The organism is Sphingomonas mangrovi, assembly GCF_047975845.1.
Taxonomy (GTDB): domain Bacteria; phylum Pseudomonadota; class Alphaproteobacteria; order Sphingomonadales; family Sphingomonadaceae; genus Sphingomonas.
In genome coordinates this window covers 55,348-101,506 of sequence record NZ_JBIUCZ010000010.1, presented here as the reverse complement: position 1 = coordinate 101,506, position 46,159 = coordinate 55,348, and the positions used below count along the sequence as shown (strand labels likewise).

Genomic DNA, 46,159 nt, shown 5'->3' with positions numbered 1-46,159 from the left:
AACACCCCCAGAAAGTGCCTCGGCTTCCGTACCCCCGCCGAGGCATTCCAACTGTTGCACTTCGAATGTGAATCCACATGCTGACTTCCGTCAGCATGACGAGGGTTCGGGCGGTGACGCCCCCCAGCGTAGCTTCTCGCCGCCTCGCGCGTTAGGCTGGCCATGATGACGCAGCACCGCTTCTTCTCGATCCACCGACACGGGCTGATCCGCGTCGGCGCCTGCACCCCGTTCGCCACCGCCGGCGATCGCGCCGCGAATGCCGAGGCGACGATCACGCTGGCGCGGGAGGGGCATGATGCCGCCGCCGACCTGCTGGTCTTCCCCGAGCTCAACCTCTCCTCCTACGCGATCGATGACCTGCACCTGCAGGATGCGCTGTGCGACGCGACCGAGGCCGCGCTCGCCCGCGTCGTGGAGGCAAGCGCCGACTTGCGCCCGGTGCTGCTCGTCGGCGCGGCGCTGCGCCGCAACGGCCGGCTGTACAATTGCGCCGTCGCGATCGCGCGCGGCCGCATCCTCGGCGTCGTGCCCAAGAGCTTCCTGCCCAACTACCGCGAATATTACGAAAAGCGCTGGTTCGCCGAGGGCGCCGGCCTCGCCGGGCTGGAGATCGATGTCGCCGGCCAGCGCGCGCCGTTCGGCACCGACCTGATCTTCGCCGCCGAGGACCTGCCCGACTTCGTCTTTCATGCCGAGATCTGCGAGGATTTCTGGGCGCCCACTCCCCCCTCGACGGCGGGCGCGCTCGCGGGCGCCCTGATCCTCTGCAACCTCTCCGCCTCCAACATCGTCGTCGGGAAAGCGCGCGAGCGTGAGCTGCTGTGCGCCGCCCAGGCGTCGCGCAGCGTCGCCGCCTATGTCTATTCGGCGGCGGGCCCCGGCGAGAGCACCACCGACCTGTCGTGGGACGGCCAGGGGCTGGTCTACGAACTCGGCGAGCAGCTTGCCGCCTCGCACCGCTTCGCGAGCGCCGACGCGACGATCTACGCCGATGTCGATGTCGGCCGTATCCGGCTGGAGCGGATGCGGATGGGGACGTTCAACGACGCCGCCACCGCCGCCGGCCATCCCGAAACCCGCTTCCGCCGCATCGGCTTCGCGCACCAGCCGGACTTCGCCGACGTGGGGCTCAAGCGCCAGGTCCGCCGCTTTCCCTTCGTGCCCAACAACGCCGCGATGCTGGACGAGGACTGCTACGAGGCGTTCAACATCCAGGTGGAGGCGCTGCGCAAGCGCATCGTTTCGACCGGCGCCAAGCGGCTGGTGATCGGCGTGTCGGGCGGACTCGATTCGACGCACGCGCTGATCGTCGCGGCCAAGGCGTTCGACCGTCTCGACCGCCCGCGCACCGACATCCTCGGCTTCACCATGCCGGGGTTCGCGACCAGCGAGGGCACCAAGGCCAATGCCTGGACGCTGATGAATGCGCTCGGCATCACCGGCGCGGAAATCGATATCCGCCCCGCCGCGCGCCAGATGCTCGCCGACATGGACCACCCGTTCGGCCGCGGCGAGCCGGTCTACGACATCACCTTCGAGAACGTGCAGGCGGGCCTGCGCACCGACTATCTGTTCCGCCTGGCCAACCAGCGCGAGGGCTTCGTACTCGGCACCGGCGACCTCTCGGAGCTGGCACTCGGCTGGTGCACCTATGGCGTCGGCGACCAGATGAGCCACTATGCCGTCAACGCCGGCGTGCCCAAGACGCTGATCCAGTATCTCATCCGCTGGGCGATCCAGACCGACCAGTTCGACGCGGCGACCGACGCGGTGCTGGGCGATATCCTTGCCACCGAAATCTCGCCCGAACTCGTCCCCGCCGACGCGGAGGGCCAGATCCAGAGCACCGAGAGCAAGATCGGCCCCTACGAGCTGCACGACTTCTTCCTGCACCACATCACGCGGCAGGGGCTGGCCCCTTCCAAGGTCGCGTTCCTCGCCTGGCATGCTTGGAAGGCGCGCGACGCGGGCGCCTGGCCGATCGATTTCCCGGCGGGCAAGCGCAACGACTATGATCTGGAGACGATCGCGCGCTGGCTCGAATCCTTCCTGTGGCGCTTCTTCCAGACGAGCCAGTTCAAGCGCTCGGCGATTCCGAACGGGCCGAAGGTCTCGGGCGGCGGCGCGCTCAGCCCCCGCGGCGACTGGCGCGCGCCGTCGGACGGCGTGGCGAAGCCGTGGGTGGAGGAATTGCGCGCGGCGCTGCCCTGACCCAGCGCTACTCGCCCATAGCCGCGTCGTGCCCCGGCGGAGGCCGGGGCCCAGCTACGGAACGCTAGAAGCCTGGGCGCATCCTCGCCCCCTTCCTCCCAACTGGGCCCCGGCCTCCGCCGGGGCACGGGAGATTTCCTCCGGTCACGCCCGCCGCGCCTGCGCCTCCGCATTGCGGCCGCTCAGCGCCCAGCGCAGCACCCGCCCCACGCCGCGCGCGCCGGCGCGGACCAGCGGCGCCTCGCCCGGCCGTTCGCGCAGGTGGAGCATCGTGCGTGCCCACGGCGGCAGCAGGTCGATCGCCGCGCGCATTGTCAGGTCCCCGAATGGCCGCATCGCCAGATTCGGCGCCGGCTGCGACTGCAGCGCATGCAGCACGATCCGCGTCCGCTCGTCGAAGCGCAGCTGCGGCCGCAAGTCGTGGAGATAGGTTTCCACCTCGCGCCGGCTGGTCGGCACGTCGGTCGCGCCTAGCCGCCGCGCGACCTCGGCATATTCGGCGAAATAGCGGTCCTGCTCAGCCGCCGTCAGCGCAGGGTTGCGGTAGCGCAGGTATCCGGAAAGGAACATCCGCACCTCCGCGACATGGATCCAGGTGAGCAGCGCCGGATCGTTGGCATCGTAGGGCGTGCCGTCCGGCAGCGTGCCGTGCACGCGGTCGTGGATCGCCCGCACCCGCGCGATCAGCCGGTCCGCCTCGCCGGTCGCGCCATAGGTGGTGCCGGCGATGAACTGCGCGGTGCGCTTCAGCCGCCCGAGCATGTCGCGCTGAAAGTTGCTGTGATCCCACACGCCCGCCAGCGCGAGCGGGTGGAGCATCTGCAGCATCAGCGCCGCCGTCCCGCCGATCATCATCGAGGTGAAGTCGCCGTGGACGCGCCAGCTCACCGATCCCGGTCCGAACAGCCCGTCGTCGCCGGGCGGTCGGTTGAGGTCGATCGCGCCGTCGCCCGCGCCGGTGAGCGCCCGTACCTGCTTCGCGATCGTCTGGCGTACCGTGTTCATGCCGTTCCCAACGCGCCACCCTGCCCACCGGTCCCGGTGCAGCGCGTTCGCTACGGCGCGCCGAATTGTATCGAAATGTTGCTGCGATCCGGAACCGGGAACTTTTGCACGAGTTTGCCCTGCAAGCGCAGGGAGATCGCTGGACCGTTCGCCTGCCTGCCTCTCGGGCACCGCTGACGCACGCCCGCCGCGAAGGATGACCGGCTTGACACTTCCCACCGCACGCTACCCGTCCCTCTCGGCAAAGCTGATGGGGGCGCTGCTCGCACTGATCGGCCTGGTGCTCACGCTCGGCGGCGGCTGGCTCACGATCCTCGGCGGCTCACCCTATTACGTCGTCACCGGCCTCGCGATGGTCGTCGCCGGCGTGCTGCTGTTCCGCGGCAGCCTGCTGGGCGGATGGCTCTACGCCGCGATCGTCGTGGCCACCGCCATCTGGGCGTTCTGGGAGTCCGGCGCCAATATCTGGGCGCTGATCCCGCGCCTGTTCGGGCCGCTGGTGCTGCTGGTGCTGGTCGCGCTGGTGATGCCGACGCTCACTCGTCGGCCCGGCCGGTGGAAGGCGGGGCTCGGCAGCGCAGCCGCGGTGCTGCTGGTGGCGGTGCTCGGCGGCGCGGTGGTCGCGCAGGTCGGCGCGCCCGCCGCGGCGCTGCCGCTTCCTGCCGCCGGCCCCTCGGTCGCCGGTGCCGATCCGCTTGCGACCGGTACCGACTGGCCGGCCTATGGCGGCACCTACGGCGCGCGCCGCTATTCGCCGCTCGCGCAGATCACGCCCGCCAATGTCGGCTCGCTCGAGCGCGTCTGGCTGGCGCACACCCGCGACCTACCCGAGGACTTGGCGCATAACAAATACGGCGCGGAGACGACCCCGCTCAAGGTCGGCAACCGCCTCTACCTGTGCTCGGCGACCAACATCCTGATCGCGCTCGATCCCGGCACCGGCCGCGAGCTGTGGCGCTTCGATCCGAAGGTGCCCGACGCCTATATCCCCTACACCGCCGCCTGCCGCAGCGTCGCCTATTACGCCGTGCCCGGTGCGGAGCAGACCGCGACCTGCGCCACCCGCATCCTCGAGGGAACGCTCGACGGCCGCATCGTCGCCGTCGACGCCAACACCGGCCGGCCGTGCACCGGCTTCGGCACCAACGGGCAGGTCGACATCAAGCGCGGCATGGGTCCGGTGACTCCCGGCATGGTGGCGATCACCTCGCCCCCCACCATCGTCCGCGGCGTCATCGTCACCGGCCACCAGGTGCTCGACGGGCAGGAGCGGCGCGCGCCCTCCGGCGTGATCCAAGGCTATGACGCAGTGACCGGCGAGTTCCGCTGGGCGTGGGACATGCTGCGCCCCGACCGCCAAGGCATTCCGGGGCCGGGCGACGAATACAGCCGCGGCACCCCCAACATGTGGACCACCGCGAGCGGCGACGAGGCGCTGGGCTTGGTCTACCTGCCGATGGGCAATTCCGCGGTCGATTATTGGAGCGGATCGCGCACGCCGGTCGAGGATTTCTTCGCCACCTCGCTCGTCGCGCTCGACGTGACCACCGGCCGCCCGCGCTGGCGCTTCCAGCTCGTCCATCACGACGTGTGGGACTATGACCTGGGCGCGCAGGGCACGCTGATCGACTTCCCGACCGCCGGCGGCGCCGTTCCCGCGATCGTGGTGCCGTCGAAGCAGGGCGATATCTATGTGCTCGACCGCCGCACCGGCCGGCCGCTCACGCAGACGGGTCGCATCCCGGTGCCGACCACCGGCGTCGAGCCACGCCGCCGCGTCGACAGCCAGCCGGTGTCGCTCTACCACACGCTGCGCAAGGACAACCTGACCGAGCGCGACATGTGGGGCATGTCGCCGATCGACCAGATGGTGTGCCGCATCCAGTTCCGCCGTGCCGCGTACAAGGGCTTCTACACGCCGCCGTCGGACGAGCAGCGCTCGATCGAATATCCCGGCTATAACGGCGGAACCGACTGGGGCGGCATCGCGATCGATCCCGTGCGCGGGGTGATCGTCGCCAACTACAACGACATGCCCAACTATGTCCGGCTGGTGCCGCGCGCGGTCGCCGACAAGAAGGGCTGGGCGCCGCGCAGCCAGGCGCGCGGCGGCGACATGGGCAGCGGCGCCGAGGGCGCGGGCGATCCGCAGGCGGGGACCCCCTTCGCGGTCGACGTCAACGCCGGCTGGCGGCTGCCCTTCACCGGCCTGTTGTGCAAGCAGCCCCCCTATGGCGGCATCCGCGCGATCGACCTGCGCAGCGGCAAGACGCTGTGGGACCGCCCGCTCGGCACCGCGCGCACGAACGGGCCGTTCGGCATCCCGTCGGGGCTGCCCGTGACGATCGGCACGCCCAACAACGGCGGCTCGGTGGTCACCGCCGGCGGGCTGGTGTTCATCGCCGCGGCGACCGACAACCTGATCCGCGCGATCGACCTGAAGACCGGCAAGGTCGTGTGGCAGGACGTGCTGCCCGCCGGCGGCCAGGCGACGCCGATGACCTATGCCTACAACGGCCGCCAGTATCTGGTGATCATGACCGGCGGCCATCACTTCATGGAGACCAAGGTAGGCGACCAGGTGATCGCCTATGCGCTGCCGCAGCGCCGCTGACCGGCCTTCTCTACCGCGCTCCGGCTTTGCGTCGGGGCGCGGCTTCGCTATCCGGGGCGCCGACCCTGCCCCATTGCGAGAGATCCCATGAAGACACGCGCCGCCGTTGCGTTCGAGGCGAAACAGCCGCTCGAGATCGTCGAACTCGACCTCGAAGGACCCAAGCCCGGCGAAGTGCTGGTCGAGATCATGGCCACCGGCATCTGCCACACCGACGCCTACACGCTTGACGGGCTGGACTCGGAAGGCATCTTCCCGAGCGTACTGGGCCACGAAGGCGCGGGCATCGTGCGCGAGGTCGGCGCCGGCGTCACCAGCGTGAAGCCGGGCGACCATGTCATCCCGCTCTACACCCCCGAATGCCGCCAGTGTAAGTCGTGCCTGTCGGGCAAGACCAACCTGTGCACCGCGATCCGCGCCACCCAGGGCAAGGGGCTGATGCCCGACGGCACGACGCGGTTCAGCTACAAGGGCAAGCCGATCTTCCATTACATGGGCTGCTCGACCTTCTCGAACTTCACCGTGCTGCCCGAGATCGCCGTGGCGAAGATCCGCGAGGACGCGCCCTTCCAGACCAGCTGCTACATCGGCTGCGGCGTCACCACCGGCGTCGGCGCGGTGGTCAACACCGCCAAGGTGCAGGTTGGCGACAACATCGTCGTCTTCGGGCTGGGCGGCATCGGCCTCAACGTGCTGCAGGGTGCGAAGCTCGCCGGCGCCAACAAGATCATCGGCGTCGACATCAACCCCGATCGCGAGAGCTGGGGCCGCCAGTTCGGCATGACCGACTTCATCGACGGCAAGGGCAAGAGCCGCGAGGACGTGATCGCCGAGATTCTGGCGCTCACCGACGGCGGCGCCGACTATACCTTCGACTGCACCGGCAACACCGAGGTGATGCGCACCGCGCTGGAGGCCTGCCACCGCGGCTGGGGCACCTCGATCGTCATCGGCGTGGCCGAGGCGGGCAAGGAAATCAGCACCCGCCCGTTCCAGCTGGTCACCGGCCGCAACTGGCGCGGCACCGCTTTCGGCGGCGCCAAGGGCCGCACCGACGTGCCGAAGATCGTCGACTGGTACATGGACGGCAAGATCGCGATCGACCCGATGATCACGCACGTCCTCTCGCTCGAAGAGATCAACAAGGGTTTCGACCTGATGCACGCGGGCGAGAGCATCCGCAGCGTCGTGGTCTACTGAGGAGACACGCGATGTTCAGCCATGTGATGCTTGGCACGGATGACATGCCGGCGAGCCGGGCCTTCTATGACGCCGCGCTGGGTGTCCTCGGCGCCGCGCCGGGGCACGAGGACCCGAAGGGACGCGTGATCTACGTGCTGGGCGGCGCCATGTTCATGCTGACGCGCCCGATCAACGGCGAGCCGGCATGCCATGCGAACGGCGGCACCATCGGCTTTGCCTGCTCCAGCACCGATCAGTTGCAGGCGTGGCACGCGGCGGGCGTGGCGAACGGCGGCACCGCGATCGAGGCCCCGCCCGGCGAGCGGCAGAGCCCGATCGGACCGCTCCACCTGGCATATCTGCGCGATCCCGCCGGCAACAAGCTGTGCGGCGTGTACCGGCCGGCATGATCGAGATCGTCTCCAGCGCGCGCGCTCACGGCGGCACCCAAGGCGTCTACCGCCACGAGTCCACCGTGACCGGTACGCCGATGACCTTTTCGGTGTTCGTGCCGCCGCACGACGCGGGCGAGCGGCTGCCGGTGCTCTGGTATCTCTCCGGCCTCACCTGCACCCATGCCAATGTGACCGACAAGGGCGAGTATCGCGCCGCCTGCTCCGAGCATCGCGTGATCCTGATCGCGCCCGACACCTCGCCGCGCGGCGACGACGTTCCGGACGACGACGCATGGGACTTCGGCCAGGGCGCGGGCTTCTACCTCGATGCGACCGAGGAACCCTGGTCGACGCACTTCCGCATGCGTTCCTATGTCGAGGAGGAACTGCCCGCGCTGATCGCCGCCGAGTTTCCGATGGCGGACCTCCAGCGCCAGTCGATCACCGGCCATTCGATGGGCGGGCACGGCGCGCTGACGATCGCGCTGCGCAACCCCGATCGCTTCCGCAGCGTCTCGGCCTTCGCGCCGATCGTGGCACCGCTCCACTGCCCGTGGGGCGAAAAGGCGCTGACCGGCTATCTCGGCACCGACAAGGGCGCGTGGCGCGCCTATGACGCCTGCGCGCTGATCGCGGACGGCGCACGCCTGTCCGAGCTGCTGGTCGACCAGGGCGACGCCGACGGCTTCCTGAAGGAACAGCTCAAGCCCGAGTTGCTGCGCGAGGTGTGCGCGGCCGCGGGCATTCCGCTAACGCTGCGGATGCAGCCGGGATACGACCACAGCTATTATTTCATCTCCACCTTCCTGCCCGAGCATGTCGCCTGGCACGCGGCGCGGCTGCACGGCTGACGGGTCCCAGAGCAAAACACCACCGTGCTCCTGCGCAGGCAGGAGCCTAGGGCCACGCAGACCAACGGCACGTGGCGCGCAACACCCTGGGCTCATGCCTGCGCAGGAGCACGTGGAGGAAGGCAGGGCACAAGCCGCTTTACTCGGCGGGCCCGCCTCGCAACAATGCGCACAGCGCCCTCTCTCCTACGGCGCCGCACCCAAGGATCTGCCCATGCGCCTGCGCCCTGCCCTGCTTGCCGCCCCGATGCTGTTCGCCGCCCTCACCGCGCAGGTGGCGCCGCCCGCCCCCAAGGACGTCGACACGCGCACCGAGGCGAGCGCGGGCGACATCCCCGCCAACTTCACCATGCCGACGACCGCCTACGACTATGATCGGCGCGAGATCATGGTGCCGATGCGCGACGGGACGAAGCTGCACACGGTCATCATCGTGCCCAAGGGCGCGACCAACGCCCCGATCCTGCTGACCCGCACCCCCTACAACGCCTCGGGTCGCGCCTCGCGCACCGACAGCCCCAAGATGCTGTCGACGCTGCCGCAGGGCGACGAAGTGTTCGTGAAGGACGGCTATATCCGCGTCTTCCAGGACATCCGCGGCAAATTCGGGTCGGAGGGCGACTATGTCGTCACCCGGCCGGTGATCGGCCCGCTCAACCACACCAAGGTCGATCACGTCACCGACGCCTACGACACGATCGACTGGCTGGTGAACAAGGCGAATCTGCCCGAATCCAACGGCCGCGTCGGCATGCTCGGCTCGTCCTACGAAGGCTTCACCGTGGTGATGGCGTTGCTCGGGCCGCACCCGGCGCTCAAGGTCGCTGCACCTCAGAGCCCGATGATTGACGGCTGGATGGGCGACGACTGGTTCCACTATGGCGCGTTCCGCCAGGCGAACATCGGCTGGATCGGATCGCAGAGCGGCTACAAGGGCGCGGGCCAGGAGCCGCCCTCGACCGGGCTCGACGACTACGAGACCTTCCGTCGCATCGGATCGGCCGGCGCCTGGGCCAAGCAGTCGGGCTTCGACCAGTTGCCCTTCTGGCGGCGCATGTCGGAGCACCCGGCCTACGACGCCGAGTGGCAGGGCCAGGCGCTCGACAAGATGGTCGCGGCCAATCCCTCCAACGTGCCGACGCTGTGGATCCAGGGCCTGTGGGACCAGGAGGACATGTACGGCGCGATCATGAGCTGGGAAGCGCTCAAGGCTGTCGGCAAGGCGGGCAACAACCATCTCGTCATGGGGCCGTGGCGGCACAGTCAGGTGAACTACGACGGCTCGTCGCTCGGGCCGCTCAACTGGGACGGCGACACCGCGCTCCAGTTCCGCCGCGACGTGCTGCTGCCCTTCTTCAACCGCTATCTCCGCGACGACGCCCCGGCGTACGAGGCGCCGCCGGTGCTGATCTACAACACCGGTGCGAACCACTGGGACCGGCTCGCCACTTGGCCGCTCGCCTGCGAAAAGGACTGCGCCCGCCCGCTAACGCCGCTCTATCTGCAGGGCGACTATGGCCTCTCCTTTGGCAAGCCCGCCGGCGGCAGCGACAGCTACGTCGCCGATCCCGCCAAGCCGGTGCCGTACCTCGCGCGGCCGGTGACGTTCGCGGACTCCGCGCGCTGGAAGGAATGGCTGGTGAGCGATCAGCGCTCGGTCGACGGCCGCACCGACGTGCTCACCTACCAGACGGAAGTACTGACGACGCCGACGCGCGTCTCGGGTGCGCCGATCGCCGACCTGTTCGCCCGCACAACCGGTAGCGATGGCGACTTCGTGGTCAAGCTGATCGACGTGTATCCGGACGAGGTCGCGTCCGACCCGAAGATGGGCGGATACCAGCTGCCGATCGCGCTCGACATCTTCCGCGGCCGCTATCGCGACAGCTTCGAGAAGCCGACGCCGATCCCGGCCAACAAGGTCCAGCGCTATCGCTTCCGCCTGCCGACGGTGAACCACGTGTTCCAGCCGGGGCACAAGATCATGGTGCAGATCCAGTCGACGCTGTTCCCGCTCTACGATCGCAATCCGCAGAAGTACGTGCCCAACATCTTCTTCGCCAAGCCCGCCGACTTCCAGAAGGCGACGGTGACGATCGAACATAATGCGAAGTCGCCGACGGCGGTGTGGCTGCCGGTGGTCGCAACCGAGCAGCCGCAGGTGCAGGCGGGGCGGTAGGCAGCGCGAAGGTACACACCCTCGCTCTTCCTCATGCGTGCTCCCGCGCAGGCGGGAGCCCAGGGTTACGAGCACGAACGGTGGTTTTGCTTGGCTCTGGGTCCCCGCCTGCGCGGGGACACGGATGGCTTGGTGCGGCGCGGCCCGTGCGCCGCGCCGCCTTCGTTTACGCCGCCTGCGCGGTGTCGACCGGCGCCAGCCGGATCATATAGTCGAACGCCGACAGCGCCGCCTTCGAGCCCTCGCCCATCGCGATCACGATCTGCTTGTACGGCACCGTGGTCGCGTCGCCGGCGGCGAAGATGCCGGGCTGCGACGTCTCGCCGCGATGGTCGATCTCGATCTCGCCGCGCGGGGTGAGTGCGACCGCGCCCTTCAGCCACTCGGTGTTCGGCACCAGGCCGATCTGCACGAAGATGCCCTCGAGCGCGATCTCGTGGCGCGTGTCGTGGTTGCGGTCCTTGTAGGCCAGCCCAACGACCTTCTCGCCGTCGCCCTTCACCTCAGTGGTGAGCGCGGAGGTGATGATCTGGACGTTCGGCAGGCTGGCGAGCTTGCGCTGGAGTACCGCGTCGGCGCGCAGGTCGGAATCGAACTCGATCAGCGTGACGTGCGCGACGATGCCGGCGAGATCGATCGCCGCCTCGACGCCCGAGTTGCCGCCGCCGATCACCGCCACGCGCTTGCCCTTGAACAGCGGGCCGTCGCAGTGCGGGCAATAGGCCACGCCCTTGTTCTTGTACGCGTCCTCGCCCGGCACGTTCATCTGGCGCCAGCGGGCACCGGTCGACAGGATCACAGTGCGCGCCTTCAGCGACGCGCCGTTCTCCAGCCGCACCTCGTGAAGCCCGCCCGGCTGGGCTGCCGGGATCAGCTTGTCGGCGCGCTGCAGGTTCATCACGTCGACGTCATATTCCTTGACGTGCTGCTCCAGATGCGCGGCGAGCTTCGGTCCCTCGGTATGCGGCACCGAGATGAAGTTCTCGATCGCCATCGTGTCGAGCACCTGCCCACCGAACCGCTCGGCGGCGATGCCGGTGCGGATGCCCTTGCGCGCGGCATAGACGGCCGCGGCGGCGCCGGCCGGGCCACCGCCCACCACCAGCACGTCGAACGGGTCCTTGGTGCGGATCTTGTCGGCGGCCCGCGCGGAGGCACCGCTGTCGATCTTGGCGACGATCTGCTCCAGCTCCATGCGGCCCTGGCCGAACACTTCGCCGTTCAGATAGACGGTCGGCACCGCCATCACCTTGCGCGCCTCGACTTCGTCCTTGAACAGCGATCCGTCGATCGAGACGTTGCTGACGCGCGGGTTGAGCACCGCCATCAGGTTCAGCGCCTGCACCACGTCCGGGCAGTTCTGGCACGACAGCGAGAAATAAGTCTCGAAGGCGAAGTCGCCGTCGAGGCTGCGGATCTGCTCGATCAGATCCTGCGCGGCCTTGGACGGGTGGCCGCCGACCTGGAGCAGCGCCAGCACCAGCGAGGTGAACTCATGCCCCATCGGAATGCCGGCGAAGCGCACGCCGATGTCGGTGCCGATGCGGCGGATCAGGAAGCTGGGGGTACGCGCATCGTCCGCCTGCACGACGGCGATCTTGTCGGAAAGGGCGGCGATCTCGTCGAGCAGCTCGCCCAGCTCGCGCGACTTGGCGTCGGTTCCGAGCGACGCGACGAGCTCGATCGGCTCGCGGATGTTGACCAGATAGGCCTTGAGCTGCTGCGTCAGATTGGCGTCGAGCATGGGGGAAACTCCGGAAACTTGATACAAAACGGCCCGGGGCGAACGGATTCACCCCGGGCCGCCTGGTTACCCAAGAGGCTGGGTTGGTTAGATCTTGCCGACCAGATCGAGCGACGGGGCGAGCGTGGTTTCACCCTCTTCCCACTTCGCCGGGCAGACCTCGCCCGGGTGCGCCGCAACATACTGCGCCGCCTTGATCTTGCGCAGCAGTTCGACTGCGTTGCGGCCGACGCCTTCCGAAGTGATCTCGACGAACTGGATCACGCCCTCCGGATCGACCACGAAGGTCGCGCGGTCGGCGAGGCCGGCGCCGTCGCGCATCACGCCGAAGTTGTTGGTGATCGTGCCCGACGCGTCGCCCAGCATGGTGAAGTCGATCTTGCCGATCGCCGGCGACGTGTCGTGCCACGCCTTGTGGCTGAAATGCGTGTCGGTCGAGACGCTGTAAATCTCGACGCCGAGCTTCTGGAACTCGCCGTAGTTGTCGGCCAGGTCCTCCAGCTCCGTCGGGCAGACGAAGGTGAAGTCCGCCGGGTAGAAGAAGAACACCGCCCACTTGCCGGTGACGTCGCGCTCGCTCACCTCGACGAACTTGCCCTGCTTGTAGGCCTGCGTCGTGAACGGCTTGAGCGCGCTACCGATAATTCCCATTCCCAATCTCCATGCTGCGGATGCGAAGGAAATAGGGAGCAGGAGCCCGAGTGGGAAGTGATCAAATCCAATGGTGGTGATCGACTGAGCCGATCACACGACGACCCGTTCGGAGGCTGCCGTCGACGGTGCCGTCACACCCCGGCGCCGTCGTCGGCCCGCCAGCAGATCGCCGGCAGCCGGAACTCGGCCGAGCGTGCGCCCTCGCCCTCCGAACGGGTGATGGCGGCGTCGAGCTGGTGCTGGAGCGCCTGTTCCACCCAGCTCGACCACCGCGCTGCATCGTCCGCGTGCGATCCACGCGGCGCCGTCCAGTCGATCACGAGCTGCCGCGCCTCCGGATCGCTCCGCCAGGCGACGCGCACCACCTCCTGATCGGCGCCCGGCGCGGCATCCGGCACCAGCTCGACCGCCAGATCGTGGAAGGCCAGCGCCATCAGCCCGGCGGTCCGGCCGGTGAGCAGCACCGGCGGTCCGTCCAGCGCGGCGCCCTCGCCCACCTTGATCCCGAACCGCAGCAGTTCGTCGGCGACCAGCGTGAGCAGATCGACGCAGCGCGCCGGATCGCGCGCGATCGCCGCCTGGACGTGGAGATAGGCCGACAGCCGCCCGTCGAGGACGGCTGCATATTCGTCCACCGTCTCGGCGCCGTCCGCGCTGCGTCGTGCAATCGCCCGGACGACCGCGAGCAGGTTGCGCAGATCGTGCTGATCCTCGCGGCGTTCGTTCTGTCGGTCGTCCTGGGCCTGCTCCAGCCGGGCGAGGGCGGCGTCGCGTTCGCGCTCCGCCTCCGCCAACGCGAACCGCAATACCGAGATATTCTCCTGCATGGCACTCATCGACCTGCCAGTCCTCCCGGGAATACGCCCCCTGGAAGATTATGTCCCCTGCGCGTGTCCCGTTGATCGAGATGCAGATACTCCGGCGTAAACAGCGACGCGTCTTCGAGCGCCGCGTAGTCCGGAATGCGAAGCACGCGCGACGAAAGCGAGATCAGCCCGGCCGCGCGCAGGTGCTGCAAGGTGCGGTTGACGTGCACCGAGGTAAGCCCGGTCGCGTCGGCTAAGTCGGTCTGGGTCAACGGGAAGTCGTAGCCGAGCGGGGTCGCGAGCCCCACCGCCTGCAGGCGCAGCGACAGTTCGCAGAACAGGCTGCCGAGCCGTTCCAGCGCGTTGCGCTGGCCGATGTTCATCGTCCATTCGCGCTGAGTCGAAAGCGTCACAAGCATCTGCCACGACAATGCCTGCCCCACGCGCGGGTGCTCCAGCGACAGGCGTTGGAGCGCCGTGTTCGAAATCTCGACGTAGCGCACCTCGGTCAGCGCGCCGATGGAATGATCCATTCTGGCGAGAAGCACGTTGTTGAGGTCGCACACGTCCCCGGGCAGCAGGAATCCGACGATCTGGCGGCGGCCGTCCTCCAGCGTCTTGAACCGGCAGGCCCAGCCGGAGACGATCAGGAACACCGCGCGCGGCGGCGCGCCCTCGACGATCAGGTCGCGACGCGCGGACCCGGAGCGGACCGGAAGCGCCAACGTCGCTTCGATCGCGGCGATTTCCTCGGGCGACAGCGTGGCGAAGTTTTCCAGGTGGCGTGCCAGCATTTCCGCGGCGCCAGGGTCTTCGTCCTGCACGCGATCTCCTTCCGCGATCCTGGACATAGTTTAGCAATTCCCAAAGGATAGGTACTCATCTATGTTATTCACCAACGCGGAAAGCGCCGACTAAGGGTACGCATCCACTCCGGAGCAACGCATGCCGCCTCGTAAAGAACCCGTCCGCATCCTCGTCGTCGAGGACGAGTATTTCATTGCCGACGATCTCGTGCGCATGCTCAAGCACGAGGCGATGGACGTCGCGGGACCCGCCTCCAACGAAGAATCGGCGCGCGCGGAACTCGATCGTGGCGGCGTCGACGTGGCGATCGTCGACATCAATTTGGACGGGGAAGTCTCGTTCGCCGTCGCGGCCGGGCTGCGCCGGCGCGGCGTGCCGTTCCTGTTCCTCACCGGCTACGACCCCGCCGTCGTGCCGCCGACCTTCCGCGACGTGCCGGTCCTGCAAAAACCGTACGATGCCGATGCGGTGCTGGGCGCGCTGGGCCAGTTGCTGCCGCCGGCCTGACGCACGGCCGCAGCCGTGCGGCGCGGCGGCTGCGGAACGCCCCCTCAGTCGAGCCCGGTCTTGCCGGGTGCCCAATAGACCTTGGTGAGGATGCGCCCACGCGGCACGGCGTGGCGCTTCAGCGCCCGGTGCAGACGCTGCACCATCCCCGCCCGCCCGGTCAGCACGAAGGTCGCACCACCCGCGTCGAGCGCCGGCAGCAGCGCCTCGACGGCCTCCAGATGGGCCTCGTCTGCCCGCCGGTCGAACAGCGCCGCGTCGTCCAGATCCATGCACCGCAGCACGTCGCGGGCAGCGGCTTCGTCGCCGACCTCGAAATGGCAGCGGACCGCCGAATGCGGGTGCTGATGGCGCAGCGCATGGCCGAGGCCGATCGCGGTCTCGTCCCCGAACAGCGCGATCGGTCCGGGCAGCCGGCGCAGATCGACCGACGCGCGCGGCCCGAGCAGGTCGCAGGCGTCGCCGACCGCGGCGTGACGCAGCCAGCGGGCGCCGGGGCCTTCGCCCGGATCGAACCCCAGAATGCAGGTCCGCCCGGCGGCCGCGTTCCACACGATCGGCGTGTAGGTCCGCGCGACGAACGCCGACCCCATCGCCACCTGGATCTTCTGTCCCGGCGTCCATGCCACGTCGCGGAGCGCCGTTCCTTCGAGCGTGAGCAAGGTGAATCCTTCGGTCAGGCGCTCGGTCGCGGCGACGGTGGCGCGCCGCATCAACAGGCGGATCAGCGCCTGGCTGACCCGGCCGGGAGCCCTGCCCGCCGCGGAAACCGCCTCTCCTGCCTCCCGCCCGCGCTCGGCGATCGCATTCGTACGCATCGGCATGACCGGTTCTTCTCCAGGCAACGGCCGTTCCGGCCATTCGGCCCGGCTCGCGACGAACTAGGCCGGCCACGGATTGGCGTCATTACCAAGGCTGGACAGATTGTTACTGGAACCCGCCACGCCCGAAGTGCTACGTCGTGCGCATGCCGATCCTCGACACGCTCTCCGCCACTGCCGACTGGACCGATCCCGACGCGGTCCCCAGGCCGGTCGTCACCTTCGGCTTCCTGGCGGCCGACTTCGCGGGGATCGAACTGGCGCCGCACCGGCATGCCAAGGGGCAGCTGATCCTCATCCAGCGCGGGGCGCTTCGCTGCGAGGTCGAGGGCGGGCTCTGGGTGGTGCCGCCGCGCAGCGCGCTGTGGGTTCCCGGCGGCGCGTCTCACGCAGTGCGGACGTCGACGGGGGCGATCGAGGGCTACAACGCCTTCGTCTCCGCGGAGGGAAGCCGCGGCCTGCCGGAGACCTGCTGCACCGTCTCGGTCACGCCGCTGCTGCGCGAAGTGCTGACCCGGGCGGCGAGCCTGCCGCTCCTGTACGAAGAGACGGGGGCCAATGCCCACCTCATCGCGGTACTGCTCGACGAACTCGCCGCGGCGACGGTCGAGGAACTGCACCTGCCGATGCCGGGCGATCCGCGGCTGCGCAGGATCGTCGCGGAGATGATGGAGACGCCGTCCGATCGCGGCACGCTCCGTCGCTGGGCGCAGCGCGCCGGCATGAGCGACCGCACGCTCGAACGCACGATCCGCCACGAGACGGGCATGAGCTTCGGACGATGGCGCCAGCAGCTGGCGATCGTGCTGGCGGTGCAGTGGATGGCGGGCGGCGCCTCGATCCAGCAGGTCGCCGCCGACCTGGGGTATGAGAGCGTGCCGAGCTTCGTGACGATGTTCCGCAAGGCGCTCGGCACCTCGCCCGGACGCTACATGGCCGAACGCCACGCGACCGGCCGGTGAGCGCGAGCGCGACGCCTGCACCGCCGCTCGGCGAATAGACATGGCTTGGCCGTCCGGAACGGCTAGGATGCCCGCTTACTGGTCAGGGAGACCTCCCGTGAACGCATCCTCGAATCCCGAAACCGAAGCCGAGATCAGCGGGGCGCCGGCGCGCCGCCGGCCGCGCCCCGAAGTCCTGGAGGTGGGCGGCCGCCGCCTGTCGCCCTCGACGCTGATGATGGGCCATGCCTTCGACCCGGCGCTGTCCGAAGGCTCGCTCAAGCCGCCGATCTTCCTCACCTCGACCTTCGTGTTCGAGAATGCGGCCGCCGGGAAGCGCCACTTCGAGGGGGTGACCGGCAAGCGGCCGGGCGGCGTCGACGGGCTGGTCTATTCGCGGTTCAACGGCCCCAACCAGGAGATTCTCGAGGACCGGCTCGGCATCTGGGAGGATGCCGAGGACGCGCTGGTCTTCTCCTCGGGCATGTCGGCGATCGCCACGCTGATGCTGGCGCTGGTCAAGCCGGGCGACGTGATCGTCCATTCCGCGCCGCTCTACGCCGCGACCGAGACGCTGATCGGCCGCATCCTCGGCCGCTTCGGCGTGACCTTCCTCGACTTTCCCGCCGGCGCCAGCGAGGCGGAGATCGAGGCGGTGATCGAGCGCGGCAAGGCGCAGGGCAACGTCTCGCTGATCTACCTCGAAAGCCCCGCCAATCCGACCAATGCGCTGGTGGACATCGAGGCAGTGTCGCGCGTGCGCGACCGCCTGCTCGGCGAGAACAAGCCGCCGATCGCGATCGACAACACCTTCCTCGGCCCGCTGTGGCAGCAGCCGCTCCGCCACGGCGCCGACCTGGTCGTCTACAGCCTCACCAAATACGCCGGCGGCCATTCGGACCTGGTGGCGGGCGGCGTCTCGGGCGCCAAGGCGTGGATCGACCCGATCCGCATGATGCGCAACACCATCGGCACGATCTGCGACCCCAACACCGCGTGGATGCTGCTGCGCAGCCTGGAGACGCTCGAACTGCGGATGAGCCGCGCGGGCGAGAACGCCGCCAAGGTCTGCGCCTTCTTCCGCGACCATCCCAAGGTGGCGAGCGTCGGCTACCTCGGCTTCCTGGAGGACGGCCGCCAGGCCGACATCTACCGCCGCCATTGCAGCGGCGCGGGATCGACCTTCTCGCTCTACCTGAAGGGCGGCGAGCGGGAGAGCTTCGCCTTCCTCGACAACCTCAAGATCGCCAAGCTCGCGGTCAGCCTGGGCGGCACCGAGACGCTCGCCTCCTGCCCCGCGGCGATGACGCATCTGTCGGTGCCCGACCAGCGCAAGCAGGAGCTCGGCATCACCGACAATCTCGTCCGCATCTCGGTGGGCGTGGAGAATGCCGACGACCTGATCGCCGACTTCGACCAGGCGCTGGCGGCGGTGTGACGGCGGCCGGGGCCGTCAGGCCTCGGCAACCTCGGGCTCTTCCTCGCCGGTCCCCGGATCCACCGGGGCCGCGGCGGGGTCGGCCGCCCAATCGCCCAGCGTGACATAGTCGGTCTTGCCCGTCCCCAGCACCGGCAGCGCGGCGACATTTCGCACGTCGCGCGGCAGCGCGAGTTCGGCGACGCCGTTCGCCCGACCCCAGGCGCCGAGCTCGCCGGCACGCGCGCCGGTGTGGGTGGTGAAGAGCACCAGTTGCTCGCCCTTGCGCGCATCGGGGCGCGTGACGACGGCGTGGTCGGCATCCGGCCAGCATCGCGCGGCATAGCCCTCGACCGCGGGCAGCGAGATCATCTCGCCGCCGATCTTGGCGAAGCGCTTGGCACGGCCGCGGATGGTGACGAAGCCCGCCGCGTCGATCGCGACGATGTCGCCCGTGTCGTGCCACCCGCCCGCCGGCGGCTGCAGCGTGCCCGGCGCATCGGCCTTGTAATAGCCGGCCATGACGTTGGGCCCGCGGATCGACAGCCGGCCGACGGTGCCGCCCTCGTCGTCGATCCCCGGCACCGGCTCCAGCCGCGCCTCGATCCCGGGCAGCAACCGCCCGACGCTGCCGGCACGGAAGTGCATCGGCGTGTTGACCGCGATCACCGGCGCAGCCTCGGTAGCGCCATAGCCTTCGAAGATGCGCAGCCCGAACCGCTCGGCATAGGTCGCGCGCGTCGCGTCGCGCACCTTCTCGGCGCCCGCGAAGATGTAGCGCACGCTGTAGAAGTCGTACGGGTGCGCCATCCGCGCATAGCCGGCGAGGAACGTGTCGGTGCCGAACAGGATGGTGGCATTGGCGTCGTACGCCATCGCCGGGACGATGCGATAGTGGAGCGGGCTCGGGTAGAGCACGGTGCGAATGCCGTTCAGCACCGGCAGCAGCGTCCCGCCGGTCAGGCCGAAGCTGTGGAACACCGGCAGCGCGTTGAGCACGATGTCGCTGGGGCTGAAGTCGATCCGCGCGGCAAGCTGCGCGCAGTTGGCGAGCAGGTTGCGGTGGCTGAGCGCCACCCCCTTGGGCAACCCTTCCGAGCCCGAGGTGAACAGGATCACGCCGGGCGCGTCCGGGTCGATCCGCAGCCGCTTGTGGGCGGCACGCGCGAAGCGGCCGGCGACGAGCGCGCGCAGCTTGGCAAGCGTGCCGATGCCGGCCGCCAGATCCTCCAGATACACCAGCCGGTACTCGGCGGCGAGCGCGTCGACCAGCGCGGTGAGCTTCGCCTGCTCGACGAAGGCGCGCGCGGTGACGATCGTGCGCACCTGGGCGGCGGTGCAGGCGGCGGCGATGTTCGCCGCGCCCGCGGTATAGTTGAGCATCGCCGGCACCCGCCCGGTCGCCTGCAGTGCGAAGAACGCGGCGACCGTGCCGTTGACGTTGGGGAGCAGCAGCCCGACCGCCTCGCCGCGCGCGGTGCCGCGCGTCAGCACCCGGCCGAGCGCCAGCGCGCCGGTCACCAGCCGGCCGTAGGACAGCGGCGTGCGCTTGACGTCCTCCACCACCGGCGCGTCGCGGCCGTGCCGTTCGGCGGCGTCGAGCAGCGCGGTGAACAGCGTCCGGGCGGTGTCGCTGGTCTGGAACGCGGTCGCGCTCATCAGGTCGTAGAGCCGCCGGCCGGCGATCGCGCGGCGCTCGCGGGCGCTCATCTCGCCCGCCACGCTGAGCTGGCGCGGCGGCAGCACCGTCAGCCGGATGCGCGGGAACCAGCGGGTGCGCATCTTGCCCGTGACGCGCGAGAAGGGGGTGAACTGCGCGCCCTCGATCCGCACCGGCACGATCGGCGCGTCCGCTTTGTCGGCGACCATGCCGGGGCCGTCGAACACCTTCATCAGCGCACCGGTGACGGTGATGCGGCCTTCGGGAAAGATCACCAGCGTCCGCCCCTCGCGCACCGCCTTCACCATCGCCTTGGCCGCCATCGGGTTGGTGGCGTCGACCGGGAAGGTGTCGAACAGCTTGAGGAACGGCTTCACCCACCAGGCCTCGGCGATGCGGGTGTGGACGGCGAAGGTCGGCTTGCCGGGCAGGAAGGCGCCGAGCAGCAGCCCGTCGAGGAAGGAGACGTGATTGACCACCACCACCGCGCGGGTGCCCGCCGCCGGCATGTGCTCCGCCCCGACCAGCTCGACGCGGTAGAGCAGCCGGAGCGTCGCGCGGATCACCGTCTTGAACACGGTTTCGGGCAGCAGCGCGCAGGCGACCAGCGCGACGACGAGGCCGATCGCGCCCAGCGTGACGAACAGCGCCGCCGATCCCGCGCCCGCGCCGAGCAGCCCCGCGACCACCAGCGACACCAGCACCATGCCCGCGGCATTGACGATGTTGTTCGCCGCCACGTCGCGCGAGCGGTTGGCCGGATCGCCCAGCGTCTGGAGCAACGCGTAGAGCGGCACGATGAACACGCCGCCCGCGATCGCGATGGCGAGCAGGTCGGCGACCAGGTGCCAGCTCCCCGCGCTGTGCAGGAAGCCGGCGATGTCGACGGTCGTCGCGGCGGGGGCGAGGCGCGACACCGTCCAGCCGAGATCGATGGTCGCGAGCGCCATCACCAGCGCGCCCACCGGCACGTAACGCGCCGAGATCTCCCCCTTGAGCAGCCGCCCGACGAGCACCGACCCGATCGCCACGCCGACCGAGAACAGCCCGAGGAACAGCGCGCCCACGTCCGGCCCGGCATTGAGGTGGCCGACGAGCGGCACGAACTGCTGCGTCAGCACCGCCCCCAGCGCGAAGAACCAGGTGATGCCGAGGATCACCAGGAACAGCTCGCGCCGCGCTGCCGCGTGGCGGACGATGGCGGCGGTCGAACGGACCAGATTGGCGTCGACACGCGCGCCCGCCGCAGCGACGGCGGGCGGCGCCGCGGGGATGAACAGGCTGGCGACCACGCCGACGCCCGCCACGCCCAGCATCGCGACGATCGCCTGCGCCGGAGTCAGCAGCCCGCCGGCGAGCTGACCCGACAGGATCGCGAGGAAGGTGCCCGCCTCGATCAGGCCGGTGCCGCCCATCAGCTCGCGGTCGGCGAGATGCTGCGGCAGGATCGCGTATTTGACCGGACCGAACACCGTCGAATGCGTGCCCATCGCGAACAGCGTCGCGAACAGCAGCGCGAGCGACCCGCTGGCGACCGCCGCCGCCCCCACGGCCATGATCGCGACCTCGGCGATCTTCACCCAGCGCGCGATCCGCGCCTTGTCGGTCGTGTCGGCGAGCTGCCCCGACAGCGACGAGAAGAGGAAATAGGGCAGGATGAACACGCCGCCGGCAATCACCGCCACCAGCGCCGCCCGCTCCGACTGGCCGGCGTAGAGGTGGAACGACACCAGGAACAGCATCGCGGAGCGGTAGAGATTGTCGTTGAACGCCCCCAGGAACTGGGTGGCGAACAGCGGCAGGAAGCGCCGGCGGGCGAGCAGCCCGAGCTGGGACGCCGATCGCGTCCTGTGCCCGAAGCGGGATTCGTCAGGAGCCTCGGCTCGGCTGGTGACAGGGGCATCATCAGGGGAACGATCGGAACGCATGGCGGCTCTCCAGTCCTTGCGAGCCTGATGATAGCGGCTTATTGAACGTTGCTCAATTATTATTTTGAACGCCGTTCAATTTCGGAGACCCACGCGATGGCCCGCCGTTCCGACCACAGCCGCGCCGACCTGGAGGCGCTGATCGTCGCGGAGGCGCATCGTCACATGGCAGAGGTCGGCTACGCCCGCTTCTCCGCGCGGGAGGTCGCCAAGCGGATCGGCTATTCGGTGGGGACGCTCTACAACGTCTGGGGCACGCTCGACCGGCTGCTGCTGGCGGTGAACGCGCGCACGCTGGCCGTCTGGGCGGATGCGCTGGAGGCGGCGCTCGCCGACGCACCCGCCGGCGCGCGCATCGAGGCGCTGGTGCGCGCCTATTTCCGCTTCGCCGCAGCGAACCGCAACGCGTGGTCCGCGCTCTACGACTTCCGCTCGGCAGCAGGCACGGATCTCCCGTCCGACTATGTCGCGGCCTATGGCCGGCTGATCGGGCTCGTCGATGTCGAGGTCGCGGCCGCCCTCCCCCCCGAACGCCAACCGGACGCCGCGCGCCTCGCCCGCTCGCTGCTCGCCGCGGTCCACGGCCATTGCACCTTCGCGCTGGACGGCACCTTCGCCCTGCTCGGCATCGACGACGCCGTCGAGCAAGCGCTCCACCGTGTTCGTGAGGCCCTCGCAGCCGCAGACGAGCCCCGGGCCTAGGCTGCACCCGAAGCCACGCGCCCGTACCGCCGGGAAATCGACCCGGTCCCGATCCGACGATGTAGGAAGGTGGCGGAGAGGGAGGGATTCGAACCCTCGGAACCCTTGCGGGCTCAACGGTTTTCGAGACCGCCCCGATCGACCACTCCGGCACCTCTCCGCAGAGGTTTGGCGTGCCCGCATTCCCGAAGGAAGCGCCACGCCGGTCAGCGAGCGGTCGCCGTTAGAGCAAAGATTTGGGGAGGGCAAGCGCCTGCTTGTGCCTTTTTTCCGGTCCACTAGATAATGCGCATGGTTGAACCGTCCGAACCCCGCGATCCTCTCGACACGCCGCCGGCCATGCCGCCGGTCGTCCACGCGCGCTTTTCGATCGGCGACGTGGTGCGCCATCGGCTGTTCGATTTCCGCGGCGTGGTGTTCGACGTCGATCCGGTCTTCGCCAACAGCGACGAATGGTACGAGGCGATCCCCGCCGAGGTCCGTCCGCGCAAGGACCAGCCCTTCTACCATCTGCTCGCCGAGAATGCGGAGTCGAGCTACGTCGCCTATGTCAGCCAGCAGAACCTGACGGTCGACGACAGCGACGAGCCGGTGGAGCATCCCGCGATCACCGGGCTGTTCGACGCCTTCGCCGACGGGCGCTATCGCCTGCGCCGCGAGCATCGCCACTGAGGGACGCACGTCGCCGCGGGCGGCGACGTAATTTCGCGAGGATGAAGAGATAAAGAGCGCGGCCGACCTTCAGAACGTCAGCGGCGGCGGGGTGGTGGAGCTGAGGGGTATAAATGTGGCGTCCCGGAGTATTCCGAGACATACCAATCTCTTTGTTTTTGCTGACAAACAGTAAATTGCTTCGTCTCGGTCTGTTCCGCCCAATCGCGCTGCATCCAGCCGGTTGGGGACGAGAACTGTGGGACGAAGGAGTTATATTGTGCTCACTGCAATAGAAGTAAAAAACGCCCAGCCCGGGCGTCACGCGGACGGAAATGGTCTGTACCTTCTCGTGCGCCCTAGCGGCTCCCGCTCCTGGGTTCTGCGAGCGCAGTTTCAAGGAAAGCGGAAAGACTTCGGCCTGGGATCGATCCCGGCTGTTTCGCTGGCGCAAGCTCGCACAAGAGCTGCACAGCTGCGCGAGCGCATCAAGAAGGGCGAGGACGCAAGGGCGCCCAATCTCCGCAGCAAACCTGAAATGCCCACCTTCGCCGCTGCAGCACGTGACTGCCACGCCGCGTTGAAGGCAGGTTGACCATGTTCTTCACGAAGTTGTCGCGGTCCTCGGTCGACAGCTCGACGTTCGCGTCCTCGCGGTCGAACAGCTGCGCGGCCAGCTTGAACGCACCGGTCAGGAACTTGTCGACCGTCATCGCCGGCGTCTCGACCACCGGCAGGCGCCACAGCCGCGGCGGCGCGCCGTCCGCTGCGTTGCCGATGATGTAGCGGCCATCACCGTCCTTGGACGTCTCGATGCGCGCCCAGTCGATCGGGTTCAGGACATGGCCGGTTGCCGGATATTCGGCCAGCACCGCCTGCAGCATGGCGTAGCGCAGCTGGTCGATCATCGACGTCGGCACTAGGCCACCCTGGTTCGCGTAGGCGGTCGCCTGCGGGATCAGGCCCAGCAGGTTCGACCCGGTGCCGTCGCCCTTGAGCAGCTGGAGCTCCTCGGCATAGGCGAGACCGTAGCGCAGCCGGCCGTCGATGTAGCTGGCGAGCATCGGCGCGTCGGCGAGGATCTGCTTCGACGCCTGTACCCAGTGCGCGATGGTCGCGACCGGGACGGTCTTGAGGTCGAATTTCATGGTCGACTCGGGCTTGAGCAAGCCCTCGGCCACCGCCGCCGCCGCGTTGGTGAAGCCCGTCTCCTGCACATACTGGATGGCGTTGGAGTTGGTGCGGCCCGGGGTGATCAGGTCGCGCACCGTCATGCGGCGCTCGGGCGGCGCGACGATGCCGTCACGACGATCCGGCACGATCAGGTCGCCAGCGGCACCGTTGGTGTCGGTGGTGACGCTGGTGATCGCCTTCACCTCGACGCTGACGCCGCCCTTCGACGGCGGGCGCTGCATGAAGGTCTTCACGCCTTCGTCCTCGACGAACCGCTGGCCCATCGACTTGCGCTCGGCGTCGTCGCCGCCGCCGCGGCGGGCGAGCTTCTGCTCGATCTCGCCCATGGTCGCCGACAGCTCGTTGAACTTGACGAGCGCCTCGTCGGCGGCCTCCTTGGCCTTCTGCGACAGCTGCTCGCCCTTCTCGAGCCGACCCTTGGCGTCCTCGGCGAACTCCTTCACCTTGTCGGTCGCGGCCTTCAGGTCGCGCGACAGCTGCTTGATGTCGGGTTCCCCGCCGCCGTCCTTTCGGCCGAACTCGGGCTGGCAGAACGCGGGCGCGACGGTCGCGCCCATGGCGAGAGCCGCCGCGGACGACGCGGCAAGGATGTTCGGGTGCTTCATCGGATGTTCCTTCAGAACTTGGGCAGGTCGAAGCCTGCGATGACGTCGGAAATGGACTTCAGGTCGCCGGCGCCCGCGGACTCGCTCCGGAGCAGGTGGTCTAGGCCGTGGCTGGCGATCGCCGCGGCCTGCGATTTCGAGAAAGGGAAAGCCTCGCGCAGTGCCTTCTCGAACTCGGATTTGGTGGGGAGCTGCCCGCGCTCCAGTTTGAACTTGACCGCCTCGACGCGGGCGTCGTCGTTGGCGGGGAAGGTGACGAGGCTGACCTCGACCAGGTCGAGCTTCTTCAGCGTGCGGATCCCGGTCTTCTCGTCGTAGCTCGCCTCGCGAACCCAGTAGCCGATCGACAGCCCCGACACGGCGCCGGCCTTCAGCAGCGCGTGTGCCTCCTGCGCCTGGCGGACGCCGGGGTTCTTCGGTGTGCCATCGCCGATGATCAGCTGGCCCTTCACTTTGAGCCCGCGGCTGTCCTCCTCGAGTAGGTCGTAGACGCCGATCGGTTCGGACGAGCGGTGCTGCCACAGCACGGGGACGGTGCGGCCCTTGGCGTTGAGGTCGGCGAGGCTCTCCGCGAACGCACCGGGCGCGACGATCTCGCCGTAGCTGTCGGTGACGCCGAACACCGATCCGTAGCCCGAGAAGCTGCCGTCGTCGGCGACGTCGCTCGCCTTGATCGACAGGCTGAAGTCGCGGACCTTCAGCTGGCCATGCTTGTGGTGGATCAGCATCACGCGTCTTCCTTCTGCTTCGCCGGCGCCAGGCCGGGGGCGCCCTCGGGGAACAGCCAGTCCATGATGGACCGGCGCGCCGCCTCGCCGCTGCCGCTGGTGACCTCGCCCAGCTTCGATGCCGGGATCATGTTGGACTGGATCGTCAGCTCATCGCCGCCGTCGAGCGGCGGCAGGTTCTCGAGTCGGCGGACCTCGTTGCGGGTCATGATGCCGTTCTGCACCATGGACGAGTAGAAGGCGGCGCGCGCGGCGCTGTCGGCGCGCAGCAGCCCCTCGAAATTGAACTCGACGGTGACCGTCAGGCGTTCGGCCGCGGTGAGCAGCTGCTTCATGATCGCCTGCTCGATGCGCTTAAGACGCTCACGCAGGGTGAAGATCAGGAAGCCGAGCGTCTGCTGCTCGAGCCCGGTCCCCCAGCTGGTGCTGTTCGACGTGTGGCCGATCATGTGCGGCGGGACGCCGAACCAGCGGCAGCAATCCTCCACCGAAAACTGTCGGCTTTGGATCATCTGCCCGTCGACGGGGCTGATCGCGATCGACTGCCAGCCGAGCCCAGCCTCAAGCACGAGCGGCTTGCCGTTGTTCTCACCCCCGAACCGCCCGACGACGTGCTCGTAGATGTCGTCCCGCTGATCCTTCTTCAGCGTGGCGCTGTCCTTGGTCGTCAGCACGCCCGACGGACGAAGCCCGTTCTTGTAGACCTGCGCCGAGGCCTCCTCGGTCGCCAGCGCCAGCCCGAACGACTGCCGGCCGAACGACAGGGTCGACATGCCGCCCAGCGCCGCACCGCCGAAGCCGCGGACGTGGAACATCTCGTCCTGGCCGAGGTCGTAGGTCTTGCCGCCGTCCGAGTACCGGTAGCGGATTGCGCCGTCCGGCGTCCGCCGCGGCTTCACCAACTCCGGCCGGATCGGCGACAAGGCGATGATCTTGCCGCTGCGCCCGCGCTCGATGCGGGCGAAGGCATCGCCCCACAGCTCGAGCGAGACGCAGACGAACTGCCAGAAGTCGAGGGCCGACTGGTCCGCGTTCGGGCTGTTGTGGAGCAGCGTGTACAGCGGATGGGCCTTGGCCACCTTGCGGGTGTCGTTCGGCCCGTCGACATAGATCATCAGCGGCAGCGACGAGATCGTGCCGGCGACTAGGCGCGTGCCGGATCAGCCGCTCCACCCGGTTGTGGTCCACGAAGTCGCCCGGCGTCGTCCACAGCCACCGCCCGTCCTTCCACGTGCGGTAGAGCTCGACGATCTGGCGCGACGCGGGATCGTCCCGCGCCAGCGCCGCCTCGGGCAGGAAGAACCAGGGCTTCACTAGCAGCCGGCCGCTCGCGTCGATCGCCGCCAGCACCACCGCGGTGATGTCGTCCTTGTCGGCGAGGTCGGCGCCGATGAAGCAGTCGAGGCCGGCGAAGTCGCGCAGCCGGAGGGTCGGGTCGGCGCAGGCCTGCCACTGCGCCGCGTTCAGCCAGGCGGAGGCCGCGCCCAGCCACTTGTTTAAGTTCTTGGTGAGGAAGTTGCCCTCGGCCGCCGGGGACGCCTTCGCCTCGATCGCGCGCTTGCGGATCTCGACCAGCAGCGTCGGCGCCGCCTCCATCAGCGGGTTGGCCTTGACCCAGTTCCTCTCGTCGTAGGGATCGTCGCCCTCCGATCGCTCAGGTTCGAAGTCCTTGGGCCCGTCGAGCGTGTAGATGATCGCGAAGATGTGCTCGGCGACGACCGTCCGCTCCAGCACCTTGGTCGCCAGCGTCCGCTGCTCGTAGCAGATCCCGTGCGTGTTGAACCCTGCGGTGGTGATCTGCCACAACAACGGCTGTCGCCGCGCGCCGAAGGCCGACACCATCACGTCGTAGAGACCCCGGTCGCTGTGCGCGTGCAGCTCGTCGAGCGTGACCAGGTGCGGGTTGTGGCCGTCCTGCGACTTCGACTTCGAGTGGATCGGCTGCATGTAGCCGCCGTTGTCCTCGCAGGTCACCGACTTGGCCCAGGCGATCAGTCCGAAGGCGTTCTGCAGGTCGGGCGTCTTTTCGACCATGCGCTTGGCCGGGTGGAACACCTTCTTGGCCTGGTCGAAGGTGGTCGCCGCGGTCAGCACCTGGGGCCCCGGCTCGTTCTCGCACGCGAGGCAGTAGAGCGACACGCCCGCGGTCTTCGTCGACTTCGCGTTCTTCCGGGCTACCTCCTCGTAGACGACGGTGAACCGTCGCAGCCCCGTTGCCTTGACCCGCCAGCCGAACACGACCGCGAGGATGAACACCTGGAACGGCTCCAGGCGGATGGTCGGCGTGTCCCACTGCCCTTCGACGTGGGGCAGCTTCTCTAAGACGTCGCAGACGTCGTTCGCGTGCCACGCGTCAAACCGGTACCCCCAGTCCTTCGACCGTTGGCGCTTCAGGTCGTCGAGATGGCGCTGCGCGGCGAGCCGCACCCACTTGCAGTGCCGGACCTGCTTCTTGTCGGCCGCCGCGCGCTTGGCATAGGCCAGCGCCACCGCGGCATAGTCCCTAGCGTGCCCGGTGTCCGTTCCGCGCGAACGGGTTGCCGTTCGTGCCGTCATTCGCGTTCTTGCTCCCGCCGGCGACGCGGCTCTTGGGTCCGGCGATCCGGAGCAGCTCCTCGTGCTGACGAAGCACGGTCAGGTACGCGGCGGGCGGCGGCACGTCCCCAGCGTTGAAGGCCTTCCGGACCAGCGCCTCGAGCGAGCAGTACCGCGCGAACATCGCGCTATCGATCTCGGTGACGCCGGTGGCCATCGCCCGCGGCAGCACCTCGTGCCAGACGTCGATCGCCTCCGCGGTCAGGTAGTCGGGCTGGACCGGCGGCAGGCCGGGAACGATGATCTCGGTCTTGCCCGCGTCGCGAAAGGGGCGGAGCGTGCCGCGCGCCTCCTTGGCCCCGGGCGTGTCCGCCTTGCGGCCTCGCTGCATCCTGAAATCCTATTTGGCCCCGAAGTTTAATTCGGGCGCGCAGAAAAAAGGCCCCTGTTCACCGGTGTCCCGGCTTCGCTCCCCGACTTTCGACCCACCCCCTCCGGGGTTCGTTTGATGCGTTGAGGCGCAATATTGTTGCGTGGTAGGTCACGAGCGTTGGAGGCGGCGGCGGGCGCGACCACGCGCTGCTTCCGCGGCTGACTTCGCGTCGTGATGACGCTTGCACAGCGCCTGCCTGTTGCCGTCGTCGTCCGCACCGCCTTCGGCTAATGCCAGGACGTGATCGACGATGGTGGCCGGCGTGACCCGGCCCGCCTTCTCGCACGCCACGCAAAGCGGATGTCGGGACAAGAAGTCCGAGCGAATCGTTTGTCCGCGACGCCCGCGGATGCGGTCCTGCGATGCCCCGCTGACGGTCTGCCATGGTCGCCTGAATGACGGCGCGCCTGGACCGGTCCTCATGTTCGTCGGTCGGCTAGGCATGCTGCCTCCCGATGTTGCGGCGTTCGGTCGCTTTCCGGTCGTACACCCAAACCCACTGGCCCGGCTTGCGCATGGAGCGAGGGACCGCCTCTCACCCGCCGCCGTGGTCGGGTGTGCATGGTGCCGTGGGTGTTACGAAAAAGCCCGCCGATGAGGGCGGGCTTTATGTTGATCGCAAGGGAAGCGTCCTGACCGCTAGACGACCGGGCCGTGGTAGCCCGGACGGGATTCGAACCCGCGTTTCAACCTTGTTGCGTCGGCGCATCCCGGTAGGGACGCGCGAAACCATTGCGATGGGTATGACACATCCGTTGCCCCCGCGCAATATGCACTATTCACGCCGCCAGCTCATCCGGCAGCAGGCGACCGAGGCGACCGGCATCCGCCTCGTCCAGCGCGCCGCGGGCGGCCTGCGGCGTGGCGAACCGTAGCTGCCCGCCCCATCGCTTCCGCAGGTCGGTCATGATCGTGTCCAGCTTCTCGCTGTCCCCCCAGCACCGGTACGTGCGCGCTGGCGCCACCAGGCCGCGCCGGATCGTGGCGGTGCCGTTCTCTTCGGGGAACACCCAGATTTCCTCCACACCGGCTCGCGTGGTGAGCGAGCGGACGATGTCGGTGAGGGTCAGTAGCCCGGCCTGGAACTCGTCCTTGATTCGAGCGCGGTCCCGACCTGACCGGGGTAGCACCTTCCCGTCCTTCTCCCGGCAGCCATATCGGTGCATCGCCAGTTCGGAGAACGACCGATCGTCCAGCGCGATGGCGCGCATGGTCGCCAGGCTATGCCCAAGCCGTGCCTCGCACAGGCGCAGGTTGCGCCGCGCGGCTAGGACAGACGGCGTGCTGACGAACGCGACCTGTGCGGCCGAGAAGCCACCGCCACCGTTCTCGACGTTCAGGCAGGACTTCATCGGACTGTACTCGCAGCGGTCGTGCGCGGTCCGGTAGAAACGCAGGGCGTCCACCTCGTCGGGGCTGATCGCGCCCTTGGTCCGCATCGTCTCGAACAGCGGCCGGCGGCGGTATCCCCGCCCCAGCGCCTTGCCCATCTCGTCCTTGATCGTGATCAGGTCGAACGTCACCCGCGCCGCCAGCTCCGGCGTCGGCTGCTCGATCGGCTCCTTGATGACCCGCGGCTTCTTCGCACCGGTGGTCGTGTTCCGTGATTTCCCTCGCCCGCCTTTTCGAGATGCCATGGATGCCTGCCCCATAAGGGCAAGCCGCGCGGTCAGGCGGACGGTATAGCGTTCGGGCGATCGGCGCGCGAGGGGCTACCGGCTTTTCTCAACCTCAAGGCTTTTCGCATGCCTTCACTCAACGCCGGGAATGGCGGAAATCCGCGCCCGCCGGCCTTTTCTCAATTTCTCAAGCGATCCGTTGAATATCAGGGGAGGCATAGGGTCGCGCGCGCACCTGATAGTTGAGAGAGATTGATTGATGTTGAGTAATGAGAAAAGCCCTAAACCGACGCATTTCAGCCAAAAACGGCGTTGAGAAAACGCTGACGAAAGTTTGACGAAAGGGCTTCTCTCAACGCTTCTGGTGGCGAACTTTCAGGGGCGAATCTGGCGTGCGGTGCTGCCGATGATCCGCTACGTTGCTCGTGCGCGCCGGTCGAAAGCCGGGGCGCAGCGGTCGAAAGCCGCGATGATCCTCGACCAGGAGCAAGCTATGACGACGCCACCCGTATATTCCCAGTTTCTGCCGTGCCTGTACGATCAGGCCCAGCCGGTCGGCGACTTAGGGCGCGGAACCCACTATTCCGTCTTCCGCAGCATCGAATGGCGAGAACTGGACGGCGACTTCCGTGACAGCGGTCGCTTCCACGATTTCGCCGTCGTGTGGGACGAGGACCACGACACCCGGATAGTGTCCTTTGTCGAACGGCTTCACACGCACGGGCTGTTGTGGCCGATCGTCTTCATCGGCGAACGCAAGGGCGTGGTGACTATCCTTCTCTGGTCGGACGTCGATCCGACGGTCGAACGGGGGGACTGGTACGAGGTCGTAAAGGAGCTGGCTGAGAACGCGGACGAATGCGACGTGTGGACCGCGGACTTCGGGCGCTTCCATCGCGATCCTGCGAACCGCGAAGGCCGGACCGATCCGACCGGCATCATCAACGACAGCCAGGAATTGGTGGTAACCTATCTGCAGACGATCGACGTGCTGTGGCAACTGGGCGAGAAGAAGCGTGCCGTCTACAAGCCGATCTCCCTCCCCTCCGACTTCATGGAGGTCGCAGGCCAATGAGCACGCGGTACGAACGGCGCAAAGCCAAGAAATCCGTGGATCAGCGCGCGTGGAATCACCCGTCGATGCGGCGGATAAGACGAAACATGCTGGCTAGCGGCTCAAGAGCCGCCACCGAAGTATACCGGTTGGAAGGCAAGACCCCGGAGGATCATACCTACTTCGACATTTTTTCCATGCGCGCATGGGCATTGGAGAATGCCCAGGAAGTGATCACCCCATTGCCATGGGACCGCGCGGAACGGCTGATCGCGACGGGCGCGGTAGACCCGAACCGCATCCAGGACCACACGATCCGAACGCAGTATCACCCCATCATAATCGGAATTGGTGCTGCAGGACCTGGTAACGATCAAATTCTGGATGGCGCTCACCGCGTCGTCGCGCTCTGCCTTGGCGCTGCCGCGAACGGTATGGAAGGGGCACCGCTGCCTGTACCGGCTTACGTCCTGCAACCCGACGAATGGCGGCGGTTCTTGATTCCCCGCTTCGTAGCGAAAGCGCTTGGGTTCGATCGCGAGTTTGACGACATTTCCGATGGCGCTGAGTAGTCAAACGTCTGTGGCCGAACGGCAGATGCGGCGCAGCTTGGAACTGGCGCGTTAACCGTTGGCAGTGCATGGTGACTATCGTGGCCGGCGTAAACCCTGAGATACTTGTCTGGGCGAGAGAGACCGCTGGTCTCGGTCTCGACGACGCGGCACGCAAGATCGGCTTGGGAGACGCGCGCGGCCTGACCGCTGGCGAGCGCTTAGCTCTTATCGAGGCTGGAGAGGCTGCGCCTACGGCGGCGCAACTGCGCAAGATGGCGCAACGATATCAGCGTCCGCTGCTGACGTTCTACATGCCGGCTGTACCCGCGCCCGCTGAGCTTGGTCAGGACTTTAGAACGCTGCCGGATCGCGGGGATCCTTCGAATGTGCTGCTGGCGGCATTGCTGCGTGACGTGAAAGCTCGGCAGTCGCTTGTCCGTGACGCACTAGAGGACGATGAGGACGCTGCTGCCGTTGCCTTCGTCGGGTCGCGACCGGGAGAGCGCGACGCCGGTCGTTTGCACGATGCTCTCGTTACAGCGATCGGATTCAGCCAGGCTGAGTTCCGGGCACGCGCCTCGGCAGAGGAGGCGTTCGCGTACCTGCGGGCCATTGTGGAAGCAAAAGGCGTCTTCGTGCTGCTCGCTGGGGACTGCGGCCACTGGTCGACCGCGATCGACGTCAGCGTTTTCCGCGGCTTCGCCATCGCCGATCCGCTTGCGCCCTTCATCGTCGTGAATGATCAGGATGCGAAGGCGGCGTGGTCTTTCACGTTGTTACACGAACTCGCTCACCTGCTCCTCGGGGAAACGGGCGTCAGCGGTGGAGCGCCTCAAGGTGCAATTGAGCGCCTGTGCAACGACACCGCTGCGGCGGTGCTGATCGCACCTGCGGAGATCGCCGACCTGCCGCTCAGTGGCGATGCGAGCGACGTGACTCAGATCGACGCACTCGCCAATCGCGCGCGGGTCAGCCGATCGATGATCGCCTACCAACTCTTCAGCGCCGGTCGTCTGACGACGGAACGATGGGAAGGGCTTCGCGATCAGTTCCGCGACGAGTGGCTCGCCCGCAAGGCGAGGGAAAAGGAAAAGAACCGCGCGACGCCGGGCGGGCCTGATTGGTACCGCATTCGGCGTCATCGTCTTGGACCTGCGCTGCTGTCGGTAGCGCGGCAGGGCATTGCGGATGGGTCGCTGACCCCGACCCGCGCTGCGCGCATGCTGGGCGTGAAGCCGATGGCTGTCTACCCCCTGCTGGCCGAGCCCCGGAGAGCGCTCGCCTGATGTATCTGCTCGATGCCAATGCGCTGATCAGCGCCCACCGCACCTGGTATGCGCTGAACCGTGTTCCAGAGTTCTGGCGCTGGATCCTCCATCACGCGGCCGCCGGCGTGGTGAAAATGCCGCCCGAGATCTATGCCGAGGTCGAAGGTGGGACCGACGAGCTGGCAGCATGGATGAAGAACGCCGAACACAAGAAGGCCTTGCGACTCGCCGAGGATGCTGACGCGGCAAAGGTACAGATCGTGTTGGCAGCCTACGGCGCCGGACTAAGCGACGCCGACGTCATTAAGATCGGACAGGACCCGTTTCTAGTTGCAGCTGCGCTTGGCCACGACGACCGTCTCGTCGTCACAGCTGAGGTGTCGAGCCCGAAGAAGCAGGCGGCGAACCGCAAGGTACCGGACATCTGCAACGACTGCGGTGTCGCCTGGCGCTCCCCAATCGAGTTCATCAACGAACTCGACTTCACAACCGCTTGGGACCTCCTCTGATCCAGCTGAAGAATAAGCGGTAGCCTAGTAGCGAATTGCAGGGACCAGCGATGGCGAAGGTCGATTATGACGCGTTCGCGGGCATCCACCGCATGGCTCAGGCGGAGGCGACCGTCGATCAGCGTGCGGCCGTCATCCTCACTTTCCATGCGGCGCTCGAGCGGGAGATCGATGTCGTCCTAGGCGGACTGATGCCGCGCGCTGAACGGATCCGGCATTTCGGGTTCGGTCAGAAAATCGACGTGTTGGCGGCCGTGTGGGAAGGGGACGAAGAGGCTGGGGCGAAGCTGCACATGGTGCTGAGGCGCTTCAACGACCTACGCAACTCTGTGGCTCACGGTGATGCCATCGACAACGTGGAGCGCTTCTTGGGGCGGCTGGTCGAGGCCTATCGCGCCATCATCCCCGACGCGGACGTCCACATCGAGATCGGCGAGATGGCGCAGGGCATCTGCAGCTTCATGGCGGACGGACCGACGCCGAAGCAGTTGATCGAGACCATGGCTGCACTGGACAAGCTGGTGAACGTCACCATGCCGGCGGCGCTCGGCTTCCGGCCGGACGACGACGCCCGTCGCTGATCACTGGCCGTAGTAGATGAGCCGGGGACGCCCACCGGTCATCTGCTGGTCGACACGAGCCTGATTGCCGCTACGGTCCTTGCAGCGATCAGGACTCATCGCTGATAGCTGGTACGTTTGTCGGTGCCGCGTCTGTACCGGCAGAGCCACGACCGAGTATCCGACCGAGTGCCGACAAGACCGGCGCTGATGCTAGCGCGACGGCCGCGGCGGTGTGTTCGGTCAAGGCGCAAGCGACAGATCCCGCGATAGTGCCGCCCATGAGTAAGAACGACAGCACTTGGCCCCGCACCACGCCCCACTTTTCGTTCGAAACCTCCTGTGTTTCGATATCGCGAGCGTGTCGTTTATCGGCAATATGCTCATCGATAAGCAGTTTTCCGGCACCTGGATAAAATTTTTCGTACCCTTCGATGGTCTCAGGTGCCGCAACTGGGCCCGTGAACGAGGTCTGGAGGCGTTCGCTGCGTCCTACGATGACCATACCCGCAGGTGTCGCTCTGGGCGCGTTACCGGGCACAGCTTCCATTTCAAGCGGAACGTACTCGCCGGCCTCGTTCTTAACGTAGATCGTCGGAAGGGATCGTTCAGCCGGGGACTCGCTCGGTTTTTCTACGTCGTCGCTCAACGATTCGCCCCTTATGTCCCAGTATCTTGCCACCTTCGCGACAGTAATGCGTCACGTACATGCACTTCGACTTGTCTTTGCCAGCTACGAGCGATTTATGGATGGACCTCTTTGTGTATCCCATCGGATCGATGAACCCATCGATTATGCTCAATGCGCCGCGAATCTCGGCACCGCGCTTGTCGCCAACCGGAAAGACATCACATCCCTCAAGGTAGGCGCCTTTCACTTTTGTCCAAAAGCCCTCGACTTCATCTAGCAAATCGGCCTTGGCTTCACACGTGACGAAAAGCGTGCCGGCGGCATCGCATCGCACGATTCCATTGCGCGTCGAATCGGTCGTGACGGTTCCTTCGGGTGCGTAAAAAACCACCCGATACTGATCCGCAAACTCCGGATCTCGGACGATTTTCGCTTCCATTTTCACTCCAGCACACCTCACTCTGCGCTTGATAGGTGATGATAACGCGCCACTCTGTCAATTCGCACCGCGCGAACTGCTGCGCGCAAAATGTAATGGAAAAATGTAACCTCCGATTTACAAGCCTGGCCCAGCGCCACGCTGAGGGCCATGCTTGGCCTTAATCGGCCGGCCTGATCGGCAGGGCGTGGAGGGGAGCTGGGCACGTCGCTCCCTCGGCCGCGCCACAATCGTTGATAACGTGCAGTGTCGGGCTGCTCGAACCGCCCGATTTCGATATAGGCGATCTTGGCTTCAGAACGTTGAGCGCGGATCCATGTAATCGGCAGCTACTGCCCATAGTAGATGACCCGAGGACGCCCGCCCGTCATCTGCTGCTCAACACGGACCTGATGCGCCTCTATCAGATCGTCGATGATCTGCTTCCGGTCACGGCCCTTTACAAATTGGGTGCGGCGCGACAGCAGGTTGCCGTCGATGCCGCCCGACCCGGCGTCGTTGATGATCTTCAGCACCCGCTTCAGGTCGCGCTCGCCTTCGTTGTCGCCGACGCGCTCGCGGACCGCCTTGGCGAGGGCGTCGGCGCTCTGCCAGGCGATGTCGTATGACCAGTGTAAGTCAGCAGTGTCGATTGCTGGCAACGCTGGGTTGTTGGCGACAGCGCGGACCAGAGCTACCTTGAAGGCGTTCTCGACGACCCGTGCCATCACGGCGCTGAGGACGGTGCCCTCGTGCTCGATCTTCAGTTGGCGCTGGTACCGCGTCATCTCCTGCGCGAGCTCGTAGGCCGCAGGGCTGCCGTAGGGGACAGAAAACGGGTTGGGCGCGGTGTTCGACACCTCGCCGATCGGGAAGGTGTTGTGCCCCTCGGCCCCCTCGCCCGTCCATCGCACATGGTTGATCAGGTCGTCAGAGAACGGCCGGGGCACGACGTCGCGCATCTCCGGATAGTTGCAGTCGGTTTCGAAGATCATGATGCGGGCCAGCGTGCCGTCCTCGACGTGCACGCTGTTGAGGGCCGACCAGAACACCCGCGGCGTGGTGAGGCCGTAGATGTTCATGCACGGCTGCTCGATCGGCTGGCGCGCCTTCACCTTCTTGTCCCCGTACTCGGTGCCGCGGAAGGTGCGGTCCGCGTTCGAGTAGAAGGCGGTCATGTTCTCCAAGATCTCGGTGACGTGCTTCGGCGCGCGCGCGGCGGACGCGGCGCGGAACAGGAAGCCGATCTCGTCGATGGCGAACAGGATGGAGGGTTGCTGCTCAAGCGCGGACAGCATGCCGGCGCCGGACGCAATCTTCTCGCCACCGATCAAGCGGTGAAGGCCAGCCTCGGCGAGCAGCTGGCCGGTCATGGACAGGGGGTGGTTCTTGCCCGAGCCGGATTCTCCTATGCCGATCGTGTACAGGTTCGTGCGCAGCCGCGTGGGCCCCGCGTAGCGCCGCCCCGCAACCGCCCCGAACATAGCGAGGGCCCCGCCCAGCGCGATCCACGGTTGCGGGCTGTGGGCGGTGTCAGCGGCATGGTCGACGAACATGCGCAGGCCGCCCGTCAGGTCCCGCAACCAACCAGGGAGGCCCGGCGGTACCGTCCATGTCGGTTCCGGCTCGGCCGCGGGCACATCCGGCTCGGCGTCGAGGCCAGCGACACCGTTCCGGGCGTCGATCGCGGCGATCAGCGCGTCGAAGTCGATACTCGGTGCCGCGGCGGCCGCGTCGGCTTCGTGCTGGTACAGGAACACGCCGTCGGGACGCCAGCCGAAGCTGCGGGCGCGATCGAACAGCGTCCCCGGCCCGATCGCCCCGGGCCCGGACCGATGGAAGCCGTTCCACTGCGCCTGCAGCGCCTTCGCATCATAGACCGACGATCCGTCCGCCTTCGCCTGGTTGGAGCCTGCCGACCACGCGTCCCAGAGCTCCACGCCGTCACCGCCCAGGCCGGAATGGATCGCCATGCCCACCGCCAGCCAATCTTCCCGCGACCGGCAACTATCGACCGGCACGAAGCTGAGCGCCTGCTCGATCGCGGCGCGTGTCGCCAGTTCCTTGTCGCTGGTCGAGCGTTCCCCGTGCCCGGCCGGCGGCCATTCGATGCCGAGGATCCGCGCCGCACCTGTCGCCCACGCGCGCACCTGGTTGGCGCTGACCGCCGGCAGATCCTCAAACACCACCCCGGCCGGGTTTTCCTCGGGCCATTCGTACGGGGCGCCGGTGACCGGATGGATGCCATGCGCCACGAATTGCCGGCCTGTCGCCAGCACTTGGAGGGGCTTCTTGCCCAGCCGGTTCGCCGCGTCGCCGGCTAGGACGTCGAACGAGGCGAACGGCGTGACCGCGCGATAAACCATCAGCCGCTTGGGTCGCTGACCGAACCGGATCAGTGGTGTGTCGCCCAGCTGCTGACGTGTGAACTCACCGAGCTGCTGCGACAGCGCGGGGTCCATGACGTCGATGTCGATACCCACGACCATGCCGCACGGGATGCCCGCCCCGGCATCGGGCCAGCTTTCCCAGGCGGAGAGCTCGATGTCGGTGGGCGTGCGTTCGCAGAACTGCTGCCAACCCCGCAGGTCGACCCAGCCACCCGCGATGCCGTCCCACTTGCCCGGCGCCTTGTCGCTGGGCTTGATAGGGATGATCGGGAAGCCGTTCGCGATGAGCGTGGCACCGTGCAAGGCGAGGAAGGACGTCATCAGAAGGGGACGGCGTCCTCGTCGGTCAGGCGCTGGATCTGCGCGGTGGCGGCGACGAACACGGTCGAGAGCAGCTGGCGCCATTCCTCTCTGGTCAGGGTGGCAAGGTCGGTCTTGCCGATCTCCTCGAGATAGGTGCCAGCCTTCTCGGACGCGGCCTCGATCGCTTGCTTTTCGAAGTGGTTCAGGTCGTACACGGCGCCCCCTCTGGCGTTCAGAATGTCGAGACAGCGCATCGAGCAGGCAGCTTGCCGGGCCGCGCCCTCACGTCGCGCTGTGAAACCGAAGCCGCGGCCGGCCCGTCCGCAGATTGCACAGCTCATGCTGCGTCCTCGCGCGCGATCGGCTCGAAACTGTAGGCGATGACGCGGGTGTATCGGCCTTCCATCCGGACCTTGATCGCGGTCGGCACGTCGATCTCGGTGACGCGCTCATATCCCTCGTCGACATCGCGGGGAATCGGACTCGGCGCGCGGCGCATCCACCACGCCTCCGCCTTGCTCCGGGCGAAGCCCTGGTGCGACAGGCATATCCACTCGCTGTGGGTGATCAGGCCGCAGAGATAGTCGACCCGCAGCGTCGGCGGGCCGTCCCCTCCGGCCTTGCGGTGCAGGGCGTAGGACACCTCGGTCACTTCGATCCATTCCGGGTCGGGCGTCAGGATGGCCTTGTCGTCAGCCTCGACCTTCACCAGTCGCTCTGGCGGCGGAAACTCGAACCCACAGTCCGCACAAGTGCGCGTCGCAGTGCCAGTGGCGAGGCCGCACTCCGGGCATTCCTTGAACGGCGCGGGACCTTCGCCCTTGGTCGGCTTCTTGATGAACGGATCGTCGAAGGGGCCGTGGCGCGCGAGGTTGCCGCCGAAGTCGAGCACGAGGCAGTTCGGCTTGGCCGCAGCCAGCGCTGCCAAGCGACCCTCGATGGTGCCAAGGTCATGTCCTGGCGCGTAGACCGGGCGCGTCCCCCGGCCGACCATCTGGATATAGAGGCCGGTGGACTTCGTCGGCCGCGCTAGCGCGATTAGGTCTACGTGCTTCGCGTTGAAGCCCGTTGTCAGCACGCCCATGCTGCACAGCGCGCGGATCTGCCCCGCCTTGTATTCGGCGATCGTCCGGTCGCGGACGCGCTGGTCGGTCTCGCCAGTGATGACGGCCGACGCGACACCCCGTTCGACCAGCGCCGCGTTCATCGCCTCGCAGTGCGCGACGGTGCAGCAGAAGATCAGCCAGCCCTTCCGATCGGCACCGGCCTCGACGATGTTGTCGGCGATCGCGGCAACGGTGAGCGGATCGAGGGCGGCGTGCTCCAGCTGCGCGGCGATGAACTCGCCCCCGCGGGTGCCAACACCGGCGGTGTCGATCTGGACTGCGGCCGTCTGCCGGGGACGCGTGATGGGCGGGCAGAGATACCCCTCGTCGATCAGCAGCCGGGCGCTGGTCTCGTGCGCAACGTCGGTGAACAGCGCGTCATCGCCCTCGTGCAGCAGCCCGGAGTCGAGCCGGAACGGGGTCGCCGTGAAGCCGATCAGCTTCAACGCCGGGTTGATCGATTTCAGGTCGGAGAGAAACTTCTGGTACATGGTGTCGGACTTGCGCGGGATCAGATGCGCCTCGTCGATCAGCACCAGATCGCACTGCTGGAGGTCGAAAGCCTTGCTGTAGATCGACTGGATGGAGGCGAAGACGATGCGCGCGCCGAGGTCGCGGCGGCCGAGCCCGGCCGAGTAGACGCCGGCGGGTGCCTCCGGCCAGACGCCGATCAGCTCGGCATAGTTCTGGGCGACCAGCTCGCGCACGTGGGTGACGACGACGATGCGCGCGGACGGGTCGCTCTCGAAGACGAGCTTGATCCACTCGGCCATGGTCAGCGACTTGCCCGCGCCAGTCGGCAGCACCACCAGCGGATTGCCGCCCTTGGCGAGGAAGTACGCCCACAGCGAGGCGATCGACTGTTCCTGATAATCGCGGAGGACGAGCGCCGTCATGCCCTGTGCCCCAGCAGGTCCACGAACCAGTGCGGATCGACGCGGCCGAGTTTCAGCAGCGACACGTTGTCCATGATGAAGGTCCGGATCGCCGCCGGCTTGATGCGGTAGGGGCTGCCCGCGGCATCGCTCGCGCGCGTCGCCTTCAGCCATCCCTTCTCGATCCATGACGTGACGGCCTTGCCGTCGACGCCAAATAGCTGGGCGAGCTCGGTGGCCGAGAACGAGTCCTCGGGCACGCGGCTGATGTGCAGGCGCTTGGACCGGACCACCACCGCCGTCTCGGTCCGTCGATACCCCGCACGCTTCAGCGCCGCGACGGCCGTAGAGGGCATCTTGCCCGCGAACGACCGCAGGATGTCGTCCTCGGCGGTGGTCCATGCGGGCGACCGGAAGCGGGGCGGTGTGAGCCCGAGGCGCTTGGCGCGGTTGGTGACCCACCGCCTCGGTCGCATCGTCGCGCGCACAAGCTCGACCAGTCCGTCGCGGCGCGCACCCGCGGCGTGCCAGCGACGGATCGCCTCGTCGATCGCCGGCGAGCTTGCCAGATGCTCGCGCTGCTCGAACGGCGTGCCGCCCGGGGCGTGGAGGCCGAGGATGCCCGCGCGCTGGTAGATGGAGCTGGCGCTCCGGCCGTGGATGAGCGGCAGGCATGCCTGTACGCCACCGACCGGATAGTGCTCGCGCACGAGGGCGATCTCCCGCGTCGTCCAGAAGCGGCGACCGCCGGCCTTCGGCTCGCCAACGATCGGGTTGCTGTCGAGCAGCAGCCGCGTTCCCGCGGCGGTTGTGGGAAGCGCGGGGATCATGCCCGACCTCCGTTCGCCCACCACGACGCGCACTTCTCGCGGATGACCGAAAGCCGGTTGGCCTGGCGCTGGGTGTAGGTGCGCTGGGAGCCGATCGATGCCAGGAACTCGCGCTCCCAATCGGTCAGCACCGGCGCACACTTGGCGAGCAGGGCGGCGGGCCCCGCGCGCTCCGGGTCGAACTCCGGGGCGCGGCCCTGCGATGCGGTGCCGCCGTTGGCGGTGAGCAGCTCGGCCCAGGACAGCCCCGTCTTCCGGCGCAGGGTCTCGGCGCGCTGTGCCGCGGCGGCGCGTTCGCCGAGCTGATCGGAGCCGAACAGGCCGCAAATCTTGGCAAGGCGGTCGAGGGTGGCGGGGTCGGCGGCCATCATCGACGCCCCCGCTCTGCCAGCTCGCGCAACCGGCGCAGTTCGGCGGCGAGATCGTGATGCGCGTCGGCGATACGGCGCAGCTGAGGGACGACGAACCAGATCACCGCCGCGCCGAGGATGAAGCCGCTCATGACGGCGCATATCCATCGACCCAAGTCGAACCGTCGGGCATCCGGTAGGTGACGCTGTCCTGGGTGGCATCGATTTGCTCGCCGGGGACGAGACCGGGAAGGAAGAGATGGTGCGGGCAGCCGGTCGCCTGCAGTTCGGCATCTGGTTCGAGCCCGGGCCAGCGAGCGCAGCTCCACCCGCCTTCCAGTTCGGCCGTCGCGTGGAGGCACGTCCGGCAGTTGCGATCGGCAGGTGCCCCTTGGTGGCAGATCGCCGACCGATCGCACCAGCGGCAAAGGTAGAAGTCGGGTCCCCCGATGCGCGCGGGCGGCGTGTCGGTGGTGATGATGCCCTTTGCTCGCTCGATCAGGCGAATGGCCTCGATCGGGTCGGCATCGGTGCGGACCGAGACCCAATCGCGCGCGCCCGGCGTGCACGCGACCAGATAGTGCCGGTCCAGCTGGGCATAGTGCATGTAGAGGACGGCCTGCGCGTAATAGGTCGGGTTCCACGCCTTCAGGGCGTGCTTCTCCCCGACGGCGCGCACCGCCTTACGCAACTCGGCGAGCTTCTTCTCCGCCGTGGCCTTGATCTCGACGACGTGCCACGTGGTTGGCGCTTGGAGCAGACCCAACGCGACACCGTCCATGTGGCCCTTCAGGTGGCCGCCAAGGTCTTCGAAGCCGAACTGGTGCCCGTCAGCGTCAACGTCGTGCAGCTCAAGCCCGGGCACGGCCTGCAGGCGAGCGACGGCGACCGCTTCGGTGGCGTGGCCATCGGCGAATCTCTTCAAGGTCGCGGCGTCGAAGTCAGCGAGGTTGGTCCAGCGAAAGCCGTACCAAAGCTGGCGCGTGCACTCGGCGCCCAGCGCCGACATGCCCAAATAGGGCCGCGTGCGGCGGACCTGCGCTTCTACAAGCGCGGCGTCGGCCGCGGCGAGCGTCGGGTCGACGGGATCGGGGAGCGCGGCCATCAGCTGCGCGCCATCTTGCACGCTGGACGCGCGCGGTCGTTCTGGGCCATGCGTTGCATCGCCGCATCCTTTCGTCAGGGGCAGGTGCATCCCGTGGCGGCTCGTACCCGCCACGGGATGGTTCGACGGGGCGCTAGCCCTGCTTCTTCCAGGGCGCGGTGCTCGTCGCCGAACCACCGGACGCGCTGGGCGTGAAGCCGCTCTTGGCGGCCGGCGCCGAGCTCGACGTCGTCGCGGCGCGCGGACCACCGAGCGGCTTGTAGCCCTTCACCTCGTTGCTCATCTCGCCGGGGACGACATTGCCCTGCTTGTCCTTCCGCGGAACGACGGCGAGCTTCACCTCCATCGGCTTGAAGTGCAGCTGCTCGCTGTCGGTGACGGTGAGGACGCCGACCGCGTGGCAGATCGCGCTGAGGGTGCGCCGGGCGATGTCGACCGCCTGCTGGTTCGGGTTCTCGAGGTTCAGACGATCGTAGGTCTTGCGACCCTTGTGATCGCCGTCGGTGATCTCGAGCTCGATCTTCAGGAACCGGCCGGTCCCCGCCGACGTCGGCTCCATCGCCGATGCGATGATCTGCATCGGGTAGTCTCCGGGCGGGATCGCCACGAAAGGTGCGTTGGGTTCGACTTGGTTGGCGTCGAACGTGCCGCCGAGCTGTGCCATTGCTTGTCTCCTGTCAGGGGGTGGCCGGTGGACCCGCCGGCCGCGGGATTGGATCAGACGGCGGGCTTGGCGCTCGCCTGCATGGCTTCGGAGAAGGCAGCCCACGCCAGCGGGAGCTCGGGCGGGAGCTGGTGGCGATTCTTGGCGAGGAAGGCTGGCCGCTCCTCGGTGTAGAGCACGCGCGTCCCGCCACCGACGCCGCGGTTGACGGATTTCCCGCCGACATCCGCCTTCGTGATCGAGGTCTTGTAGTTGGCGAAGAGAACGTCGTCGCAATGCTCCTGGACGAGCGCGGACGCTAGCTTCTGCAGCTTGATCTGGTAGCGATCGAACGGTTCGACCTCGGGCGAATCGAACCGCTTCACGTCGGCATGCGCCGTGAAGATGATCGCCATGCTACGATCGTTACGCAGCGCGTTGGTGCCGTCGAGAACCTCGCGCCACGGGTCGAGTGCGGCGATATACCCCTTGCCGTAGCCGGCGTCTTCGATGCTACCCCACGCCTTGTTGGGATTGGCGGCGTTGTTGCGCCGAACGGTTTCCGCCCAGATCATCGGTTCCAGCCAGTCGAGGCTGTCGATGATGACGGTCTGGTAGGAATGCTCTTCCGTGTAGAGCGCGGACAACGCCTCCATCAGCTCGCCGAAGGACGTGATGCGGAAGCTCGGTACGTCGAGGCCGCTGGGCTGACCATCCTCGATGTCGAGCAGCACGGGCGCGGGCGCGCTCGACGCCCACGTGTTCTTGCCCACACCATGCGGACCGTAAATCGTGACCCGCGGCGGGCGCAGCATGGTGCTGGTGCGAAGATCTTTGAGCGAGAGGGCCATGTCAGTTCTCCTCGGCGCCGGCGGCGCCGGCGGTCTCGATGTCGACGCCGGCCTTGGCGAGGCGGTGGACGTCGGCGATGGTGGCGGGCTCGGCGCTGATGCGCGGAGCGGCGAAGTGGCGGATGGCCGCGGCCTTGGTGGGCGCCTCGATCAAGCGCTCCTCCTCCCCCTGCTTGACTAGGTGGCAGGCCATCAGAAGACGGCCTGCCAGAGCGACTTCCCAAGCTGCAGCGCGGCGCGCGGCAGACCGAACGCGACGATCGCGCCGGAAGCCATGCCGGCGCCCAGGCGAAAGCCGAAGTCGAACACGCCTCGGGTGCGCCTGCGCTTGGCGGTGGACTGGTCGGCAGCCATCACGCGGCCTCCTGCTCGACCGGCGCCATCTTGATGACCGGCTTACCGGTCTCGACCGTGCGAGCGGGTTCGAACACCGCCCGGATTGATGGCGGCCACGCATCGTACTTGCGCTCGGCGACCTTCACCTCGGTGTCGACGTAATCGGCAGGGTTCTCGCCCCAGCCTCTGATCGTCGCGATCGCTTGGTCGAGCTTCGCCTGGTCCCACTTCACTTTCTTGGGAACGGTGACCGAGATGGCGACCGTTCCGTCCTCGCGATGGTAGGTGCCGGTGAAGGCCCGCGCAGTGGCGTACCGAGCAACGAGTGCGGAATGCAGCGTCGAGGTGATACGGGCAGCAGCTTTCGCATGAGCGTCGGCTTCCGCCTGGAGCCGCATCAGCGTCTCGGCCGGCAACGCAGCCAGTTCGGCTGGCGACGCCTCCGGAATGTCGTGGATGGTCGTGACCATCGGGTTGATCCTTTCGTCAGGGGCGCGGGTCGGCGTCAGTGGCAATGCGTGCGGAGGAGAGGCTGACCGGCGACTTGCAATTCCGTGGAGGCCTCGCGGCTGCTCCCCTCTCCCCCTTTCTCGTCAGCCGGGCGGGCCGAGGGTGGAGACCGTCACCCGGGCCATACCTTCGGGCGCGTCGCCGCCGCGGCGGATAACGATAAGGTCGTTGAACTTGTCGTCGGGAAGGCCCGGGATCCGCTTGACCAGCAGGTCCTCCACCGCCTTGAGCGTGTTGCCGACGTCCCGCTTTCGCGCGATCAGGCCGACATCGAGGCCGATGCTGAGCGGCGCTGCGATCGTCGGGCGACCGGCAGCGCGCCAGGCCATCTCGACTGCGTAACCCGCTTCTTCGATCCACGCGTCGTATTCGCGGGTCCGCGCGCGACCGCCTTGGGGCAGGTTCTTGAACAACCTGTTCGCCGACGGCGGCAGCGGCATATCGATGCTCAAGGCCGTCATGCCGCACACCGCGCTTGCTCGGCCTTCGGCGCCACTTCCTCCAGTAGGAGGTCGTTCGCCCGGACCTCGCCGCTCGTCAGTTCGCTTATCGCCACGGCTTTGCGCAAGGATGGCTGGCGCTGCCCATAGACCCACTTGCGCACGATGGAATCAGGCTCACCGATCTTCTCGGCGAACTGCCTCACGCTCATACCTTCGCGTCTAAGCCATGCTCGTAATCTCATTCATAGAATGTGCACTATTTGTGGTCATGTGGGAAGTCCCATTCTTTCCGGTTTGGTTGCACAAGGGCACAAGCCGTGGTGAGGACGCCCTATGAAGATCAGAATCGCCGAAGTTCGAAATCAGAAGGGCGTGTCACAGCGCGAGTTGGCCGCCCGAGTGGGTGCCACCATGAGCATGCTCGGCAAGCTCGAGCGCGGCGAGCGGCAGATGACGTTCAGGTGGCTGCAGCGGATCGGTGAGGCCTTGGGCGTGCCCACCGGCGAGTTGCTCGATGCGAGCGGTGAGCCGGTCCATGTAGGGACAGTTCTCGCCGACGGGACAATCGACGTCGACAATCATGCACCACCCAACCCTGAGGTTGGTGACGATCAAACCGTCCCAGTATTTGATATTCCGAGCGCCTCGTTCAGCAACAGGTGCGCCGTTGTCCTTCATGACAACATGTCGGTGCAAATGCCTGCCGATGCGCGTTTCATCTATACTTTGCCTATGCAGCGGGCCGATCGCGAACTCGTAGGGCGCCTTTCCGTCATATGGGCAGGCTACGAGAATACACCCGACAAGCGGGGCCAGTTTCTTGGCTACATACTGCCAGGAGCGTCGAAAGGCCGCTTCCATGTCATGCCGCTGAACGGCAGGCTCGTCGAGGACGTGATCGTCGGACAGATCGCCCTCATTTCAGAGATCGACATTCCGCAGCGCACTGACAGTGCATAAATTTTTGGTTGACGATGTTCACAGGTGGTGCACATACTAGGCGCGCCGGTCGAGCACTGCGATGACGCAAGTCGAAGCTGGTAGTAGGAATGTGCCGGCGCGCCTCGCGACGACTGATGCAGCGGCCGAACGCCGCCGGCGGACTTCCTGCTTCTGACGAACGCAGGAGTAGATCATGGCCAATCCGACGCCGACCGGCGCACCTCGCGTGTCGCCGGGCAAGGGAAGCCTTGCTGAAGCATATGCCGCCGATAGGGCACGCAGCGCATAT

At 67.4% G+C, this 46,159-nt stretch carries 48 protein-coding genes, 1 tRNA gene and 1 pseudogene (1 of these 50 cut by a window edge); 19 read left to right on the top strand and 31 right to left on the bottom strand.

Annotated elements, in window-relative coordinates:
• Positions 1-162: 162 nt before the first annotated feature.
• Entirely contained in the window at positions 163-2,214 is a 2,052-nt protein-coding gene (locus ACBY01_RS07345) for an NAD(+) synthase (protein WP_416460148.1), read from the top strand.
• Between the two features lie 144 nt (positions 2,215-2,358).
• On the opposite strand, the gene ACBY01_RS07340 is transcribed toward ACBY01_RS07345, so the two are convergent.
• Positions 2,359-3,219: an oxygenase MpaB family protein gene (locus ACBY01_RS07340; protein WP_416460147.1), complete on the bottom strand. Its 861-nt coding sequence runs from the start codon at positions 3,217-3,219 to the stop codon at positions 2,359-2,361.
• Positions 3,220-3,469: 250 nt separating this feature from the next.
• On the opposite strand from ACBY01_RS07340, the gene ACBY01_RS07335 reads away from it, so the two are divergent.
• The 5 genes from ACBY01_RS07335 to ACBY01_RS07315 all read left to right on the top strand — a co-directional run bounded on the left by ACBY01_RS07335 (position 3,470) and on the right by ACBY01_RS07315 (position 10,440).
• On the top strand, positions 3,470-5,833 hold the full coding sequence (locus ACBY01_RS07335; protein WP_416460154.1) for a membrane-bound PQQ-dependent dehydrogenase, glucose/quinate/shikimate family: 2,364 nt from the start codon (positions 3,470-3,472) through the stop codon (positions 5,831-5,833).
• 87 nt (positions 5,834-5,920) lie between these two features.
• Positions 5,921-7,033 (top strand): S-(hydroxymethyl)glutathione dehydrogenase/class III alcohol dehydrogenase, encoded by a 1,113-nt coding sequence (locus ACBY01_RS07330; protein WP_416460146.1) that lies wholly within the window; start codon positions 5,921-5,923, stop codon positions 7,031-7,033.
• Positions 7,034-7,044: 11 nt separating this feature from the next.
• The gene (locus ACBY01_RS07325) at positions 7,045-7,425 is read left to right on the top strand and encodes a VOC family protein (protein ID WP_416460145.1); all 381 of its coding nucleotides are present in this window, start codon (positions 7,045-7,047) and stop codon (positions 7,423-7,425) included.
• Positions 7,422-8,261 carry an S-formylglutathione hydrolase gene (fghA, locus tag ACBY01_RS07320; RefSeq protein ID WP_416460144.1) on the top strand — a complete coding sequence of 280 codons (840 nt, stop codon included), beginning with the start codon at positions 7,422-7,424 and terminating at the stop codon, positions 8,259-8,261. Before ACBY01_RS07325 ends, fghA begins: the two co-directional genes overlap by 4 nt.
• A gap of 214 nt (positions 8,262-8,475) precedes the next feature.
• On the top strand, positions 8,476-10,440 hold the full coding sequence (locus ACBY01_RS07315) for a CocE/NonD family hydrolase (protein WP_416460143.1): 1,965 nt from the start codon (positions 8,476-8,478) through the stop codon (positions 10,438-10,440).
• Between the two features lie 166 nt (positions 10,441-10,606).
• Here the strand turns inward: ACBY01_RS07315 and ahpF are convergent, their stop codons facing one another.
• The 4 genes from ahpF to ACBY01_RS07295 all read right to left on the bottom strand — a co-directional run bounded on the left by ahpF (position 10,607) and on the right by ACBY01_RS07295 (position 14,468).
• Positions 10,607-12,184, bottom strand: a complete 1,578-nt coding sequence (ahpF, locus tag ACBY01_RS07310) for an alkyl hydroperoxide reductase subunit F (RefSeq protein WP_416460142.1) — start codon at positions 12,182-12,184, stop codon at positions 10,607-10,609.
• Between the two features lie 87 nt (positions 12,185-12,271).
• Complete coding sequence (gene ahpC, locus ACBY01_RS07305) at positions 12,272-12,835, bottom strand: alkyl hydroperoxide reductase subunit C (protein ID WP_416460141.1); 564 nt, start codon at positions 12,833-12,835, stop codon at positions 12,272-12,274.
• A 134-nt stretch (positions 12,836-12,969) separates the two neighbouring features.
• The gene (locus ACBY01_RS07300) at positions 12,970-13,674 is read right to left on the bottom strand and encodes an HWE histidine kinase domain-containing protein (RefSeq protein WP_416460140.1); all 705 of its coding nucleotides are present in this window, start codon (positions 13,672-13,674) and stop codon (positions 12,970-12,972) included.
• Positions 13,671-14,468, bottom strand: coding sequence for a Crp/Fnr family transcriptional regulator (locus ACBY01_RS07295; RefSeq protein ID WP_416460139.1), 798 nt, complete (start codon positions 14,466-14,468; stop codon positions 13,671-13,673). Before ACBY01_RS07295 ends, ACBY01_RS07300 begins: the two co-directional genes overlap by 4 nt.
• 121 nt (positions 14,469-14,589) lie before the next feature.
• Here ACBY01_RS07295 and ACBY01_RS07290 point away from each other — a divergent pair, with 121 nt between their 5' ends.
• Complete coding sequence (locus ACBY01_RS07290) at positions 14,590-14,958, top strand: response regulator (RefSeq protein WP_416460138.1); 369 nt, start codon at positions 14,590-14,592, stop codon at positions 14,956-14,958.
• 44 nt (positions 14,959-15,002) lie between these two features.
• Here the strand turns inward: ACBY01_RS07290 and ACBY01_RS07285 are convergent, their stop codons facing one another.
• Positions 15,003-15,782 carry a siderophore-interacting protein gene (locus ACBY01_RS07285; protein ID WP_416460137.1) on the bottom strand — a complete coding sequence of 260 codons (780 nt, stop codon included), beginning with the start codon at positions 15,780-15,782 and terminating at the stop codon, positions 15,003-15,005.
• Positions 15,783-15,925: 143 nt separating this feature from the next.
• Between ACBY01_RS07285 and ACBY01_RS07280 the strand changes: the two genes are divergently transcribed.
• Positions 15,926-16,741, top strand: coding sequence for an AraC family transcriptional regulator (locus tag ACBY01_RS07280; protein ID WP_416460136.1), 816 nt, complete (start codon positions 15,926-15,928; stop codon positions 16,739-16,741).
• A gap of 133 nt (positions 16,742-16,874) precedes the next feature.
• The gene (locus tag ACBY01_RS07275) at positions 16,875-18,158 is read left to right on the top strand and encodes a cystathionine gamma-synthase family protein (RefSeq protein WP_416460153.1); all 1,284 of its coding nucleotides are present in this window, start codon (positions 16,875-16,877) and stop codon (positions 18,156-18,158) included.
• A 15-nt stretch (positions 18,159-18,173) separates the two neighbouring features.
• On the opposite strand, the gene ACBY01_RS07270 is transcribed toward ACBY01_RS07275, so the two are convergent.
• Positions 18,174-21,725: an acyl-[ACP]--phospholipid O-acyltransferase gene (locus tag ACBY01_RS07270; protein WP_416460135.1), complete on the bottom strand. Its 3,552-nt coding sequence runs from the start codon at positions 21,723-21,725 to the stop codon at positions 18,174-18,176.
• Between the two features lie 96 nt (positions 21,726-21,821).
• Here ACBY01_RS07270 and ACBY01_RS07265 point away from each other — a divergent pair, with 96 nt between their 5' ends.
• Positions 21,822-22,427, top strand: coding sequence for a TetR/AcrR family transcriptional regulator (locus ACBY01_RS07265; RefSeq protein WP_416460134.1), 606 nt, complete (start codon positions 21,822-21,824; stop codon positions 22,425-22,427).
• Positions 22,428-22,497: 70 nt separating this feature from the next.
• On the opposite strand, the gene ACBY01_RS07260 is transcribed toward ACBY01_RS07265, so the two are convergent.
• A tRNA-Ser gene (locus ACBY01_RS07260) sits at positions 22,498-22,587 on the bottom strand.
• Between the two features lie 131 nt (positions 22,588-22,718).
• Between ACBY01_RS07260 and hspQ the strand changes: the two genes are divergently transcribed.
• Positions 22,719-23,099: a heat shock protein HspQ gene (hspQ, locus tag ACBY01_RS07255; RefSeq protein WP_416460133.1), complete on the top strand. Its 381-nt coding sequence runs from the start codon at positions 22,719-22,721 to the stop codon at positions 23,097-23,099.
• 238 nt (positions 23,100-23,337) lie between these two features.
• On the top strand, positions 23,338-23,673 hold the full coding sequence (locus ACBY01_RS07250; RefSeq protein WP_416460132.1) for an Arm DNA-binding domain-containing protein: 336 nt from the start codon (positions 23,338-23,340) through the stop codon (positions 23,671-23,673).
• Here ACBY01_RS07250 and ACBY01_RS07245 read toward each other — a convergent pair.
• From ACBY01_RS07245 to ACBY01_RS07215, 7 genes and pseudogenes are all read right to left on the bottom strand, one after another.
• The gene (locus tag ACBY01_RS07245) at positions 23,567-24,877 is read right to left on the bottom strand and encodes a phage major capsid protein (RefSeq protein ID WP_416460131.1); all 1,311 of its coding nucleotides are present in this window, start codon (positions 24,875-24,877) and stop codon (positions 23,567-23,569) included. The genes ACBY01_RS07250 and ACBY01_RS07245 overlap by 107 nt on opposite strands.
• A gap of 11 nt (positions 24,878-24,888) precedes the next feature.
• Positions 24,889-25,605, bottom strand: coding sequence for an HK97 family phage prohead protease (locus ACBY01_RS07240; RefSeq protein ID WP_416460152.1), 717 nt, complete (start codon positions 25,603-25,605; stop codon positions 24,889-24,891).
• Complete coding sequence (locus ACBY01_RS07235) at positions 25,605-26,720, bottom strand: phage portal protein (protein ID WP_416460130.1); 1,116 nt, start codon at positions 26,718-26,720, stop codon at positions 25,605-25,607. Before ACBY01_RS07235 ends, ACBY01_RS07240 begins: the two co-directional genes overlap by 1 nt.
• Before the next feature lie 55 nt (positions 26,721-26,775).
• Positions 26,776-28,161, bottom strand: a pseudogene (locus tag ACBY01_RS07230) (terminase large subunit); the annotation flags it as partial.
• Positions 28,109-28,531 (bottom strand): hypothetical protein, encoded by a 423-nt coding sequence (locus ACBY01_RS07225; RefSeq protein WP_416460129.1) that lies wholly within the window; start codon positions 28,529-28,531, stop codon positions 28,109-28,111. The gene ACBY01_RS07225 and the pseudogene ACBY01_RS07230, both read right to left, overlap by 53 nt.
• A 150-nt stretch (positions 28,532-28,681) precedes the next feature.
• Complete coding sequence (locus ACBY01_RS07220) at positions 28,682-28,864, bottom strand: HNH endonuclease (protein ID WP_416460128.1); 183 nt, start codon at positions 28,862-28,864, stop codon at positions 28,682-28,684.
• 488 nt (positions 28,865-29,352) lie between these two features.
• Positions 29,353-30,210: a hypothetical protein gene (locus ACBY01_RS07215; RefSeq protein WP_416460127.1), complete on the bottom strand. Its 858-nt coding sequence runs from the start codon at positions 30,208-30,210 to the stop codon at positions 29,353-29,355.
• Positions 30,211-30,556: 346 nt separating this feature from the next.
• On the opposite strand from ACBY01_RS07215, the gene ACBY01_RS07210 reads away from it, so the two are divergent.
• From ACBY01_RS07210 to ACBY01_RS07190, 5 genes are all read left to right on the top strand, one after another.
• Positions 30,557-31,267 (top strand): hypothetical protein, encoded by a 711-nt coding sequence (locus tag ACBY01_RS07210; RefSeq protein ID WP_416460126.1) that lies wholly within the window; start codon positions 30,557-30,559, stop codon positions 31,265-31,267.
• Positions 31,264-31,818: a hypothetical protein gene (locus ACBY01_RS07205; RefSeq protein ID WP_416460125.1), complete on the top strand. Its 555-nt coding sequence runs from the start codon at positions 31,264-31,266 to the stop codon at positions 31,816-31,818. The genes ACBY01_RS07210 and ACBY01_RS07205 overlap by 4 nt, the downstream gene beginning before the upstream one ends.
• Positions 31,819-31,886: 68 nt before the next feature.
• Positions 31,887-33,086, top strand: coding sequence for an ImmA/IrrE family metallo-endopeptidase (locus tag ACBY01_RS07200; RefSeq protein ID WP_416460124.1), 1,200 nt, complete (start codon positions 31,887-31,889; stop codon positions 33,084-33,086).
• Positions 33,086-33,577: a DUF4411 family protein gene (locus tag ACBY01_RS07195; RefSeq protein ID WP_416460123.1), complete on the top strand. Its 492-nt coding sequence runs from the start codon at positions 33,086-33,088 to the stop codon at positions 33,575-33,577. Before ACBY01_RS07200 ends, ACBY01_RS07195 begins: the two co-directional genes overlap by 1 nt.
• Before the next feature lie 50 nt (positions 33,578-33,627).
• The gene (locus ACBY01_RS07190) at positions 33,628-34,158 is read left to right on the top strand and encodes a hypothetical protein (RefSeq protein ID WP_416460122.1); all 531 of its coding nucleotides are present in this window, start codon (positions 33,628-33,630) and stop codon (positions 34,156-34,158) included.
• A gap of 88 nt (positions 34,159-34,246) precedes the next feature.
• Here ACBY01_RS07190 and ACBY01_RS07185 read toward each other — a convergent pair whose 3' ends face one another.
• From ACBY01_RS07185 to ACBY01_RS07110, 16 genes are all read right to left on the bottom strand, one after another.
• Entirely contained in the window at positions 34,247-34,786 is a 540-nt protein-coding gene (locus ACBY01_RS07185; protein ID WP_416460121.1) for a hypothetical protein, read from the bottom strand.
• The gene (locus ACBY01_RS07180; RefSeq protein ID WP_416460120.1) at positions 34,746-35,207 is read right to left on the bottom strand and encodes a hypothetical protein; all 462 of its coding nucleotides are present in this window, start codon (positions 35,205-35,207) and stop codon (positions 34,746-34,748) included. The genes ACBY01_RS07185 and ACBY01_RS07180 overlap by 41 nt, the downstream gene beginning before the upstream one ends.
• A 329-nt stretch (positions 35,208-35,536) precedes the next feature.
• Complete coding sequence (locus ACBY01_RS07175; protein ID WP_416460119.1) at positions 35,537-37,897, bottom strand: PriCT-2 domain-containing protein; 2,361 nt, start codon at positions 37,895-37,897, stop codon at positions 35,537-35,539.
• Positions 37,897-38,220, bottom strand: a complete 324-nt coding sequence (locus ACBY01_RS07170; RefSeq protein WP_416460118.1) for a DUF6511 domain-containing protein — start codon at positions 38,218-38,220, stop codon at positions 37,897-37,899. The genes ACBY01_RS07175 and ACBY01_RS07170 overlap by 1 nt, the downstream gene beginning before the upstream one ends.
• On the bottom strand, positions 38,217-39,881 hold the full coding sequence (locus tag ACBY01_RS07165) for a DEAD/DEAH box helicase (protein ID WP_416460117.1): 1,665 nt from the start codon (positions 39,879-39,881) through the stop codon (positions 38,217-38,219). The genes ACBY01_RS07170 and ACBY01_RS07165 overlap by 4 nt, the downstream gene beginning before the upstream one ends.
• A complete protein-coding gene (locus ACBY01_RS07160) occupies positions 39,878-40,690 on the bottom strand; it encodes a hypothetical protein (protein ID WP_416460116.1) in 813 nt (270 codons plus the stop codon). The genes ACBY01_RS07165 and ACBY01_RS07160 overlap by 4 nt, the downstream gene beginning before the upstream one ends.
• Positions 40,687-41,061: a hypothetical protein gene (locus ACBY01_RS07155; RefSeq protein ID WP_416460115.1), complete on the bottom strand. Its 375-nt coding sequence runs from the start codon at positions 41,059-41,061 to the stop codon at positions 40,687-40,689. Before ACBY01_RS07155 ends, ACBY01_RS07160 begins: the two co-directional genes overlap by 4 nt.
• On the bottom strand, positions 41,058-41,192 hold the full coding sequence (locus ACBY01_RS07150) for a hypothetical protein (protein ID WP_416460114.1): 135 nt from the start codon (positions 41,190-41,192) through the stop codon (positions 41,058-41,060). Before ACBY01_RS07150 ends, ACBY01_RS07155 begins: the two co-directional genes overlap by 4 nt.
• Positions 41,189-42,145 (bottom strand): hypothetical protein, encoded by a 957-nt coding sequence (locus tag ACBY01_RS07145; RefSeq protein ID WP_416460113.1) that lies wholly within the window; start codon positions 42,143-42,145, stop codon positions 41,189-41,191. Before ACBY01_RS07145 ends, ACBY01_RS07150 begins: the two co-directional genes overlap by 4 nt.
• A gap of 133 nt (positions 42,146-42,278) precedes the next feature.
• On the bottom strand, positions 42,279-42,809 hold the full coding sequence (locus tag ACBY01_RS07140) for a DUF669 domain-containing protein (RefSeq protein ID WP_416460112.1): 531 nt from the start codon (positions 42,807-42,809) through the stop codon (positions 42,279-42,281).
• A gap of 53 nt (positions 42,810-42,862) precedes the next feature.
• On the bottom strand, positions 42,863-43,603 hold the full coding sequence (locus ACBY01_RS07135) for an ATP-binding protein (protein WP_416460111.1): 741 nt from the start codon (positions 43,601-43,603) through the stop codon (positions 42,863-42,865).
• A gap of 37 nt (positions 43,604-43,640) precedes the next feature.
• Positions 43,641-43,793, bottom strand: a complete 153-nt coding sequence (locus ACBY01_RS07130) for a hypothetical protein (protein WP_416460110.1) — start codon at positions 43,791-43,793, stop codon at positions 43,641-43,643.
• A 38-nt stretch (positions 43,794-43,831) separates the two neighbouring features.
• Positions 43,832-43,993: a hypothetical protein gene (locus ACBY01_RS07125; RefSeq protein WP_416460109.1), complete on the bottom strand. Its 162-nt coding sequence runs from the start codon at positions 43,991-43,993 to the stop codon at positions 43,832-43,834.
• Entirely contained in the window at positions 43,993-44,445 is a 453-nt protein-coding gene (locus tag ACBY01_RS07120; RefSeq protein WP_416460108.1) for a hypothetical protein, read from the bottom strand. Before ACBY01_RS07120 ends, ACBY01_RS07125 begins: the two co-directional genes overlap by 1 nt.
• 123 nt (positions 44,446-44,568) lie before the next feature.
• Positions 44,569-44,946, bottom strand: coding sequence for a RusA family crossover junction endodeoxyribonuclease (locus ACBY01_RS07115; RefSeq protein ID WP_416460107.1), 378 nt, complete (start codon positions 44,944-44,946; stop codon positions 44,569-44,571).
• Positions 44,943-45,170 (bottom strand): helix-turn-helix domain-containing protein, encoded by a 228-nt coding sequence (locus tag ACBY01_RS07110; RefSeq protein WP_416460106.1) that lies wholly within the window; start codon positions 45,168-45,170, stop codon positions 44,943-44,945. The genes ACBY01_RS07115 and ACBY01_RS07110 overlap by 4 nt, the downstream gene beginning before the upstream one ends.
• Positions 45,171-45,261: 91 nt before the next feature.
• Between ACBY01_RS07110 and ACBY01_RS07105 the strand changes: the two genes are divergently transcribed.
• A complete protein-coding gene (locus tag ACBY01_RS07105) occupies positions 45,262-45,888 on the top strand; it encodes a helix-turn-helix domain-containing protein (protein WP_416460105.1) in 627 nt (208 codons plus the stop codon).
• A 175-nt stretch (positions 45,889-46,063) separates the two neighbouring features.
• A protein-coding gene (locus tag ACBY01_RS07100) for a hypothetical protein (protein ID WP_416460104.1) crosses the window boundary here: on the top strand, positions 46,064-46,159 show its 5' end (the start). 546 nt of this gene lie beyond the right edge of the window; only the first 96 of its 642 coding nucleotides appear in the window; the start codon lies at positions 46,064-46,066; its stop codon lies off the right edge, out of view.

Coding starts and splice junctions, on each gene's coding strand:
- fghA (WP_416460144.1), top strand. CDS start 7,422: ATGATCGAGATCGTCTCCAGCGCGCGCGCTCACGGCGGCACCCAAGGC.
- ahpF (WP_416460142.1), bottom strand. CDS start 12,184: ATGCTCGACGCCAATCTGACGCAGCAGCTCAAGGCCTATCTGGTCAAC.
- ACBY01_RS07335 (WP_416460154.1), top strand. CDS start 3,470: ATGGGGGCGCTGCTCGCACTGATCGGCCTGGTGCTCACGCTCGGCGGC.
- ACBY01_RS07170 (WP_416460118.1), bottom strand. CDS start 38,220: ATGAGCTGTGCAATCTGCGGACGGGCCGGCCGCGGCTTCGGTTTCACA.
- ACBY01_RS07140 (WP_416460112.1), bottom strand. CDS start 42,809: ATGGCACAGCTCGGCGGCACGTTCGACGCCAACCAAGTCGAACCCAAC.
- ACBY01_RS07120 (WP_416460108.1), bottom strand. CDS start 44,445: ATGGTCACGACCATCCACGACATTCCGGAGGCGTCGCCAGCCGAACTG.
- ACBY01_RS07200 (WP_416460124.1), top strand. CDS start 31,887: ATGGTGACTATCGTGGCCGGCGTAAACCCTGAGATACTTGTCTGGGCG.
- ACBY01_RS07315 (WP_416460143.1), top strand. CDS start 8,476: ATGCGCCTGCGCCCTGCCCTGCTTGCCGCCCCGATGCTGTTCGCCGCC.
- ACBY01_RS07135 (WP_416460111.1), bottom strand. CDS start 43,603: ATGCTGCGCCCGCCGCGGGTCACGATTTACGGTCCGCATGGTGTGGGC.
- ACBY01_RS07240 (WP_416460152.1), bottom strand. CDS start 25,605: ATGCTGATCCACCACAAGCATGGCCAGCTGAAGGTCCGCGACTTCAGC.
- ACBY01_RS07125 (WP_416460109.1), bottom strand. CDS start 43,993: ATGGCTGCCGACCAGTCCACCGCCAAGCGCAGGCGCACCCGAGGCGTG.
- ACBY01_RS07160 (WP_416460116.1), bottom strand. CDS start 40,690: ATGATCCCCGCGCTTCCCACAACCGCCGCGGGAACGCGGCTGCTGCTC.
- ACBY01_RS07110 (WP_416460106.1), bottom strand. CDS start 45,170: ATGAGATTACGAGCATGGCTTAGACGCGAAGGTATGAGCGTGAGGCAG.
- ahpC (WP_416460141.1), bottom strand. CDS start 12,835: ATGGGAATTATCGGTAGCGCGCTCAAGCCGTTCACGACGCAGGCCTAC.
- ACBY01_RS07180 (WP_416460120.1), bottom strand. CDS start 35,207: ATGGAAGCGAAAATCGTCCGAGATCCGGAGTTTGCGGATCAGTATCGG.
- ACBY01_RS07280 (WP_416460136.1), top strand. CDS start 15,926: ATGCCGATCCTCGACACGCTCTCCGCCACTGCCGACTGGACCGATCCC.
- ACBY01_RS07115 (WP_416460107.1), bottom strand. CDS start 44,946: ATGACGGCCTTGAGCATCGATATGCCGCTGCCGCCGTCGGCGAACAGG.
- ACBY01_RS07165 (WP_416460117.1), bottom strand. CDS start 39,881: ATGACGGCGCTCGTCCTCCGCGATTATCAGGAACAGTCGATCGCCTCG.
- ACBY01_RS07345 (WP_416460148.1), top strand. CDS start 163: ATGATGACGCAGCACCGCTTCTTCTCGATCCACCGACACGGGCTGATC.
- ACBY01_RS07155 (WP_416460115.1), bottom strand. CDS start 41,061: ATGATGGCCGCCGACCCCGCCACCCTCGACCGCCTTGCCAAGATTTGC.
- ACBY01_RS07325 (WP_416460145.1), top strand. CDS start 7,045: ATGTTCAGCCATGTGATGCTTGGCACGGATGACATGCCGGCGAGCCGG.
- ACBY01_RS07330 (WP_416460146.1), top strand. CDS start 5,921: ATGAAGACACGCGCCGCCGTTGCGTTCGAGGCGAAACAGCCGCTCGAG.
- ACBY01_RS07175 (WP_416460119.1), bottom strand. CDS start 37,897: ATGACGTCCTTCCTCGCCTTGCACGGTGCCACGCTCATCGCGAACGGC.
- ACBY01_RS07145 (WP_416460113.1), bottom strand. CDS start 42,145: ATGGCCGCGCTCCCCGATCCCGTCGACCCGACGCTCGCCGCGGCCGAC.
- ACBY01_RS07225 (WP_416460129.1), bottom strand. CDS start 28,531: ATGCAGCGAGGCCGCAAGGCGGACACGCCCGGGGCCAAGGAGGCGCGC.
- ACBY01_RS07265 (WP_416460134.1), top strand. CDS start 21,822: ATGGCCCGCCGTTCCGACCACAGCCGCGCCGACCTGGAGGCGCTGATC.
- ACBY01_RS07190 (WP_416460122.1), top strand. CDS start 33,628: ATGGCGAAGGTCGATTATGACGCGTTCGCGGGCATCCACCGCATGGCT.
- ACBY01_RS07245 (WP_416460131.1), bottom strand. CDS start 24,877: ATGAAGCACCCGAACATCCTTGCCGCGTCGTCCGCGGCGGCTCTCGCC.
- ACBY01_RS07270 (WP_416460135.1), bottom strand. CDS start 21,725: ATGCGTTCCGATCGTTCCCCTGATGATGCCCCTGTCACCAGCCGAGCC.
- ACBY01_RS07105 (WP_416460105.1), top strand. CDS start 45,262: ATGAAGATCAGAATCGCCGAAGTTCGAAATCAGAAGGGCGTGTCACAG.
- ACBY01_RS07215 (WP_416460127.1), bottom strand. CDS start 30,210: ATGGCATCTCGAAAAGGCGGGCGAGGGAAATCACGGAACACGACCACC.
- hspQ (WP_416460133.1), top strand. CDS start 22,719: ATGGTTGAACCGTCCGAACCCCGCGATCCTCTCGACACGCCGCCGGCC.
- ACBY01_RS07235 (WP_416460130.1), bottom strand. CDS start 26,720: ATGATCTATGTCGACGGGCCGAACGACACCCGCAAGGTGGCCAAGGCC.
- ACBY01_RS07300 (WP_416460140.1), bottom strand. CDS start 13,674: ATGAGTGCCATGCAGGAGAATATCTCGGTATTGCGGTTCGCGTTGGCG.
- ACBY01_RS07205 (WP_416460125.1), top strand. CDS start 31,264: ATGAGCACGCGGTACGAACGGCGCAAAGCCAAGAAATCCGTGGATCAG.
- ACBY01_RS07195 (WP_416460123.1), top strand. CDS start 33,086: ATGTATCTGCTCGATGCCAATGCGCTGATCAGCGCCCACCGCACCTGG.
- ACBY01_RS07150 (WP_416460114.1), bottom strand. CDS start 41,192: ATGAGCGGCTTCATCCTCGGCGCGGCGGTGATCTGGTTCGTCGTCCCT.
- ACBY01_RS07285 (WP_416460137.1), bottom strand. CDS start 15,782: ATGCCGATGCGTACGAATGCGATCGCCGAGCGCGGGCGGGAGGCAGGA.
- ACBY01_RS07290 (WP_416460138.1), top strand. CDS start 14,590: ATGCCGCCTCGTAAAGAACCCGTCCGCATCCTCGTCGTCGAGGACGAG.
- ACBY01_RS07340 (WP_416460147.1), bottom strand. CDS start 3,219: ATGAACACGGTACGCCAGACGATCGCGAAGCAGGTACGGGCGCTCACC.